Genomic DNA, 56,797 nt, shown 5'->3' with positions numbered 1-56,797 from the left:
TGGGCCCGTGCCAGACATGGTTCGCGCAATTCACCTTGTGGGGCCTGGCGGCAGCCAGCATTGGATCGAGCCCGCTAACAGGACCATCACCGATCGAACCGCCCTTCGCGCAGCGCTCGGCATGCGGGACGAAGACATCCACTATGATGACGACTGGTTCTATTCGGTCCTGGTATCTGTAGGCAGCCTCGGGATCATCTACTCCCTCGTCATCGAGCTCGACGACCAATACGATTGGGTGGAGACGCGCGAGCAGTTCGACTGGGCGGCCATGCGGCCACGACTGTTGGCGAACGATGCGACCAACCCACTGAGAACCAATCGCCAAGGGGTGCAGATTGTCATTACGCCCTACCCGTCTGCAGGTGGCGAGCGCGATTGTTTTCTGACGACCAGACGACGTGACATTGCAACCGTCCCTAAACCCGCCGGGGCGGACATGGCCTGGGTGGTGAGAGATCTGACTCCGGCGATATTCTCCACCTGGCGCGCTGACCGAAGGACGGTCGATGAGTTCATTATCGACATCACGGAGAAGCAGCAGGCCCCCGGCACCTGGCGCGGCCTCGCCTCTTCACATGCCGGTGGATCCGATCCTGGCGGTGTGAGAGGTATAGGTCTCGAAGTCATCTTTGACGCAAGCAGCACGGCCTACCTCGACTTTGTCGACGACGCGCTCGAGATCATTCGGGCTGCCTATTACGACAGCACGCCGCAGCCGTGGTCTTACCTTGGTTGGATATCGTTGCGGTTTCAGGGGCGCTCCCAAGCTTATCTGTCACCGCAGCACGAAGCCGATCTCAGTTGCTCGGTCGAGTTTGCTGCTGCTTACCGCAGACCCGAGCTCCCCGGTATCGGCTGGGCCGATACTCCCGCGCTGCTTTCCTTGATCGAGCAGGCGGGGAGACGGCGGGGTGGCGTGCAGCATTGGGGTATGAACTCCGAACTCAACGCCCAGGATGTCGCACTCAAATACCGCCGCCTGGACACATGGCGCAGGGTTCGCTGGGAGCTGACACGCGGCGGCCTGTTGAAGACCTTCGACAGCAACTTCACTCGCCGTTGCGGCCTGTCCGAACCACCAACGATGGTGCCCACAGCCGACTTTGACGGTGACGGCAGAACCAATCTTGCCATTTGGCGTCCAGGTACGGGCAATTGGGTAATCCTCAACGCCGCAGGGGATGGCGAGCGCTCGGAAGTCCTGGGAGAAGCGGGCGATATTCCCGTGCCAGGCGACTATGATGGCGACGGCAAGATCGATCTGGCGGTGTGGCGGCCACGCACCGGCATGTGGATCGTGGCGCCCAGCGCACCCACCGCTCCAACGAGGCCTACGTTCGGAGCCGGCCGCTTGCGACCGGGACGAGGCCGGTTCCCCGCAAGAAGCACGGGCACCATCGGCATCGCGACAATTGCCGCGCCTCCGGCTTTGCGAAATCAACAGTGGGGTGAGGCCACCGATGTACCCGTGCCGGGCGACTACGACGGCGATGGCAAAACGGACTTCGCGGTGTGGCGGCCGAGTACCGGCACCTGGTGGATCATCGATAGCCGGACCAGCACCACCCGCACCCAGCAGTGGGGCCAGGCCGGAGATATACCTGTGCCTCGTGACTACGACGGCGATGGCAAGACAGACCTTGCCGTGTGGCGGCCCAGCACCGGTACCTGGTGGATAATCGATAGCCAGACCGGCGCTACGCGCAGTCAACAGTGGGGCCAGGCTGACGATATCCCCGTACCAGGCGATTACATCGGCGACGGCAGGATCGATTTCGCGGTTTGGCGTCCGAGCACCGGAACTTGGTGGATCATGGATAGTCAGACTGGCGCCACCCGCAGTCAACAGTGGGGCCAGGCCGGCGACGTCCCGGTGCCCGGTGACTACGATGGCGATGGGAAGACTGACTTCGCGGTGTGGCGGCCGAGTACCGGCACCTGGTGGATTTTCGATGGCGCCAATCCGGCAGGGCGCGCGGTAAAATGGGGTCAGTTCGGTGACGTGCCGATCTGATAGCCACATTGCGATTGCTTTCGCCTTAGATAGTCTGCCAAACCTCAACTGCATCCGTTCATCGCCAACCTGAACCTGGGGGACATAACCGTTTCCGATGGTTGAGTTGAGCAACACCTTGCCTTCACAGGTCCACTCCCCGCCTCGGCCAGTCCGCTCGACTAGGCCGTAGGCCGCGAGGCTTCGGCCACATCTTCCCCAGCATTTATGAATTGGTGGTCAGGATAGTCGGCGTTGCCGGTTCCCAGATACTGCTCGCTCATCGAGGCGAGAGATTTGAGAAGTCGGAATTCTTGAAGGGCATAGGGCAATGACGCCCGGTCGTGACTTAGTCCACATTGGCCGTCAGCGGATCGTCTGCAAACGACCCATAGCGGACATTCCTGAGTATGGTATGATGTCAAGGTGGCGGGCGCTTCACTTCTTCGTGGTTCGACATGGTCAATGCCGGTGTTGTTGATCGCCCTGTTCGGGATTCTCGCCCTCTTAGTATTTTACGTCAGAAGCGGTCCAACAACGATTGAGACGGGGATCGTAACCCGCTTTGGCACTTACGCGACGGAGACTGGTGATCGTCCGCTGGTGTTTGTTCGTACCTCTAACGGGCGCGAGTATCGGATATTAGCTACGCCGCTTGCCGTGCGTGGGTGTGCAATTGGTAGGCCAATTAGATTGATGAGACAGGGGCGGGCTCTAATTCCAGCTCAGTTCGCCTGCCAATTATAGCTGCGGCTAATGTCCGCCAACCCCCGACATCGCCGTTCAGAGTGCTTGAGCGCTGAAAATCGGATCATCCGTTTGCGGACAGGCGGCTCGCGACCCATTGCGGACATTGGCGGTTCGAGACAAAATCAGATCGTGCGACGAACCGCGATCCTATTGGCTTTTGGCCTTTGCTCCGTCGGACAGCCAGCCTTGGCGGTGTGCTCTTCTGCAACCATGGAACAAGATTATTCCCAAGCTGACGTCGTTGTGCGCGCTCGCGTCGTCGCTGAAATGCGGGTCGCGGACGACGAACCCAGTCCAGCGTTTCGCGCACAGTGGGGGGACTATTCTCCAGTCACACTCCACCGCGTGAAGGTGGTTGAAATCTTCAAAGGGAAGCCTGGGCCGACTATCAACCTCTTTGAGGAGGTGAGCAGCGGTAGATACGGAGTGGATCTTGGTGAAGAATACCTTCTCTTCTTCACCTACTACCGACCGTCGGCGGCGAGGGGGACCGCCGCCCGTGGTGCGATGTACGTCCGACATACTTGCGGCCAAACGAGACCTTGGAGCGAAGTAACCTCGGGCTACCTTTCACGCCTTCGGTCGCTGGCACACAGCTAGAGATCGACGTCCGCTTTCCACCCGTCTTAGCCGTTCAGCGCGGCCAATGCCTGCAAATCGCTGATCCGTTTGCGGACAGTCGGCTAGCGACCCATTGCGGCCGCTTCCTTGGTGGCGCACATTGCTGAATGTGTTTGATATAATCGTCGGCAGCTTAGCCATCGCAATCTGGTGCCTCGTTCCCGCCGTCTGCGCGTGGTTCATCTTTGATGGGCTTCGGAATGGCGTCGTCCGGGTAAAGCTGGGTTCCTATTCTCGGGACGGTGATCCAGTTTGGTATTGGGCGTGCATCGCCACGTATGCAGGGTTGATCGCGTGGTTCTCTACCTGTCCGTGCGAATGGCTCTAGGTGTTTAAGCGTGGTCCAATGTACGCTTTCCACCCATGTAAGTCATCCCGACCGGCAAAAGTGCAATCCGGCACCCACTCCAAAGCGGACCGTCTCCAAACGACCCATTGCAGACATTCATCGGGCGCGTCAAAACGGGCAATGGCCATCCCGAAGGAACGTTACGTCGTCACGATTGACTCGTCTGTGAGGACAAGGGACGATCTTTTCAGCCGCATCACTGACACGGCATACTTGGGATATAGCTCGTTCAATGGCTGGGATGCATTCAACGATATGCTTCTGGGCAGGCTGGAGACCAGCGACATTCTCATCGAGATATTGAACGAGGACCTGTCCGGCCTCACCGCACGGGACCGAGAGATATATCGAGAAATTCTAGCGGACGCCGTGCGGGAGTTTCCAGAGAGGTTGCGGCTGCTTTAACGTCGGAAAGGGCCGGGGCGAAGGAGTGTCCGCTTTCCACCCTTCGCAGTCATTCCCGGCAAATCGCTCAACTCCCAAAAGCCGACATTCTAGGCGGCGCCCGCACCGAGCGTGGAAGGAACGCCCACTTACGCTGCATCAGCGTTACCCCGGCGTTACCCCAAGAATTTTCTTGAGTACAAGGCCGGTTTAAATGCTTGAAAAATGGTGCGCCCGACAGGATTCGAACCTGTGGCCCCCAGATTAGGAATCTGATGCTCTATCCTGCTGAGCTACGGGCGCACGCGGAGACCGTTTAGGTGGCCAGGCGTGGCATGGCAATGTCCAGAAATCAGTTCAGTTCTTCGGGCGGAGCAACCGGGAAGGGCAGCGGCGCTACCGGAATCCCTTCGTCGATCAGCGCCCTCGCCTCTTCCGCAGAGGCACGGCCGTGAATGGCCTCCGCATCGCGCTCACCATAATGCATGGCGCGTGAGTGTTCCGCAAAGCCATCGCCAACCCAGCGCGAACTGGCGAGCGCCTGGGCCTGGGCCTCGGCAAGCTTGCCCAGCGCTTCGGTGACTTCCGCAGGAAGCGGGCCGTGTGTCAGCACCTTCTTCGCTCCGTTCTGCTCAGCCGCCTGCTGGTTGCCTTTTTTCGGCACTGCGGGTGCCATTGGTGCCTTCTCGACAGCGGCGGATCCACATTGCGGGCACGTGACGAGGCCGCGGGCCGTCTGGCCGGAAAAATCTTCGGACGATCCAAACCAGCCTTCGAAACGATGGCCGCCGTCGCATGTGAGGTCGAACACGATCATATCGAAATCGATGTAGGCAACTGGCGACGGTTGGCAAGGCTCGGAAGCTGCTGCCGGACCTCTCTTATCCGCTTTGGATCTATCTCCGCAAAACCGACGCCTGGAGCGTCGCCTCCCAAGTCTAGCAAGATCTCTCCCCAAGGATCGACTACCAGCGAATGGCCATAAGTGCGCCGTCCATCGGCATGCTCACCGACCTGCGCGGCCGCAACGACATAGGCGCTGGCCTCTACGGCCCTCGCCCGTTGAAGGAGGTGCCAGTGCGCCTTGCCTGTCGGAACCGTGAAGGCGGCAGGGACCGCGATCACGTCGCAGCGAAGTTGCCCAAGCGCCTCGAACAAGGCGGGGAAGCGCACATCGTAACAGACCGCAAGGCCAAGCCTGCCTACAGGGGTCTCCGCGGTCACGACGGTTTCGCCCGGTGCATAGGCCGCCGATTCCCGCCACGTCTCGCCACTGGCCAGTTCGACGTCAAACATGTGAATCTTGTCATAGCGCGCCGCAACTTCGCCATCCGGTCCGAGCAGGAACGAGCGGTTTGCCCACCGCCCGTCCTCCCGCGCGACGGCAAGCGAACCGATGGCTACCCAGATCCCATGCGCTGCGGCTGCCGAACGGACCGCGGCAAGCACCGGACTTTCCTGCTCGCTGACGATGTGCTGGGCAGCCCGCGTGCGATCGCGATCCAGCAGTCCCGACATCTCCGGGGTGAACAGCATAGCCGCCCCGCCCCCGGCCGCCTCTGCCACGGCGCGAACGAGCGTTGCGGCATTCGCCTCCGGGTCGATACCCGAGGTCATTTGCAGGATCGCGATGCGGGTCATGGAAGGATCGCCTAGCTGTTCCTAGAGACCAAGCAAGGCGTCAAGCTTGCCTTCCCGGTCAAGCTGGGCGAGATCGTCCGATCCGCCGACTGCCTGGCCATCGATGAATATCTGCGGCACCGTCCTGGCGTCCGGCTTTCGCTCGATCATCTCGGTCTTCTTTTCGCCGCCGAAGGTGATGTCGTATTCGGTGAAATCGACACCTTTGCTTTCAAGCAAGCGCTTGGCACGGAAGCAGTATCCACAGAACGCCTTGGTGTAGATTTCGACTTTCGGTTGGCTCACACGTCACCTCTTGCAATGCTGCCTTGCACCCTCTTGAACGCAGGCAACGCAAACGTATCTAACATCTGCCGCATCGCGCCGCGAGGGCGATCGGCAGAGGGGCGCCGCGGAAGCGGGCCCCATCAGTCAAATTGCTCTTTGGAGGATTTGTTTCGATGAATCGTTTTGATCTTACCCCTTACCGCCGCTCCACGGTGGGCTTTGACCGCCTGTTTAACTTGCTTGAGAACCAGGCTCGCAGCACCGCCGGCGACAACTATCCCCCCTTCAATATCGAACGCCGTAGCGAAGACAGCTATCGTATCACTCTGGCGATAGCCGGCTTCCGCGCCGGAGACCTCGACATCACGGCTGAGCAGAATCTGCTGGTCGTCCACGGACGCAAGCGGGACGAGAGTGCCGATGCGGACATGCTCCATGTCGGTATTGCCAACCGCGGTTTCGAACGCCGATTCGAGCTGGCCGACTATGTTCGCGTCGAACGCGCCGACCTGGCCGACGGTCTTCTCGTAATCGATTTGGTGCGCGAAGTGCCCGAAGCCATGAAGCCCAAGAAGATCGCTATCGGCGGACTACCCAACCTGGAAGTGGTCAAGGACGGCAATCAGGCCGACGCTGCCTGATCCCTTAAATTGAAAAGAGTTGGGGGCGGAACCTAGTGGTTTCCGCCCCCTCGACGCTTAGGCGCCGACCTGCCTTTCGAAATGACCGTCCGGGTCGCAAAAGACGGCCAAACCTACGGGCAAGACTAAACCATGCAGAAACGGCCAAGCCCTGAAGGCCGTTCTGGTTCGCGGGCAGCCAATAAGTAATAGTGGCCACCAAAACCCCTTTTGGCAGCCTGCTTCCCCACTCAACAATCTACCCCTCATCGGGCAGGATGAGCAATCGGTTTTTTAACTATGTTACGTTGCGGGACAGTTAGACAAGACGGGACTGACGCACCGCGGCAGCAATGAAGCCGGCGAAAAGCGGGTGCGGGTCAAACGGCTTGCTCTTGAGTTCCGGATGGAATTGAACCCCGACGAACCAGGGGTGATCCGGTCTTTCCACGATCTCCGGCAAGAGACCGTCAGGCGACATGCCCGAAAAGACCAGCCCGCCCTTCTCGAGGGGCTCCTTGTAGGCAGAGTTCACCTCGTACCTATGCCGATGCCGCTCCGAAATATTGGTAGCACCACCGTAAATGGTTGAAACGTGGCTGTTTCCAGCAAGTACGGCTTCATAGGCCCCAAGCCGCATAGTGCCGCCCATGTCGCCTTCCGCAGACCTTGTCTGCAATCCTTCGGTACTCATCCATTCGGTAATGATGCCGACGACGGGTTCGGAAGTTTCGCCGAATTCTGTGGATGAGGCGTCGGGGATACCTGCGGTGTTCCGGGCGCCCTCTATGCACGCCATCTGCATCCCGAGGCAGATGCCGAAGAACGGCACGTTGCGCTCCCGCGCGAATCGCACGCTGGCGATCTTGCCCTCCGAGCCGCGTGTCCCGAACCCGCCGGGCACGAGAATGGCGTGCATCGGCTCCAGCTGGGCAGCGATGTCCGAATCGGCCTGCTCGAAGATTTCAGCGTCGATCCACTTGATCTTGACCCGCACCCGGTTGGCCATTCCACCGTGGACCAGCGCTTCGTTAAGCGACTTGTAGGCGTCAGGCAGGCCAACGTACTTTCCGACCACCGCGATGGTCACTTCGCCTTCCGGATTCTCAAACCGGTCGACGATGTCAGTCCAGCGCGACAAATCGGGAACTGAGCTTTCCAGATGGAAGTGGCTTAGCACCTGCGCATCGAGGCCTTCGGCGTGGTACTGCAGCGGTACCGCGTAGATGCTCGAGGCATCGAGCGCCTGGATCACCGCTTCAGGCCGGACGTTGCAGAACAAGGCGATCTTGGCCCGCTCGCCGGGCGGGAGCGGGTGTTCGCAGCGGCATAGCAGCAGGTCGGGCTGGACGCCCAGACTGGTAAGTTCGCGGACGGAGTGCTGCGTCGGTTTGGTTTTCAACTCGCCGGCAGCCGATATGTAAGGCACCAGCGTCACGTGCACCACGCAGGTGTTGTCACGCCCGAGCTCGTTGCGCAGTTGGCGGATCGCCTCGATGAAGGGCAGGCTCTCGATATCGCCGACGGTTCCGCCGATTTCGCATAGCACGAAATCGAGATCATCGGTTTCAGCCAGTGCGAATTCCTTGATCGCGTCGGTCACGTGCGGGATGACCTGGACGGTCGCGCCCAGATAATCCCCGCGGCGCTCGCGAGCGATGATCTGCTGGTAGATGCGTCCCGAGGTCACGTTGTCGCTCTGTCGAGCCGACACGCCGGTGAAGCGCTCGTAATGTCCGAGATCGAGGTCGGTTTCCGCCCCGTCGTCGGTCACATAGACTTCGCCATGCTGATACGGACTCATCGTGCCCGGATCGACATTGAGATAGGGGTCGAACTTACGAATGCGGACCTTGTAGCCGCGCGCTTGCAGGAGGGCGGCAAGGCTTGCCGCCATCAGTCCCTTACCAAGCGATGAGACCACGCCGCCGGTGATGAAAATATACCGCGCCATGGGAGACGAGCCTTAAGCGCCCCCATGCACTCGGCGCAAGGGCCGACTGGGGGAATTTAACAGGTTACGGGCCAAATGCCCGCAAGATGGCGTGAGAAGTGAAGTTACTCGGCCGTGCCGGCGAGCGGATCGTTCGATGCCGGCGCCGTCTGGGCCGGAGTCGCGGCGCCACCGACCGGCTGGTCGAGGCCCGGTCCGGTTTGAGTCACCGGCGCCAGCGGGTCCTGGACCGGCGTGACGCTGCGATCGAGCGAAGTATCGATATCGCGCCCGGTCGTCGTGTCGACGGCGAGCGCCGCAAGAACAATTGCCAGGGCCACGAACAGGACCGCAAGCCACTTGGTGGTGCGGGTGAGAAAGTCGGCTGCACCGCGCGCGTTCATCAGCCCGCCCGGGCTACCTCCCCCACCAATACCGAGGCCACCGCCTTCGGACCGCTGCATCAGCACGATGCCGACGAGCGCCGCGGCGATGATCGCCTGGATAACTGTGAGGAAGAGGAACAGCGACATGTAAACTTCTCAATCTTGCGTGCGCCGCCATTTAGGCGTGCACGTACAGGGGCGCAAGGGCAGCGCGGGACTTACTCGGCGCGTTCGGTCGCTGCGACGATAATGCCCACGAAGCTCTCGGCGGTTAGACTGGCGCCGCCGACAAGGGCGCCGCCGACTTCCTCGGTCGCCAGGATTTCGGAGGCATTTTCCGGCTTCACCGATCCGCCGTACAGAATCCGGACCTGGGCGCCCGTCTCACCGTAAGCCTCGCCGAGCCGAGCGCGAATCGAGCGGTGCATAGTGGCAATGTCTTCGATGGTCGGAGTACGCCCGGTGCCGATGGCCCAGACCGGCTCGTAAGCCACGGTGATCCGATCTGCCACGCCCTCGCCCCTTGGAAGCGATCCTTGGAGCTGAGAGGCCACGACGGATTCGGCCTCGCCGCTGTCTCGCTGCGCTTCGGTTTCGCCGACGCAGACAATCACGCTCAGGCCCGCGGCCAGCGCGGCCTCCGCCTTGGCCTTGACCGCTGCATCGGTTTCTCCGTGATCGGCCCGGCGCTCGCTGTGTCCGACGATCACGAATCCGGCACCCGAATCCTTGAGCATGGCCGCGGAGATATCCCCGGTGTGGGCTCCGCCTTCCGCCGCGTGACAGTCTTGCGCGCCGATACCAATAAGCGAAGCTTCCTTGCGCGAAGCATGGATCAGGGTGAACGGCGGGGCGATCGCCACTTCGACTTTCAAGAGCCGTTCCGCGGCACGATCGATCGCGCGCGCTTCAGACAGCATGGCTCGCGTTCCATGCATCTTCCAATTGCCGACGATATAAGGGCGCTGGGCCATCTAGGGTCCTGTTAGATATCAAGTGAGTTTTCCCGGTGCGAAAGGCGCCGGAATCGGCTGCGCGCTAGTCCGGCGAGCTTCAGTTGTCAAAACAGCTTTTGACACCTGCCGGAAACCCCCGTTCGACTGTTGCGGCAAAATCGCATGCGGGATAAAGCCGCCCTTCGAACGCGCTGGGCCTATCTCCTTGGTCCTGCGCCCGCATAGCAATCAGCCGAGAAACCCCTCTCTTCATGCTCCAGTTCTTCCGCAACTTCTTCAAATCGAAGATCGGCGTCGTCGTTACCTTGGGCTTTTTGGCTCTGATCGCCCTCGCCTTCGCCAGCTCCGATGTGGCGAACACCAGCGTATTTGGCGGCGTTTCCGGCGGCGACCGGGTCGCCGTCGTTGGGGGGCAACGTATCAATTCCGCCGATCTGAAGGAAAATCTCACGGCCGCACTTGAGCGGGAACGCCAGCAGCAGCCGACCCTCACGATGCAAACCTTTCTCTCCGCAGGCGGTCTTGAAGCGACGTTGAAGCAATTGCTGCAGCGCACCGCCCTCGCCGTGTTCGGTGAGAAGCACGGCATGCGGGCGGGAGACAGGCTCGTCGACAGCCAGATTGTGCAGATTCCGGCTTTCCAGGGCGCCGGCGGAACCTTTGATGAGAATGCTTTTCGCGCCGCCATCGCTCAGCAGGGCCTTAGCGAATCGATGGTTCGCCACGACCTGGGGATGGGCTTGCTCGCGCGGCAATTGATCACTCCGATCACCTTCAGCCCCGTCATGCCCCACAGCGCCGTGCAGCAGTATGCCTCGCTCCTGCGCGAGCGGCGCCATGGCACCGTGGCCTTGATCCCGAGCGCCGCCTTCGCGCCGCAAGGCGATCCGACGGACGCGCAATTGCAGACGTTTTACGGAGAGAATCGTAATAACTTCGTGCGTCCGGAACGCCGCGTGATCCGCTATGCCACTTTCGGCGAAGAAGCCTTGGGTGCCCGTCCGGCGCCGACCGAGGCGCAGATTGCCGCCCGCTTCAAGCGTGACCAGGCCAAGTTCGCGCCGACCGAGCGCCGGACTTTCACCCAGGTGATCGTTCCGACACAGGCGGCGGCTAACGCTCTCGTCGCCGAAGTACAGGGCGGAAAGCCTCTCGATGCCGCGGCCCGGGCGAAAGGCCTCGCCACGGCATCCATCGGCCCATCCACCCGTGCGGAGTTTGCCGCTTCGGCGTCGCCCGCCGTAGCCCAATCGGCCTTTGCCACCGAACGCGGCGCCCTTGCCGCACCTGCCCGTGGCGGTCTTGGCTGGTACGTGCTGCGTGTCGACCAGATCGACCACGTCGCTGGCCGGACTCTCGAACAGGCGCGGGCGGAAATCACCGCGGAGCTCGCAGAAGAGCAGCGCCGCGCAGCCTTCCTCGAAAAGACCGCCAGCATCGAGGAAGAGCTCGAAGGCGGCCGCAGCCTGGGTGAAGTGGCGCAGGAGTTGAACCTGACTCTCAGCACCACACCTCCGGCGACGGCCGATGGCCGGCTTTACGGCAAGCCAACCGAAACCCTGCCCCAGGCGCTCGCGCCGGTGCTCAAGGTGGCGTTTGATATGGAGGAAGGCCAGCCGCAGTTGGCTGAAATCGCTCCCGGACAAACCTTCCTCATCTACGAGGTCAGCGAGATCACGCCGTCGGCCACGGCTCCGCTGGCCGAGATCAAATCTGATGTAATCGCCCTGTGGCGTCGCGACGAGGGCTCGAAGGCCGCCAAGGCTGCGTCCGAGCGTGTCCTCCAGCGCCTCGCGCAGGGGACCGATCTCGCGGCCGCGGTGGCGGCGGAGAAGCGGGCTATCCCCGCGCCGCAGCCCCTGAATATCGATCGTCAGGAAATGGCCCGCATCGGCAATGTCCCCTCGTCGCTCGCGCTGTTCTTCAGCATGGCCGCCGGAACGGTGAAGAAGCTGGAAGCGCCCCAGAACGAGGGTTGGTTCATCGTCAAGCTCGACAAGATCGAGGCTGGCGCCGTCCCGGCCAACGATCCGATCCTGGTCCAGACGCTGAACCAATTGGGTCGCATTACGGCCGAGGAATACGTTGAACAGTTCGTCAATGCGGCGCAGGACGATGTGGGCGTGGAACGCAACCAGACGGCGATCGATGCCGTGGTGGCCTCGCTCACCGGCACCCAAGTCGACTGAGCCGCCGACTTGCCAGCCATGCTCCCCGAGAACGCCCAGGCGGCTCGTTCCCGACTTGCCGCCGGAGAGCCGGCGCTCGTCTGGCGCCAGTTGGTCGCCGACACCGAGACGCCCGTCGGCGCGGCGCTCAAACTGATCGAGCCCGGCCGCGGGGACTTCCTGCTGGAATCGGTCGAAGGCGGCGAAGTCCGTGGGCGGTACAGCCTGCTTGGCCTCGACCCGGACCTGATCTTCCGTGCTACCGGTCATTCGTGCGAAGTGAACCAAAGCTGGAAGTTCGACCGCGAAGCGTTCGAACCCTTGCCGGGCGATAGCCTGGTAGAACTGCGTCGGCTCGCCGACAGTTGCCGGATCGATGTGCCGAAGGGCCTTCCCCCAGCCCTCGCCTGCCTGGTGGGATACTTCGGCTACGAGACAATCGGCCTGGTCGAAAACCTGCCGAGGGCGCCACAAAGCGAACTCGCGGTGCCCGACATGTTGTTTGCGCGGCCGACACTGATCCTGGTGTTTGACGGGCTCAACGACGCCTTGTTCGCCATCGCCCCGCTCTGGGCCGACGGCACCGATCCGCAGCACGCTGTCGAGCTCGCCGGAGAGCGGATCGACGCCGCCCTCGCCCGGCTGAGCGCGGCCGCGCCCGCTGCCCATCGCGACATCGGCTTGCCCGAGATGGCGCTGGATCCTGTCATGTCGGCGGAAGACTATGAGGCAATGGTCCTCAAGGCGAAGGATTACATTACCGCGGGCGACATCTTCCAGGTCGTGCTGGCGCAGCGGTTCACCTGCCCGTTTCCGTTGCCGCCGCTCGCGCTCTATCGCGCGCTTCGGCGAGTAAACCCGTCACCCTTCCTCTACTTCCTCGATCTGCCCGGCTTTGCCGTGGTCGGCTCCAGCCCCGAGATTCTGGTCCGGGTCCGCAACGGCGAGGTGACCATCAGGCCCATCGCCGGCACACGTCCGCGCGGCAAGACCGAGGAGGACGATGCCGAGGCGGAACGCAGCCTCCTTGCCGATCCCAAGGAATGCGCCGAACACCTCATGCTGCTCGATCTCGGCCGCAACGACGTCGGTCGGGTCGCCGCTGCCGACAGTGTCAAGGTCACTGCCAGCTTCACGATCGAGCGGTACAGCCACGTGATGCATATCGTCAGCAACGTGGTCGGCCGCCTCGATCCCTCCAAGGACGCCCTGGACGCGCTGTTCGCGGGATTTCCTGCCGGTACGGTCTCGGGTGCGCCGAAGATCCGCGCCTGCCAGGTCATCGCGGAGCTCGAACCCGAGACGCGCGGCCCCTATGCAGGCGGTGTCGGCTATTTCGCGCCCGACGGCTCGGTCGACTCCTGCATCGTCCTGCGGACGGCGGTGGTGAAGGACGGCGTGATGCACGTCCAGGCAGGTGCCGGGATCGTTGCCGACAGCGATCCTGCCTATGAAGCCGCCGAGTGCCGCCACAAAGCCGGGGCGCTCATCGCCGCAGCGAAAGAAGCCGCGCGGGTTGCGGCCGAGGCAGGCTTCGGACAGTAAAGCGCGGCATGCCGTGTGAGGAGCACTCGCCCCTCACACGCAAACTTGCTCACTGGCAAACGGCAGTGATGATGATCTCGACTCTGTAGTCCGGCGTGGCAAGCTTTGCTTCGCCGGTAGCGCGGGCTGGCGGGCTGTCTTTGTCGACCCACACGTCCCAGACCGAGTTCATTTCCGCAAAGTCCGCCATGTCGGCGAGCCAGATGGTGGCGGTGAGGATGCGCGACTTGTCCGAGCCCGCCTCTGCCAGAAGCCTGTCGATCTGCGCGAGGACCGCGGTGGTCTGGGTGGCGACACTTTCACCCGGCGCACCGACTTGTCCGGCAAGGTAGGCGATGCCGTTGTGAACCACTGCCTGGCTCATTCGCGGGCCCGATTCGATGCGACGAATGCTCATGATTTCCTCTCGTTGTTGAAACTGATGGCCCTGTCCTAGGGGGCTGGGCAGTAGGCGCAAGCGTCGTTCGTCCATTAGGACCCTACCGACATACTCCGCCGAAGCCGCGGGCTTCCTGATCGAAATGCAGGTGGTCGGCATGGGCGGCGTTGTAGTCGGGCGAAAGGACAGTGCCGAACACCGAGCAAGCTCGATCGCGAATCTGGCGGAGGAAGACTGCCTTAGGTCCCGTGCCGCTCCAATCGCCGACAACGCTGACCCTGCGGCCGTCCTCGAGCGCGAATGCAGCAACGTCGATCGCATTGCCGGTCGCGTGTTCGCTCCACGGGCCGGTGTCACGTCCGTAGAGACGCCGACAATTGTAGGTGCCGAAGTGGTCGATCCGTGCCACGCGGGATTGAAAGTTCAGTTCGGCGGCGGCCTGGACGTCACGAAGCCATAGTTCAAGAGCTGCGCCGACCGCGCAGGTCGCGTCTGGTGGGGTCGGAGCGAACGGTGCGTCGACGAGGACGGTGCGATCCGTGCGGTGGCATTCCCCTTCCCCTGCCGCCGGCAGAGCTTTGAACGCCACGTTGCTTCGCTCCAGCACGGCGCGACATTCGACAGGGTCTGATCGCAAGGCGGCGAGCTTGCGTTGGGTCGCCCAGCCCGGAGGATCGTCAAGGTTCAGCGGCGCCCAGGGATCATGCTGCGGGTTCTCCGCCAGCCAGGCGCGTCCCGCGATAAGCAAACCGAGAAGGATCAGGGCCATCAACATCAAGCGGTCGAGGCGGAAGTGACCGAGGTGGCGTGAGACCTTCATCTTCAGTGGAAATCCCGCGACTTGGGAATGACCCTGACGTTGCGGGGGTGACGATGGCTTCCCCCGTGATCGCCATAGGCCAGGGCGGGCTTGAGCAAATCGTCAGACAGGCGGTGCAACTGTTCGGTCGAGTCGGTGAGATGCGCGGCGATCACGTGGATTACGTCTTCGTCGTATTCGACACGGCCGCGGACTTCGATCAGCCGCGCACCCATTACCACCTTGCGGTATCGCTCCATGGTGTCCGGCCACACCACCAGATTGGCGACCCCAGTCTCGTCCTCGAGAGTGATGAAGACCACCCCTTTGGCCGAACCCGGCCGCTGGCGGATCAGCACGACCCCGGCCACATTGACCATCGCGCGGTGCTTGCGGCTGCGCAAGTCGCTGGCCCGCAGGAAACCGCGCTCGGCCAGAGAAGCGCGCAGGAAGCTCATCGGATGGGCTTTCAGCGACAGGCGGTGGGTCTGGTAGTCGGCGATGACCTCCTCTGACAGGGGCATCGCGGGCAAGCTCGTGATCGCGCGTTCGGCCCCCTCTTCCCGTTCCTCGGCATACCTGAACAGCGGGAGCTCGGAACCCGCGGCCAGGCTGCGCGCATCCCACAAGGCCTGCCGCCGCGGTAGGGAGAGCGAGCCGAAGCAATCCGCCGAAGCGAGCCGCTCGATATGAGCGGGGGGAATCTTGGCCAGGTCACGCAGCTCCGTCACGTCGCGATAGGGTCCTGCCGCCTGCCGCCTTGCCACCAGTTTCGCCGCGACATGTTCGGGCAACCCATCGACCTGCCGCAGGCCGAGGCGGAGCGCGACGTCGTGCCCTCGTTCTTCCAAGGTGCAATCCCAGTCCGAATGATTGACGTCTATCGGCAGGATCGTAACCCCGTGTTCCGCCGCATCGCGGACGATCTGCGCAGGGGCATAGAAACCCATCGGCTGGGAATTGAGCAACGCGGCGGCGAAGGCGGCCGGGTAGTGGCATTTCAACCAGCTCGAGACATAGACCAGGTGCGCAAAGCTTGCGGCGTGGCTTTCGGGGAAACCATACTCGCCAAACCCCTTGATCTGGTTGAAGCAGCGCTGGGCGAACTCCGGATCGTAGCCGCGGTCCACCATGCGGCCGACCATCAGGTCCTCCAACTCGTGAACCATGCCGCGCGACCGGAACGTGGCCATTGCCTTGCGCAGCCGGTTCGCTTCGGCCGGAGTGAACTTCGCCGCATCGAGGGCGATCTTCATCGCCTGCTCCTGGAAGATCGGCACGCCGTAAGTGCGCCCAAGAATGGAGGACAGTTCATCGGACGGGCCATGTTCCGGTGCGGGGCCTGGAAGGTAGAAGCTGGTCTTCCCTTCGCGCTCGGCCTTGCGTTGCTTGAGATAGGGGTGGACCATGTCCCCCTGGATCGGCCCCGGGCGCACGATCGCGACTTCGACTACCAGGTCATAGAACCGTCGCGGCCGGAGGCGCGGGAGCATGTTCATCTGCGCTCGGCTCTCCACCTGGAAGACGCCGAGTGAATCCCCCTTGCAGAGCATGTCGTAAACTGCCGGATCTTCCCGAGGCAAAGTCGCCAGGGTGAGACTACGATCATGATGTTTTTCAAGGAGATCGAAGCCCTTCCTGATACAAGTCAGCATGCCAAGCGCGAGCACGTCGACCTTGAAAATACCGAGATCGTCGATGTCGTCCTTGTCCCATTCGATGAAGCTCCGCTCGGGCATCGCGCCATTGCCGATGGGCACGGTCTCGGTCAGTAAGCTGTCGGTGAGGATGAAGCCACCGACATGCTGGCTCAGATGCCGCGGCATGCCGATCATTTGCTGCGTTAACTTCAGAACTCGTCTCAAGTGGGGATCGGACAAGTCGAGCCCGGTTTCCCTCAGGACATGCTCCTCGTCGATTTCATGCCCGTGCCCGCCCCAGACCGTACGGGCGAGCGACGAGGTCACGTCCTCCGACAGCCCCATGACCTTGCCGACTTCACGGATCGCCATGCGGGGCCGGTAGTGAATCACAGTGGCGCAAAGCCCGGCGTGACTGCGGCCATACTCTTCGTAGATGTGCTGGATCACCTCCTCACGCCGCTCATGCTCGAAATCGACGTCGATGTCGGGCGGCTCGGTTCGCTCCGCGGAGATGAAGCGGTCGAACAACAGTTGGTGTTCGGCAGGATCGACCGAGGTGATCCCAAGGCAGAAGCAGACCGCCGAGTTCGCCGCCGAGCCACGGCCCTGGCAAAGGATCGGCGGTTCCTGACTACGGGCAAAGTCGACGATCTCCTTGATGGTCAGGAAATAGGGCGCAAGCTTGAGTGTGCCGATCAATTCCAGCTCATGCTCAAGTGTTTTCTTGATAGGCTCAGGTAAACCGTTGGGATAACGCCATTTAGCACCTTCCCACGTCTGCTGCCGGAGATACTCCTGTGACGTCATGCCATCAGGATAGACCTGCTTCGGGTACTCGTATTTCAGCTCGGCGAGACTGAACTGGCAGGCATCGGCGACTTCACGTGACGCCACGATGGCGTGCGGCCATCGCGCGAACAACAGCTGCATTTCGTCCGGGCTCTTCAGGTGCCGTTCCGCATTGGCGTGAAGCCGGTAGCCCGCCTTGGCGACAGTGGTCTTGTGCCTGATTGCCGTCATCACATCATGCAGGGGCCGGCGGTCGGGCGAATGGTAATGAACGTCATTGGTAGCGAGAAGCGCCAGGCCGTTTGCCTTGGCCAACGCGTCGAGCCGGTCGATCCGGGCCACGTCGTCACCGCGATAGAGATAGCTCGCACCCAGGTGACGCAGGGTGGGAAGTGGGCGGACGAGATGAGGAAGGATCTCGGGAAACCGAGCGGTCAGCCAGTTCCCCTTCCGTTTGGGAGAGGGGTGGGTTGTGGCGGTTTCAGCGGCCCCACCCCTAACCCCTCCCGCAAGCGGGAGAGGAATAACGTTGTTCTCAACTTCGATGGTGAGTTCGGCGTCGAGGTCCCGCGGCGGCAGCAGGATCAGCTGGACGTCTTCGGTATGCTCGGCCAACATTCGCAGTGAGATCTCGCAGACGCCCTTGTCCTGCCACTCACCCTCCAGCGTGCTCATCCGGCCAGCCGAGATCAGCCTACACAATCGGCCATAGCCCGCGCGGTTGAAGGGGTAAGCGAGAAAGGCGAGACCTTCGACCGTCTCGATCCGGCAGCCAATGAGAGGCTTGAGCTTCAAGGTCCGGGCTTCGGTATGGATGCGCACCACTCCCGCCATCGAATTGGCATCGGCAATGCCGACCGCATCGTAGCCCAGAGCCCGGGCGGTGTTCACCAGGTCGACCGCATCCGACGCGCCGCGCAGGAACGAAAAGCAGGAAACCAGGCCGAGTTCGACAAACGGCGCACGCGCAGGAGGGACGATCGTGTCGGGATCGACCTCGGTCCGCCGCTTGCCGGGAGTGAGGGAGGATTCTGGCATGCACCTTTCGCCGTTTGCATCGAATATTTATGTTCTCTTTTTGTTCCTTTCAAGGCTCTGGCCTGAACTCACGGCTGTTTTTCGATCGGCTGGCGCTTAACGCCAGCGCCGCGCGAGCAGGAACAGTACCGCGGGCCAGAACACCGTGTTGGCGAAATCGATGTAGTGCTCGAAGGGTGCCTGCGGAGCGCCCGAATACCAATCCACCATTTCATTCAGCGTGGCGAAGAACACGACCAGCGCAAGAGGGATCGGAGAGCGCATTTTCTTGCGCAAAATCAGGGCGGACAGGACGAAGATCAGCAGTCCGGCGTGAATGTGCAGCAGGTCCTCGGAGGCGCCGGTAATGACTGAGAGATATTGCTTCCCCGAGCGGTAGCCGGTGACGAGAGATTCAATCGCTGCTTGCATCGGTCGCCCCTAGGCTGATTTCAATTGCCGCGTCCAGCCATGGTTCAACTGCACAATCCCTGGAGAAACCAGTCGGGCGCACCGCCCCGCCCGTCTCCTGCGAGACCTGCGCGATAAATCCAGTAGCGGCGGCCTTCACTGTCCTCGATCCGGTAATAATCCCTCAACCGCGTGCCGCTCCTCTCGCGCCACCATTCGGGCGCGATCCGTTCGGGCCCTTCGACGCGCACGACCTCGTGCAGGCCACCCCGCCAGCGGAACTGACGGGGGTGGCCGTCGGGCGTGGCATAGAGCACGGCGATCTGCTCCGCCCGGTCGAGCAGTTTCAGCGGACGAGCGTGAAACGCCAGTTCCTCTTGAGAGACCGGTTCGGGTTCGAGCGGAGGCTGCCAGCGCTGCGCTCGCTCGGGGATGTGGCTCGCATAGGGTACGGGACGGCGCACGGCGGCCGTGCCGAGCCGCATGGTCAGCCGGTCCATGCAGGCCGCCAGCGAAGTGCCGGAATCTTCTGGTTGGGCTCCGAGGCCCTTTTGCACCACCGCGAGCGGCTCTGCCCAGAGCGCGCGCATCCGCACCAGCTCTATGCCAAAGCCCGCATCGATATCGTCGAGCCGCCCGGCAAACAGGCGGGCGATATGCGTTGCTTCGCGCGTGGCCGCGGCCAGTTCGAGCGGGCGCAGCACCACGTCACCATCCACGCGCCACAGCCCAAGCTCGAGGCGGCGCGCACCTTCACCCCGTGCTTCGAGTTCGCGCGCCATGTCGGCGGCAAGGTCGGCCACGACCCGGATGAGCAACTCGCTGTGACGGATCGGTTCGAGCAACCCGCGCTGGACCAGCGCTTCGCTGACGCGAACCACCGGTAGCAAGGGCTCCGGCGCCCGGCCCAGCAACTGGTCCATCCTCAGGAGGGGATTGGTCACCGGCGATCGATGGCGAAACCGGCGTTTGAGCGCGTCGCGCCCGACCCCGGCCAGATCGCCGATGCGCTTGAGTCCCAGCCGCCGCAGTACAAGCAGCACTTCACCGTCGAGCCGCAAAGCCCCTACCGGCAGCCCGGCGAGACAGGCTTCGATGCTGTCCTGCGGCGCGAGGATCAGTGACCCGCCACCGTGATGGGCAAGCGCCCACGCGGCCCCGGCCGTGGGCGCAATGGCCGCGCGTGCCGTCAGGCCTTGCGCGATAAAGCGGGTTTGCACCTCCGCCAGCAACCGCTCCTCTCCCCCAAACAGGTGAGCAACGGCGCTGATATCGACCAACAGGCCGTCAGGCGGATCGAGCGCCGTCCATGGCCCCCAACGCTGCGCCCAGACTGCCAGGCGTTCGAGAAACGCGAGGTCGCCCGCGCGGTCCGAAGGTGCGACCTTGAGCGCCGGGCACACGGCTCGCGCATCGGCTACCGCCATTCCGGGCCGTGCGCCGGCAGCGAGGCCCGCGTCGTTGACCGCTTCGATACGAAGCCCGTGGGCGGTTTCGGCGATCAGTGCATAAGGTTCGCCATCCGCACCCTGCCCCCGCTCGCAACCTTCAGCATGCCGCCAGCGATCGACCGCCAGCCGCGGCAGCCAGATCGCCATGATCCGGCGCGGTGGAAGGGCGTTCGGCGGCGAGACCTTTTCCGTCATCGCGCAAGATCCATTCTCCGGTGGCAAGGGTGCGGGCACGGAACAGCTCGGCATGCCAGGCGGGCGTACCGGGAGCGGCCGTATTCCATCCTGGCGGCAGCGAAGCAGCTGAGCGAACCTGCCAACGCATCCGCGCCGAAGACAGGTCCCGCTTCGCATCGTGGCGGACCAGGAACAACCGAACGCCGTATCGCTCCGCCGCCAGCGTCAGGCGCCGTGAAGCGGTGAAATCGAGCGTCTTGGGGTTGCCGGCTATCTCTCCGATCACGCAGGCCATGTCGCGGCAACGTATCCCTTCCTCCAGGGCGAACAGCGCATCTTCCGGCTTGGGAGCGAGGACATGGATAACCCGGTTGCGCAGCTCGGGCGGCAAACCCGCACGATAAGGCCTTCCATTGAGACGTAGGGAAGTGGCGTCCTGCACCCACAGCAGACTGCGATCCCCAAGCCGATCGCCGCCCTGCCCGCGCAATCCGTCGAGGGCCAAAGCAAGCGCCACAGCCACCCCGCTGCCTTCGTCCGCACTGGCAAAGACCTCGTTATGCGGAGCGCAGGGCAAACCGGGGCTCCACCGAGAAGCCTGTTTGCCCGGCAGCGATAACTGCGCGGCAGTGGGGAAGGCTGACAAGTTCACGGCGAATCGACTCCAATGTTCACTTTATGTTCCCATCCGGAGAGAATGGCAACGGAACTGCGTCCAGTCCTGCGGGGTTATCCGAAAAAAGCGGAGACCTCGCATGGACAAGGCCACGACCCTCAAACACAAATTCTGGACCACGCTGGCTGATAGTCCGTTCGTGTTCCTGCAGACCGATGGCGATCCCCAAACCGCGGTGCCGATGATGGCACAGCTCGACAGCGAGGCTCATAGCACGATCTGGTTCTTCACCAGCCGACGCGGCCCATTTGCCCATGGCGGCCAAGCCACGGCAACGTTCACCGGCAAAGGCCATGACCTGTTCGCCCGATTTTCCGGCACCCTCTTCGAGGAAACCGACGCCGCCCGCTTCGACCTTGAATGGAGCCCCGCCGTCCAGGCCTGGTTTCCCGGCGGCAAGGACGATCCCGACTTACTAATGCTTCGGATGGACCTCGACCAGGCCGAGATCTGGAACCTGGACTACGGACTCATCGACACGGCAAAAATGATGCTCGGCTACGACATCCGCGAGAAGGCCGCGCAGCAACACGTCCGCACCGCGCTCTAACAAGGGAAAAGGCCGCTCTCCTGGGTGGAGAGCGGCCCTTGGCATGTCAGGGACGTCCGCGATCGGGGATGCCCGGGATATCAGGTTCGATATCGGCAAGTTCGGCCTCGTGAACCTCCACGATGCCGCGACCCAGATGGCTGTGAGACCGGCCATAGGCGAAATAGATCACCAGCCCGATCGCGCCCCAGACGGGCAGGAACAGCATGGCCTGGATCGGCAGGTTGAAGAACAGGAACGCACAGCCCAACATCGTGAGCGGCGCAACGATCCAAACAGCCGGAACCGTGAAGTGCCGTTTACGACCGGCATCCTTCTTGCGCAGCACCAGGACTGCCACCGCGACCATGAGGAAGGCATAGAGCGTTCCGGCGTTCGAAATGTCGGCCAGCTGCCCCACCGGGAAGAACGCAGCAGCGATCGCCACGGCCCCACCGGTGAGCGCCGTCACCACGTAGGGCGTACGGAACTTCGGGTGCACCTTGCTAAGCTTCTCCGGCAGCAGTCCATCGCGGCTCATCACGAAGAAGATGCGCGTCTGGCCGAACAGCAACACGAGAATGACCGAAGGCAGCGCCAGGAACGCTGCAACGCCGAGCATGTTGCCGACGGCCGAGAAACCGATCGAGCGCAGCACGTGCGCCAGCGCCTCGTCGGAACAGACCAGTTCCTGCGCATACTGCGCCATCGCGCACTGCTTCGCGAGTTCCTCCGAACCTGCGGGAAAGGGAATACCGTTCGGACCCATGATCGGCTGTCCGCCCAGCGTGCCGATCGCGCCTGCCGCGACGAGAATATAGAAAACCGTGCAGAACAGCAGCGATCCGATCAGCCCGATAGGCACATTTCGCTGCGGGTTCTTGGTTTCCTCAGCCGCGGTGGACACCGAATCGAAGCCGACATAGGCGAAGAAGATCGTCGCTGCCGCACCCACCGCACCGACACCGGTACCGAAGCCCCCGAACACGCCCGCCGGCAGGAAGGGATTGAACCTGGCGACGTCGAATTCGGCACTGGTAAAGGTCAAGGCGACGAAGACGGTCAAGGCGACGACCTTGATCGCGACCAGCACGGCGTTGAACTTGGCGCTTTCGCTCGTGCCGACGATCAGCAGCGCCGTTACCAGCAAGGCGATGATCAAGGCCGGGAGATTGATCAACCCGCCCTCCGCGCCACCCAGCGCGAGCGGCCCCGCCGCCAACCATGGCGGCAAAGCTATGCCGAAAAATTCGTTGAGTATGGTGCCGGAAAAATACCCTGACCACCCGACCGAGACGGCCGCGGCGGCGATGGCGTATTCCATGATCAGCGCCCAACCGACCGTCCAGGCCAGGATCTCGCCAATCGTGGCATAACTGTAAGTATAGGCGCTTCCGGCGACGGGGATCATCGACGCAATCTCGGCATAACAGAGCGCCGCGACGATGCAGACCAGGCCGGCTATGGCGAAAGCCAGCATCAATCCGGGCCCCGCCTTTTGCGCGCCGGCTGCGGTGAGCACAAAGATCCCGGTGCCGATCACCGACCCGATGCCAAACAACGTTAGCTGGAACCAGCCAAGCGAACGATGCAGCGACTTCTTCTCTGCCGTAGCCAGAATGGCATCCAGCGATTTAACACGACCGAACATCCGGTTCTCCCGCTCCGGCATGACAGATCAACGCCGGCCCCTCAATTGGTTGCGAAGCTAACCGCATTCACGAGCAAGGCAAGCGCGTTGCTGGTCCTTTGCACAGCGACCGCAAGGGCTCTACAAGCCCGCCATGTCCACCTTTCAGCTCGACACATCGACCAGCCGCGCCCATCCCACGCCGCAGCCCATGCGGCGCCTGACGGTTCCGGCCATCCGCAAGCGCAAGCAGGACGGCGTCACCGCAGAACCCATCGTCATGCTGACCGCCTACACGGCCAGGCAGGCGCAGTTGCTCGATGCCCACTGCGACGTGCTGCTGGTGGGCGATTCCCTTGCCCAGGTTATCTACGGGCTGGATTCCACAGTACCCGTCACGCTGGAGATGATGGCCAATCATACCGCCGCTGTGGTGCGCGGAAGCTATCACTCGGTCGTGGTGGTCGACATGCCGTTCGGCTCCTACGAAGCTTCACCTGCCCAAGCCTTCGAAAGCGCTTCTTATCTACTCAAGGCGAGCGGGGCCGCAGCGGTGAAGCTCGAAGGCGGCGAAGCCATGGCCGAAACGGTCGAGTTCCTGATCAAGCGGGGCATCCCGGTGATGGGTCACGTCGGTCTTACCCCGCAGGCGGTCAATGTGCTGGGGGGCTACGGCGCGCGCGGCCGTGGCGATGCCGAGGCGGGAAAAATAGTCAGCGACGCCCGCAGCCTCGCCAATGCCGGCGCTTTTTCCATCGTGGTCGAAGGCGTGATCGAACCCCTGGCAGTCGAAGTCACCAAGGCCGTGCCTTGCCCGGTCATCGGCATCGGCGGCTCGGCCCAGTGTGACGGCCAGGTCCTGGTGACCGACGACATGCTGGGCATGTTCGAGCGGGTTCCCCGGTTCGTGAAGCGGTATGATGACCTTGCCAGCCGTATCTCGGCCGCGGCCCAGGCCTACGCGGCAGAAGTGAAAGCCCGCACCTTTCCCGGCGACGCACAGACTTATCAGCCCGGCTGACCGGGTCGGGCGGTGGAGATCGTCAACGAGGCTTGCTTGCGTTCAAGGCCGCGCCCGCTATGGCGCGCGACAGTTCGATAGGAAACCGACGTGCTGCGCTACTACAAGGGATCGATCGTCTTCACCCTGGTCTGCCTCGCCCTGGCGGTGTGGTACGGGTGGGAACTGACTGGCACTGCATCGGGCACGCTTTCCCTGCTGTGGATCGTGATCGTCCTCTCCGTGCTGGAAATCTCGCTTTCGTTCGACAACGCCGTGGTCAATGCCACGGTTCTCGACGAGATGGACAGGGTCTGGCAGCGGCGGTTCCTTACGTGGGGCATGGTGTTCGCAGTGTTCGGAATGCGGATCGTCTTTCCGCTCGCGATCGTCGCCATCGCTGCGGGACTCGGCCCGCTCGAGACCATCCACCTCTCCCTCAACGATCCGGTACGCTACGAGGAGATCGTCTCTAGCGCCCATGTCGGCATCGCCGGGTTTGGCGGCGCGTTCCTGGCCATGGTCGGGCTCAAGTTCTTCTTCGACGCCGACAAGGACGTGCACTGGATCTCGGTGGTCGAGGAAAAGCTGGCCCGGTTCTCCCGCATCGAGGCGGTAGAGATCGCTTTCCTGCTGGTCACTCTCTACGCCATCTCCTTGCTCTTGCCCGACGAGGAGGCGCTTACCTTCCTCACCGCCGGCCTACTCGGCCTTGTCACGTTCATAGCGGTCGAGGCAGTGGGCAAAATCCTCGAACTCAAGGAGGAAGCCCGCGCCGCGACGGGCGTGGTCGTTCGGTCGGGCCTGGGCGGGTTCATTTACCTCAACGTGCTCGACGCCTCATTCAGCTTTGACGGAGTGATCGGGGCCTTCGCGTTGTCCAACAACATGATCGTGATAGCGCTGGGTCTTTCGATCGGCGCGATGTTCGTCCGTTCGATGACGATCATGTTGGTGCAGAAGGGAACGCTCTCCGAGTACCGTTACCTCGAGCATGGCGCTTTCTGGGCGATCATTGCCCTCGGGGCGATCATGCTGCTGTCGGCCAACTTCCACATTCCGGAGACGGTCACGGGCCTGATCGGCGCCACGCTGATCGGTATTTCGCTGTGGTGGTCGGTGCGCCACAACCGGCGCAATCCCGATCCTATCGAGGAAGCTCTGCGCGGCGAGTGAGACGGTTGGCCAGCGGCGCCGATATCACCAGCTGAAGCAGGTGGTAGGTCAGCACCGGCAATAGCAGCAGTCCAGCCACGGCGGGTGGGAACAGCAGGCTCGCCAGCGGAGCGCCCAGGGCGATGCTCTTCTGTGCTCCAGCGAACAGGAAGGCGATGCGGTCATCGCGCCTTAGCCTTAGCGCGCCTCCCAGCAGCCAGGCTCCGGCGAAACCGATCACCAGAAACAGGCCAACCAGCGCGACGAGCGCGGCCCAGGAGGCCACGTCCACCTTTTGCCACAGCCCCTGCTCCACGGCCCCTGAAAACGCCACATAGACGGCAATCGCGATCGACGAGCGGTCCATCCAGGTGGCCAGCCGGCGATGCTCCTTTACCAGTTGCCCCACCTTGCCCTGCGCGATCTGGCCGATGACGAATGGAACCAGCAGGATCAGCGCCACTCGTTCAAGCGAGTCGATATCGAAACCGGCGGCCTTGCTACCCGCGACCAGGGAGAACAGCGGCGCGCTCAGGAAGACACCGAGAATGTTCAGGAATGCGGCGGCAACGACGGAGACCGCGACGTTGCCTCCGGCAAGCGACGAATAGGCTGTCGCCGATTGCACCGTCGATGGCAGAACTCCGAGGAACAGCAAGCCGAGCGCGACTTGTTGCGGCAAGGCCAGGGCAGAACCGGCCTTCGCCAAGCCCCAGCCCGCCAGGCCCATGGCGGCGAAGCACCAGACCGCCAGCGGCAACAGCAGCCGGAGATGCCTCATGCCCCGAATGACCTCGGCCCTGGGAAGGCGCAGTCCGTTGAGCAGGAAGAGGACGAAAATCGCCCCGTTTGAAACGCCTTGCGCCAGGGGCCGGTACTCGGCGGACACGGGCAGAAAGGTGGCAAGCAAAATCGCCAGCAACAGGAGGCGAACGAGCGGGTCGATGCCGCCTGCGATACGGGCTAGTGCCATGCCCGCGAACTGCCCGTGCCGGGCGCTGCTGTCCAGATGGCTAGCGCTGGGCCAACTGGGCCGCGCCCGCTGAACGCTGCACTTTCGCCAGGAGCGCATTCGCCTCGGCCTGACTGGCTCCATCGCCATCGAAGAGGTTCGCCAACACCGCCGTAATTCGGGGGTTGTTCCGCTGTAACGTGTAGGCGCGTTGAGCTGTCTCCAGCACCACGTCGCCCCTCCGGGCGCCCACTTCGGCCAGATCGGCCAACAGGAGCGGATCCTGGCGTCCCGAAAAGTTATTGGAAAAGCTCAACAACGCCACGGCTACCGGCAGGTTACCTTCCTGCGCTTCTATCCTTCCCAGCAAGGTCGCCGCTGGTACGGAGCGCGGGTTGTGGATCAGATATTCCCCCAACAGCCGCTTTGCGTCCTGCTCGCGCCCCAGCATTCGCTGCGCGGCCACCATGCGCTCGACCAGTGAGAAATCCCGTCGGACCTCGGCCGCCCGCGAATAGACTGCGAGTGCGGCACCGGGCGTTCCCGCTAACAAGGCCACGTCACCTCCAAGGACCTCCACGTCGGCAGAGCCCGCGTACTCCTGACGCACCCTGTTGGCGGTTGCAATTGCCTCCGCCCGGCGCCCTTGCGTCAGCATCTGACGCAGCAGTCGCACGGCCGATTGGGCTTCAGGCCCGGTCGGACTTCCCGTGGTCACAGGCAGGACGGCCATCAACGCCGGCCGTGGGCCCGCAGCACGGTCGAGATAGCGCGCCGCTCCCGATCTCAGGCCCATTTGCTCGTAGGCTCGCCCCACCAGCGCCAACAGGTACGGCGAGGCATCGGCCCTTTCGGCTGCCGGACCAAGACGCGCGACCACTCCCTCGGCGTCGCCACTGGCAAGCAGCGCCCTTCCAAGCAGCATGGCGGCATTACCATTGTCGGGCTGGGCTCGCGTCAGCGTCTCGAGTTGCTCTGCGGCGAGCTTCGCGCTGCCGTTACGCAACTCGATTATCGCAGACAGGAGCTGTGCGGCAGGCGTGTTGGCATAGGCGCCATTGGTTCGATCGATTAGTCTCCGCGCGAGACCCGCGTGCCCGGCTCTCGCGGCCAGGACGGCCTGAAGAAGGTAGGCCCGGGGATGTCGAGGATCGATATCGACCATCCGGCGCGCGACCCGCAGCATATCCGCATTGCGCCCGGCCTCCGCCAAGGTCGCAGCATATTCCCCAAGCAGTGAGAGGTCGTCCGGTGCCTGTTCCAAGCCTTTCTCGAACCACGGCAGCGCGGCGACTGGCCCCACCGAATCGCGCACGAGCTGTCCACGGAATTCAAGAGCGCGGGGATACTGCCCATCGGCCTCAAGCGCGGTTCTTGCCGCCTCAAGAGCCAGATGATGCTGGCCGGTCCGATAGCGGAACCGGCCTACGTCCACCCAAAGCGCGGCGCTCCCCTGACCATCCGCCAGGGCACGATCGTAAGCACGGCTAGCGGCATTGAAATCGCCCTCTTCGATCTCCAGCCGCGCGAGCGCTCGTAGCCCCCGCTCCTGAGTGGCGGGGGAGAAGTCCTCTGGCTCGAGCCACTTTCGGGCCGCGGACAGATTACCCTGCAGCAGTTCCGCTTCACCCGCGATCGCCGCGACGCGTGCGCTTGGGATCCCAGCTTCGAAAGCCCGGTTAGCCGCCAGCTCCGCCGCGGCACCGTCGCCGTGATCGAGCGCCGCTTCCGCTTCGGAAACGAGGTCGCGGCCCGGGGCGGCTAGGGCCGCCGGGCTGGCTGCGAGAACGGCCGCAGCGACCAGACAGACGCGCAGGTCAGGCCTGCAGGCCATATTGCTTGAGCAGGTCATACAGTGTTGGCCTGCTAATCCCGAGCAGCCGCGCCGTATTGGAGATGTTGCCCTCGCTGCGCGCCAGGGCGTGACGGATGACCTTGCGGTCGGCGCGTTCGCGAGCGCTCTTGAGGTTGAGCACATCGGGGTCGTCCTCGCCCCCTTGCTGCAGGTCGAGATCCCCGGCGGTGACGAGCTTGCCATCGGCCATGATCACCGCTCGTTTCACCCGGTTCTCGAGCTCGCGTACGTTGCCCGGCCAATTCCAGGCATCGATTGCCGCGAGGGCGTCTGGCGAGAAGCCACTGATCTGCGGGTTCATCTCGCGAGCGAACCGCTTCAGAAAGGCCTTGGCGAGCAGCGCGGCATCACCGGGTCGCTCGGCCAGCGGGGGAATCTTCACGACCACCTCAGCCAGGCGGTAGAACAAATCTTCACGGAAGCGGCCTTCCGCGATCATCGCCTCAAGGTCCTGGTGAGTGGCGCAGACGATGCGGGTGTCTACGTCGATGGCTTTGCGGCCGCCGACGCGTTCGATCTGGCGCTCTTGCAGAAACCGCAGCAGCTTGACCTGAAGCGGCAGCGGAATGTCGCCCACTTCGTCAAGAAAGAGAGTGCCACCGTTGGCTAGCTCGATCTTGCCCTCGGTCGTCTTGACCGCGCCGGTGAACGCCCCCTTCTCGTGTCCGAACAGCTCGCTTTCAAGCAGGTTCTCAGGGATCGCCGCGCAGTTGATGGCCACGAACGCGCCAGCCTTTCGACCGCCGGCTTGGTGTAATCCCTTCGCTAGCAATTCCTTGCCGGTTCCGCTGGCGCCAAGCAGCATGACCGAGACATTGGCGCTGGCGACGCGTTCGATCGTGCGGGCCACCCGCACCATCTCGGGCGCAGCGGTAATCAAGCCACCCAGAACGGTGTTCCCCTCACCCGCCCGATCGGCCAGGGCGCGGTTCTCCGCTTCGATCCGATGCAAATTGAGCGCGCGCCGGACGATCAGGCCGAGCTGCTCGATGTCCACGGGCTTCTGGTAGAAATCGTAGGCTCCGCACTCGATGGCGTTGAGCGCGCTTTCGCGCGCGCCGTGCCCCGTCGCCACAATCACCTTGGTATCGGGCTTGAGGGCCATGATCTCGTTGAGCACGGCGAACCCTTCAGTCGTTCCGTCGGGATCTGGCGGCAACCCCAGATCGAGAGTCACAACGGCCGGCTCTTCCGCCCGTAAGGCCGCGATGGCGCTGGCGCGGTCGCCAGCAATCACGACCTCGAAATCCTCGTAAGCCCATTTGAGCTGGGCCTGCAGGCCTTGATCGTCTTCGACGATCAGCAGCTTGGGTTTCGTGAAGGTCATTGTGCTACCTCAATCTGGGTTGTCTTGAGCGAACGGAGCTGCTCGGCCGTTCCGGCCAGCGGCAGAGCAATACGAAACCGGGTGCCCAGTCCTTCGCGGGACTCGACATCGACCTGCCCTCCCATGCCGCGAATGAGCTCGCGAGCCTCGAACGCGCCGATACCGAAGCCTCCCGGCTTGGAAGAGTGGAAGGGTTTGAACAGACGGGTACGGACGAACTCGGCACTCATGCCGATTCCGGAATCGATGATCTCGAGGACCGCACGGCCCTCGTGGCAACTTTGGCGCAGAATGACCGGGGACAGTTCGTCGCTGGCTTCGATGGCGTTCTGGACCAGGTGGACCAGCGCCTGCTCCAATCCTTCCCGATCGACCCGCACCATGCACGGCGTCAGGTCGACCACCGCCACCTCGTGTTGGCCCCGGTAGCGCTCCGCCAGTCGTAGGAGGACATCTTCGATGGCAACGCTCTGCAGCGCCTCGTTGCCTTGCGCACCATAGCGACCCAGGCGCGCCAGCAACGCCTGAAGCTTGTCGGCGCTGTTTCGAAGCGTGATCAACATGTCGGCCCGGAATTCCGGCTTGTCGGCATGCCTTTCGGCGTTGCGCGCGAGGAGCGAGAGCTGGCTCGCCAGGTTCTTGATGTCGTGCATAACGAATGCGATGCGCCGGTTGAACTCGTCGAACCGTAGCGCCTCGCCCAGCGCATCCTGGCTCGCTTGCTCGGCGAGATAGCTGGCCAACTGACGTCCAACCACGCCCAGCAAGTCGAAATCCTCCCAGTCGAGGCGTCGCGTGAGGGGGGGCTTAGCGAGAACGACGATACCGACCAGCCTGTCGTAGTGGACCAGCGGCACCATGGCCCACGCGGAAAGCTCGTCCATCAGCCATGACGGATGAGCGGCCGCCGGGACCGCCTCCACACGACCGGCGCGCAAATCGTCCAGGTCGACAATGAACCGGCTGGTTTCGAAGAAGCGCACGCCGGCGGTCGATAGCGCCTCGGCCGGAACCTCCACCTGGGGCCACTGCCACCGTGTGTCGAGCGCAAGTCCGCCGTCTTCACGTGGGACGAGAAGCAGGCCCGAAGGACTGTCGGTCACGTCCGCCACCGCCTGAACGATACGTTCGCGCAGTGGCGAGGCTCCGGAACCGGCGCGTCCCATCGTGTCCGTGAAGCGAAGCCACTCGGCCCGATAGTCATATCGGTGCTGGAACAGGTGCTTGGAAAGGATCACTCGCAGCCAACCGCGAAGCCGGCTCGATGGCATGACCAAGAGGGCCGCCGCAGCCGCCAGCGCGACAAAGCCCAATTGCATCAGGCGCGCGAATTCTCCGCCGGCATAGGCCAAGCCCTGGGCGACCAACACCATCGCCAGCAGATAGGCCCCGATGATGAGTAGCGAGAATGACCGGAAGGCGACGTAACGCGAAGGACCGAACCGCAGGTTCGCGCCGTCTCGCAGCGAACCGATAGCGAGGAGCGCCGTGGTCACGATCACGGGAACTACTCGCAGGGTCAGCAGAGTGTCGGGATGAGCCGCGCTTAAATAGGCGACGGTCGCGGTGTTGAGATCGTAGAGCCACAGAACCGTCAAACCGGCGGCGGGCCAACGAAGTGACTCTCGCGCGGCATTGGATGCGCCCACGTAGAGATTGTGCACCAGGACGAGGCCGCCGATACTCGCCAATGCCCGGAGCGCCATTTCGAATGACAGGAAAGACCGAGCGGGTGACCCGCCTTCCGAATAGATGAGTTGAAGCACCAGCAGGGCGATCAGCAGAAGCTCCAGGAAGCCCAGCACTATCAGCACGGACCGGATGGCGCCTATGCGATCGCGTCCGTCATGGGCAAAGAACCGATAGAGCGCCCAGAACCAGGCAATGTTAGCCACACTCAGCGCCATGGCCGTGCCGATGGCGGAGGAACCGAGCCCGATGAAGAACAAGGCCCAGCCAGCCGTGAGGATCAGAGCCCCAGCCACGGGCTTGGCCGCGAGCCCGCGATCGTTAGGCGAGGCCAGAAGCCAGCCCGCAAGGGCCAGCGCCGAGCCCGCGCACAGCAGGTAGAGTACAGGCGCGAGGAAGGGCCACAGCGCGTTCATTAGCGCGAGCCTTCCGGCCAGATGATCACCCGCAGGGTCTGCAGTAGAATCAGGAGATCGAGGAAGGGCGTGTAGTTCTTGGCGTAATAGAGATCGTATTCGAGCTTACGTCGCGAATCTTCAATCGAGGCGCCGTATGGATAATTGATCTGGGCCCATCCAGTGATGCCAGGCTTCACCATGTGCCGCTCGGCATAGAAGGGAATCCGATCATCCAGATCGTCAACAAACGCCGGCACCTCGGGCCGCGGTCCGACGAAACTCATCTTGCCGGTCAACACCGTCCAGACTTGCGGCAACTCGTCGACCCGTATCTTCCGGATCAAGCGTCCCACCCGGGTTACCCGAGGATCGTCCTTCTCCGCCCATTTCGCGCCGCCCGCCTCCGCGTCGATGCGCATCGAGCGCAGCTTTAGGAGGATGAATGGCTGACCGTACAATCCCACGCGAACTTGCCGGAAAAGCGCAGGGCCCTTGCTGTCGATCTTTACCAGCAACGCGAACAGCGCGATCACCGGGAAACTCAGGAGCAAGAGCAGGCCGCTGGCCAAAATATCGAACAGTCGCTTGGCCGCGCTCGAAAAGGCTCGCCCTGACGAGAAGCCGTCCGAAAAGATCAACCAGCTGGGATTGAGAGTATCAAGGTCCACGCGGCCCGTTTCGCGCTCCATGAAGCTCGAAAAGTCATTCACGTGTACGCCTGCCGTCTTGATCCGAAGCAAGTCCTTGAGCGGCAGGGCATTCCGTCGCTCCTCCAGTGCCAGGACCACTTCGCTCGCCTTCGTGTTCGCCACGAAACTTGAGAAATCCTCTATCGCGGAACGGACGTCAGCCTCGACGATCAAGGGATGGCCCTCGTTCATGTCGACATAACCCACGATGCAAAAGCCGCTACCCGGGTCTTCACTTAGTGTTTTGAGGCGCAGTGCCCGATGGCCTGCTCCCAACACTAGGACGCGCCGACGAAAGGCGCTTGCTCCGAGAATTCCGCCCACCGCGATCCGGTTGAGCATGAGGAACACGATCGCGAAGCCCATCGCGTAGAGCAGTGTGGATCGCCAAAACGTGTGCCCCGGCAAAACGAAATCGAGCAGCGCGAGGGCGATCAGTCCCAAGCTGACCGCAACCAGCAATCGAGCGGCGGCAAAGCGATGAGAACGCAACGCGTCGCTGCCGTAGACGCCAACTGAAATCATCGCGGCCATCACGACTACCGCGAAGCCGGCCAGCATGCCGAAGCGGTCGATGAGAGCGCCAGGATCCATCCCGATCTGCGCCGCTCGCAGCGACCAGGCCATATCTCCTGAAAGCACCAAGAGTCCGCCGTCGATCGCGCCGAGCAGCAGGACGGCATGCGGTACATAGTGCTTGAAGAGACGAACCATCATTCCAACCGGCCGCGCCCACCCTCTGAGGTGGACTACGACCGGTTAGAGACGAGAGATGAAATGTCGGTAAACTTTACACGTAGGTCGGCTACAAAGTGATCAGTTGCCGACCTTGTCCGCGGCCTTCTGCGCAGCATCGCCGACCTGGTTTGCGGCGTTACCCACATCACCGGCCGCTTCAGCCACCGCATTGTCTTTCGAGACTTCCGCGCCGCTCATCCCTGAAAAGAGCCAGAGCGCCGCGCCTGCCAAGAGAATCAACAGCAAGACGATGATCCACATCGTCCCGCCCCCACCCCTCGAGCCTTCGCTCACCACCGTCGTATGAGTGGAACCCGAAGGACTATCTACTTGGGTAATACGTTCTTCAGCCATGGCATTGCCTCCTTCACCATAGGCCAAGCAACGGCCGTGGAAATCGAGGGTTCCGCCAAGACGGTCGGCTCGCGCTGACGATCGAGCGGTCAAGCGCTGACCCTACGGTTGGCGCCCCCGGATAACTAAAAATTGGGCACGCGCTTCACTGGAAAATTTTCTCGCTGAAGGGCCGCTTGGCGCCCGATCTACCCATTCGGACCTCAAGAGATATGCTCCGGACGCGGCCGTTTTAGCCTTAACCCCATGAGAAGATTTCGGTCCTAGCGCGGCCCCATGTCCTGGGGTTCTTTCCGAAAATGTCTTCTGTCGGCTTGGGTATTTCTGGCCGCGCTGTCGTCTTTCAGCGCCGGGCCCGCTTCCGCGACGAGTACTTCCGCAGGCCGCTCTTGCTGGGCCCACGCTAGCCTGACGGAAGACCTTATGGCTGTAGTCGGGACGCCGGAAAGATGGGTCTGCGGCACCGGGAAGTTCTCGATCGATGCAGAGCGAGTCCTCCTACGCTTCGAGGTCGCTCAAGATGACCTTCCCAAGTATTTCCTTTCGCGGCGCAGCGCTTTGGAGGCAGTGCATCTCCTCGCCATCGATCATGACGGTGCGGTCCGGCAAGCGACAGTGGCTGCCGGCGACTTATCCAACTCCTTGATCGGAGGGTACTTCAAGGCACCGCTGCCCAAAGTGACCCGCGAAACCCGAGAAGTCATTACAGCGGTCGACCGGCCAAGCCATCGGATGACGCTAGAAAAGGCTCACCTCGCATCGCGCGATGCGGGCGCCGACAACATGCGGTTGCTCATCCTCCTCGCCGGGTTGTCCGGAACGCTCGTCATGCCGCTGATTTTCAACGTGGCGTTCTACCGGATTCTGCGCGAACCTTTCGTCATCTGGCATTCCGCGCTCGCGCTAACGCTGTTGCTGACCATCGTCGTGTCATCCGGGCTGGCGGTGATGCTGTTCGATCCGCCTCCGATGACGCTGAGCTGGCTGACGACGCTGCTCTTCGGCATGACGGTAGCTGCCGGAGCGATGTTCACCTATCGCTTCATCGAACCCGGTTTAATGCATTCACGGCTGAGGCGATTGCTCCCTTGCTGCGCGGCATGGGCCTTATTCCTGAGTGCGTTCCACGCCGCCTTGCCGTTCGTTGCACGGCCTGTGCAGTCGAGCGCCTACACGGCCGGGTTCGCGCCCATCCTGATCATCTTCCTGATCGCCTTGATAGACGCCTTACGACGGGGAAGCCGCGCCGCGAAGTTCCAGGCCGTCGGCTATGCCCCGATGGTCCTGGTGGGATTAATTCGTCTGGTCACGGGGGTGGCCCCCGGATTGCCCAGTACGGATGCCATGGTTCTGTTCTACGTTGGATGTATTTCCGAAATCCTCTCTACGACTCTCGGTATGGCAGACCGGTTTGTGACGATGAAGCGAGAGCGCGACCGGGCACGCACTGAGGCGGAATTCCTCGAACTGTTGTCCGAAACCGATCCCTTGACGGGACTTCCAAACCGCCGGGCGATCGAGCGGGAGTTCGAGGCGCTTCGATCGGAAGGGTTTGGCTCGCTGGCCGTCATCGATCTGGACCACTTCAAGTCGATCAACGATGCGCACGGACATTCTGTGGGCGACGCAGTGCTCAAGGCGGTTGGCGATGCGCTGCAGCCAAAGGGGCCCAACCTTCGCGCTTACCGGCTGGGGGGCGAGGAATTCGTGCTTCTTCTCCGTGGCGAGAATGCCGCTTCCCTTGCCGAAGTCCGACGCCGCGCCATTCCTGCAACCGTCGCCGAAAAAGTCGCCGGACTAGGTCGATCAGTCACTGCGAGCATGGGAGTGACAAATTTCGCCGAGCATGAAAGCTTCGCAAAATCCTACGAGCGGGCCGACAAGCTACTCTACGAAGCGAAGGACATGGGACGAGACTGCACTCGAACCCCGATGAGCGCGATGCTGTCCCTGGACCCATTTTCGAAGCGTGCAGAAGCCGCCTAGCAGTGGCCCTGAGCTCAAACGGACTGTGTTTAAGGCCGATAGGATGGCGCGATGAGTCGACCGCCGACTCTTGGATCGGGCGATGCATGGCTGCCCATCCGGCATTCTGAGAACGGCCCTTACCCGCCGCGGTGCCCACCTTTGACCCTCGCGGCAACAATGGAAATGGCGGAATTCCGCCGTTTTTTGGGAGTGGTGCCCCTGGCCCGACTCGAACGGGCACGTCTTTCGACAATCGATTTTGAGTCGATCGCGTCTACCATTCCGCCACAGGGGCTCCCATCAAGTGCGCGGGTTAGCCGGGCATCCCGGCGGGTTCAAGGAGGATAGTCCTGTCAGTCCTTAATCGCCGCCGCAATCAGCTTGTGCAGGCGCGAATGAACCGTGTCATTACCGGCAATGATCTGCGCGTCGCAGATCGGAAGCGAACGGCCCCGATAGTCAGTGACGAAGCCCCCGGCTTCCCGCACAAGAAGGCATCCGGCCGCGGTGTCCCAGGGGCTGAGGTCGCTTTCCCAGAACGCGTCATAGCGTCCCGCGGCAACCCAGGCGAGATCAAGAGCTGCCGAACCAAACCGGCGAATGCCGGCGACTTGCGGTCCCACGGCCTTGAGGATGCTAATCCATTCGCCAAAATTACCATGCCCCTGATAGGGAATGCCCGTCGCGACCAGTGCATCCGACAAGCTCCGGCGGGAGGAGACCCGCAGTCGAGCATCGTGGAGCCAGGCCCCGCGCGTTTTCTCGGCCCAGTAGGTTTCGTCGGTGACGGGCTGGTAAACCACACCCGCGACTACATCGCCCCAACCGCTGCCATCGAGCTTGGGCTCCTGCACCGCAATGGATATGGCGAAGTGAGGAATGCCGTGGAGAAAGTTGCTGGTGCCATCGAGGGGATCAACAATCCAGCGCGGCTTGTCAGGCGCACCTTCGATGATTCCGCCCTCCTCGAGAACGAAACCCCAGTCCGGCCGCGCCTGGCGCAGTTCGTCCCACAGCGTACGTTCAGCGGCCTGATCGGCCTTTGAAACGAAGTCCGAAGGTCCCTTGCGGCTAACCTGAAGATGCTCGATCTCGCCGAAGTCGCGCCGCAAGCGGCTGCCCGCCTTGCGAGCGGCGCGCTCCATCACGCGGATTAATCCGGAAACTGCGGCCAATTTTAAGTTCCTTCGTCGTCAGTCGAGCGCAAGACGGACGGAGCCTGCGGTCACCTTGACCTGGCCCCACCCGCTGGAAAATTCGAAGCGCCGTCCGTCCCCAGCGACGGAATAGACGATAGAGTAATCGTCTGCCTGTTCGGGCGCCTTCTCGATCTGCAAATCTTCGATATCCGAAAACCGGATGTAACCGCCGCGGTAGCAGCTTTCGTCCCCGTCTTGGGGCACCGCGTATTGCGGATGCCTCTCCGACAGATTGAAGTCCATCTCCAGAGTCAGCGACTCGTCGTCATAAATGACGCCCGTGAGATAGCTGTTCTCGAAATCGATTCCGTCGAAACGGGGATCGCTGATGCTGCTCATATCATCCGGCTTTGCCAACATAAGTCCGTTCGTAAACATCCACGACGATGCGCGTACCACTTTCGATGTGCGGAGGCACCATCACGCGCACGCCGTTCTCAAGAACGGCGGGCTTGTAACTGGATGAAGCCGTCTGGCCCTTCACAACCGCATCAGCTTCGACGATCGTCGCTTCGACCTGGTCCGGAAGCTGGACACTGATGGGACGTTCTTCCCACAGTTCGAGCATGACTTCCATGCCGTCTTCCAGGAACGCGGCCGCATCGCCGATGAGATCGATCGGGAGCTGGATCTGGTCGTAAGTGTCCTTATCCATGAAGACGAGCATATCGCCCTCAGCATACAGGTACTGGAAATCCTTGGTGTCGAGACGAACGCGCTCGACGGTATCCGCACTGCGGAAGCGAACGTTGGTCTTGCGGCCATCTTGCAGATTCTTCATTTCGACCTGCATGTAGGCGCCGCCCTTGCCGGGCTGCGTGTGTTGAATCTTGGCGACTTTCCAGATACCGCCCTCGTATTCGAGAATGTTGCCGGGACGGATGTCCACGCCGCTGATCTTCATCGCAGGTAGCTTTCAAATTGGAATGGGAAAATGTGGGCGGCCCCTAGCGATTTACCGCGTTCATGGCAATGCAAGCCGTTTCACGGTAGGCACTCAAGCATGAAATCCATTTCAGCACTGGTGGCGCTGGCCGCGATTATCAGCGTGCCGGTTCACGCACAGGGTGCGATAGGAACCGTTCAGCGGGGCAAATATGTCTGCGAGCTACCAGGCGACGCGTCCGGGAGCGCAGGGATCGCGCAGCCCAATCTCAACTTCACGATCAAGAGCGCTTCTCGCTATTCCACCGCGAAGGGCCGTGGCGCTTATCTTCGCCGGGGCGACATCCTGACTTTCACCAGCGGCCCTCGCCAAGGCGAAAGCTTCGTCATCATCAGTCCGAATTTCGTAAGGCTGCTTGAAGATGGAAAGGCTGGCAAGCTGCGTTGCGTGCGGTCAAGTCACTGACAGCCAGTCACCCGCATCGTCAAAATCAGTGCGGATAGGTCCGTCCAAATAACAAACGAGAACGACCGTGCGCGCGAAGCACACGGCCGTTATTCCCAAAGGACGACGCCGCAAGCAGTCGGATACCGCCCCGCAGCGTCAAGTCCAATTAGGGGCTGGTCGGACGATCGTTGCTGCCGCCGGTCGCGGCAACGATGCCGAGAATTACCGCAACAGCCGCGAGCAGCGGGATGATAAATCCGCCGCCGCCAAGCGCTTCACCTTCGACCTCTGAGCCAGCGCGGGCCGAAGCGACCGGCGCGGTTGCAGCCTGGGCGGCAATTGGCGCAGTGATGAGCGACGTCGCCACTGCAGCGACCAGAGCTTTACTCAACTTCATAACCTGAACCCCTTCACTGATTCGAACTCTTTTTGTCACAGCTTCAGCACGAGGACAATGTGGTTTTACACTTATTGACAATGTCTTATGGGGAAAAACCCTGAGTAAAATTGCCTCGTAGCAGGATAATACGAATAACTGTGTTCAAGGTTCCCGAACGATCTGAATATGTTGGCAATCTGTCCCAATTACCGTTTCATGAGGTTCGTGAACTCCTCGATCACCTGAGCTTCGTCCCCATTCCAGACCGAACCACTGACCGCGAGAAAATCCGCGCCCGCTTCGACCAAGGGAGAGCAGTTCTCTGGCGTGATCCCGCCGATCGCGACACAGGGAATTTCGAAGAGGTTCTGCCACCAGGAGAGAATTTCTGGCTCCGGGCGAACTTCCGTAGCTTTGGTCGTGCTGGGGAAAAACGCCCCGAAAGCCACGTAGTCTGCACCGGCCTCTCCGGCTTCCATCGCCAAGTGTCTGCTTGCGTGGCAGGTGACGCCTATCTGGGCTTCGCGGCCCAATGCCTCCCTCGCTTCGCGAATGTCGCCGTCTCCTTGGCCCAGGTGCACCCCGTCCGCCCCCAGGCGCTTGGCCAGCGAAATGCTATCGTTGACGATAAACGCGACATCGCGGGCCCGGCAGATCGACATCAGCGGATCGGCCAGGCGCGCCGCTTCGTGCTGGTCGACATCCTTCACCCGAAACTGAAACGCCGCGATTGGCCCCGCATCAAGCGCCCGTTCGAGCCGCTGAGGAAAGCGTCCCGAAACGTCGAGCGGAGAGATCAGATAGAGCTGGCAATCGGACATTCGTAGCGCCCTACCCGCACCGTCGCCGTCAGCCAAGAGTCTGGACGATCCGGAATCATCCCGGCAGGATAAGGACATGCGTTTCCTCATCAAACCGACAGCCGCCATCGGCCTGCCCCTTTTGCTCGGCGCCTGCGTCAGCTCGATGGCACCCAACTCGAATGTCGCGCGAGTTGGCATCGGCCAGACGGCGGCTCTCGGCACCATTCGCCTGGTTCCATTGCAATTGGTCGAAGATAGCCGCTGCCCCGCGGGAACGCAGTGCGCCTCGCCCGGACAACTACGCCTCCGGGTGACAGTTCAGCCTCCCCAGGGCCCACATCAGCGAACACTCGTTCTCGGCCGGCCAGAGCTGGTGAGCGGAGGAACCCTATTGTTGGAAGAAGCGCGCCCTTTGCCCGCCGAAGGAGTCCGCCCTGTCGGCTCGGACTATCGGTTCACTTTCCGCTTCACGGTTCCGAGAACTCACTAGGGCAGCGATTTGAGCGTGCTGGCCCGATCGATCGCATCAATCGCCTCCCCAAGCGTCGCATCAAACCGGGTATCGGACATCGATGCCTCCAATCCGTCGAGCAGAGCGCGACTGAAGCTGGCGATCACGCCATCGTTCCGCTGCAGTTCAGCGCAGGCTTCATCGCGCGAATAGCCTCCGGACAACGCGACGACCTTGAGCACTTTGGGATGCTCGACGAGCGCACGGTAGAAATTGGCCGTCACCGGAAGCGACAGCTTGAGCATGACCTGCTCGCCGGTCGGAACCCCCTCGAGGCGGCGCAGAATTTCCTCGCGCAGGATCGCCTCTCCCCCTCCGCGATCGCTCGCCTTGATTGAATATTCGGGTTCCAGGATCGGCATCATCCCGTGGCTTAGAACCTGCTCCGCGACCTCAAATTGCTGTTGTACGATCGCTGCAATACCGGAAGGGTTGGCGGCGTGGATTACCGACCGCTCCTTCGTCCCGAACACGCCCAGGGCCTTGGCCCGTTCGAGCAGCTCGTCCAGCCCCGGGATGGCTTTCATCAGTTGAACCCCGTCGACCTCGTCTTCCAGTCCTCGGTCGATCTTGAGGAATGGCACGACGCCCTTGGCAATGAGGGCTTGCGGAACCGGCGTGCCGTCGACGGAGCCGTTCATGGTCTTTTCGAACAGTATCGCACCGACAATTTTCGCTCCCGTGAACTCCGGCGAGCGGATTATGCGACTGCGCATTTCGTGAATCAGGGCGAACATCTCTTCGTCGCCGTTCCACGCGTCATCGGCGATTCCGTAGGCCCGAAGCGCCTTGGGCGTCGAGCCGCCAGACTGATCGAGCGCGGCGATGAAGCCGTGCCCTGCGGCGATCCTGGCGGACATTTCCTCTTGGTTCATTGCGGGCCCCCGGAGCTAGTTTACGAACTCAGGTGTTCAGCATCCGGAAGCTGGCACAGTTGCTGCGCGGGAGGAAGGGCCGCCCCACAATCGGTTCTGGAACCGTTCAGCCGCTTCCGAGGAGAATGAGTGGATGAGGTTCGCATTAGCCCTGGTGGCGCCGGTCGTACTGACGGCTTGCGCGACGACCCCCGCGCCTAGCGAGCCGCAAGACGGCATCTCCCGGGCCGGCCTCAACGAACGGGTCTATGTCGACGGACCCTACGTCACACCCATCGCAGTGCTCGAAGACAGCCGATGCCCAATGAATGCGCGATGCATCTGGGCCGGAAGGACGCGGCTATCGATCAAGGTCGACCTCGGCTCGCGCAGCGAAACCCACGAGATTTCGACGGACAAGCCGGTGCAGGTGGCCGACGGCCAGCTCTCACTGGTCGAGGTCCAGCCGGACCTTATGGCAGGCGAACAAGCCGGAACCCAAAAGCCCTATCGCTTTGGCTTCAGGTTCGCCGGGGGGCTTTAGGCCCTTTCTAGCGCCGCTACGCCCGGCAACTCGCGCCCCTCCATCCATTCGAGGAAAGCGCCACCTGCGGTTGAAACATAGGTGAACTGGTCCGCCACGCCGGCGTGATTGAGTGCCGCCACGGTGTCTCCCCCGCCTGCGACGGAGATCAGCGACCCTTCCCGGGTAAGCGCCGCCGCGGTCTTTGCGAGCGACACTGTAGCAGCGTCGAATGGCGGCGTTTCGAATGCGCCGAGCGGACCGTTCCACACCAGCGTCCGGCACGTCTTCAGCGCATCGCCTAGCGCCTCAACGGCCTGTGGCCCCACATCGAGGATCATCTCGTCTGCGGCGACCTCGTGCACGTTGCAGATCCGCAAGCTCGGAGGATTGGCGGCAAATTCCTTCGCCACCACGACGTCATACGGCAAATGCACCGTGCAGCCGGCAGCGTCGGCAGCGTCGAGAATCGACTCGGCCTTGGCGGCAAGGTCGTGTTCGCACAGGCTCTTGCCCACATCGATTCCGCGCGCCGCCAGGAAAGTGTTGGCCATTCCGCCGCCGATGATCAGGTGGTCGACGCGGCTGACGAGGTGTTCGAGCACGGCGAGCTTGGTTGATACCTTGGCGCCGCCCACAACCGCCGCCACGGGCTTCTCAGGACTACCGAGCGCCTTCCCTAGCGCTTCGAGTTCGGCCTGCATCGCACGGCCGGCGTAGGCAGGCAGCAGATGCGCCAGACCTTCGGTCGAAGCATGCGCGCGATGCGATGCGGAGAACGCGTCGTTGACGTAGAAATCGCCGTTGTCGGCGATCGCCTGCGCGAAAGCCGGGTCATTCTCTTCTTCGCCGGGCCAGAAGCGCGTGTTTTCGAGCAGCCCAATGTCGCCGGCCCGCAGGATGCCGACGGACTGAGCCACCACCGGACCCGCCACCTCGGGAATGAACATCACCTCACGCCCGAGCACTCCTTCGACCGCGCCCTGGATCAGGCTGGTCGACAAGGTCGAATGCCGCTCTCCCTTCGGGCGTCCGAAATGGGCGAGGAGGAGAACCTTAGCCCCAGCATCTGCCAGCTCGAGTATTGTTGGGGCCACCGCACGAGCCCGCGTGAGATCGGTGGCGCGGCCATCGCTCATCGGCAGGTTGAGATCGACACGGACGAGAGCGACCTTGCCCTTGATGTCGCCGAGATCGTCGAGCGTGCGGAATGTAGCCATCAGAGAATCCTTACCTCGTCGCCGATCGCGACCTCACCGTCTTCAATAACGCGCGCCGCGAAACCGCCGCGCCAGTCGGGCGTCATGGCCAGGCGCAAACCGTCGTGTAGCGCGTCCATGCGTTCGCAAGGATCGCATTCGCTAGTCACTTCGAGCACCAGGGACGAGCCGATCTGCACCAGCGTACCGGGCTCTCGCGGAATGCGCAGGCCCGCGACCAGCAAGTTGCGCCGCGATTGCCACCAATCGATCGAAGCCCCGGCCTCAACGAGCGCTGATTGCCAGCCATCGACCTCGATCAAGGTAACCTGCCGCTTGCGGCCTGGCCTCATCGCCGCGCGCGCCCCGCGGAAGTCGCCTCGCACTCCCTCGGCGACAGTCACCGAAGCCACGCCAAGAGTTTCCATGGGCCCTTTGGGTTGAGCGTGGCGGGCGATTCCTGCGAGTTTTCCCGTCGTCATCGCGCGCCACCTCAGCCCTGTCACCCCAGCGCTTGCTGAGACGACCAGTATGGGATCACAGGAACTTGACCATCACCCCGGCGGTGTCGATCATCCGGTTGGAGAAGCCCCACTCGTTGTCGTACCAGGACACAACGCGGGCGAGCTTGCCCTCGAGAACCGCTGTTTCCAGGCTGTCGACAGTCGAACTCGCCGGCTGGTGATTGAAGTCGCTGCTGACGAGCGGCTGGTCGGTAAAGTCCAGCACGCCCTTCATCGGACCCTCGGCCGCAGCCTTCAGCGCGGCGTTCAGCTCTTCGGCCGTCGTGTCGCGACCAGGAGTGAAAACGAGGTCGATCAAGCTGACGTTGGGCGTCGGCACACGCACGGAAGAGCCGTCGAGCTTGCCCTTGAGCTCCGGCAGCACCAGGCCGACCGCACGAGCGGCGCCGGTGGTCGTCGGAATCATGTTCACCGCCCCGGCCCGCGCCCGGCGCAGGTCCGAATGGATCTGATCGAGCATACGCTGGTCGTTGGTGTAGCTGTGGACCGTTGTCATGAAGCCGCGCTCGATACCCACGGTGTCGTTGAGTACCTTGGCGACTGGCGCCAGGCAGTTGGTGGTGCAGCTGGCATTCGAGACGATCACGTCCTCGGCAGTCAGGGTGTCCTGATTGACGCCGAACACGATCGTCTTGGAGACACCCGTCGCCGGCGCCGAGATCAGGACGCGCTTTGCGCCTGCAGCCAGATGCGGTCGGCTCGCTTCGTCGGACTGGAAGAAACCCGTGCATTCGAGCACGAGTTCCACGCCCATTTCCTTGTGCGGCAACTTGCCCGGGTCGCGTTCCTTGGTAACCGCGATCCGCTTGCCGTTCACGGTGATGCTGTCACCGTCAGAAGTTACCGTGCCGGGGAAGCGGCCATGGGTGGAATCGTATGCGAACAGGAGGGCATTGGCCTTGGGATCCGCCAGGTCGTTGATCGCGACCAGGTCGAGATCGTGGTCGGTGCGCTCCAGAATGGCGCGGGCTACCAGCCGTCCAATGCGCCCGAAACCGTTGATCGCAACCTTAGTCGCCATGCCAAGTACTCCTGTTAAACTGCTAGCTTGTCTTTGATTTTCGGAACGATGGCTTCCGCCGAAAAGCCGAAATGACGGAAGAGCACTTCGGCCGGGGCCGAAGCGCCGAAGCGGTCAAGACCAATGGCGAGGCCATCGTTACCAATGAACCGCTCCCAGCCCAGAGTGACCCCGGCCTCTACCGAGACCTTGAGCACGTCGGCAGGCAGCAAATCCTTGCGGTAAGCTTCGTCCTGAACCTGGAACAGTTCCATGCAGGGCATCGAAACCACGTCAGCACCGATCCCTTCGCTCTCGAGCTGCTCGGCACAGGCGACGGCAACGTGAACTTCCGAACCCGTGGCCACCAGGACGACCTTACGCTCGGCCGTGGCAGCCCGGAGGCGGTAAGCGCCGCGCGCGGAGCGGTTCTCGGCGCTAGCATCGTCGCGCACAGGCGGCAGGTTCTGACGGGTCAGCGAAAGCACCGACGGCGTCTTGGGCGTGCCGAGCGCCAGAGCCCAGCATTCGGCCGTCTCGATCGCGTCGGCCGGACGGAACACGTTGAGGTTCGGGATCAGCCGCAAGCTCATCACATGTTCGACCGGCTGGTGCGTTGGGCCGTCTTCACCCAAGCCAATCGAATCGTGCGTCAGGACGTAAACCACGCGCACTTGCTGCAACGCCGAAAGCCGGATCGCGTTGCGGCAGTAATCGGAGAAGACCAGGAAGGTGCCACCGTAAGGCACGACACCGCCATGCAGCGCCATGCCGTTCATCGCCGCGGACATCCCGAACTCACGGATGCCGTAATAAAGATAACGGCCGGAGTAGTCGTTCTTCGAGAACGGCTTGGTCACCGAAGTCTTGGTGTTGTTCGACCCCGTGAGGTCGGCAGAGCCTCCGATCAGTTGGGGCAGTTGCTGAGTGAGCGGCTCCAGAGCCATCTCCGAGGCCTTGCGCGAGGCCACCTTGGGCGGATCCTTGGCAAGCGTGGCGATGTGCGGCTCGAGGATCGGCCAGGCATGCGAGGCGACCTCACCAAGCTGCCCTTCGAAATCGCCCTTCAGCGCACTGCCACCGAGACGGCCCTGCCAATCGCGGTTGGCCTGGGCGCCCTTTGCGCCGAGCGAGCGCCAATCGGACATGATGTCCGCCGGAATTTCGAATGCCGGAGCGTCCCAGCCGAGATAGACGCGCGCGGCCGCGATTTCGTCCGCGCCCAGAGGGTTGCCGTGCACGGCCGAAGTGCCCTGCTTGTTGGGGGCACCCTTGCCGATCACCGTCTTGCAGGCGACCAGGGACGGCCGCGGATCGGCCTTGGCTTCGGCCAGTGCCCGGCGGATGTCTGCCGGGTCGTGCCCGTCACAGGCCACGGTGTGCCAGCCGGTGGCGCGATAGCGAGCGGGGATGTCTTCGCTGGTCGAAAGATCTGTGTGGCCGTCGATGGTGACGTCGTTATCGTCCCAAAGCACAATGAGACGGCCAAGGCCAAGGTGCCCCGCAAGACCGATCGCCTCGTGGTTGATTCCTTCCATCAGGCAACCGTCACCCGCGATCACCCAGGTGTGGTGATCGACCAGCTCGTCGCCAAACTTCGCGTTGAGGTGACGCTCGGCAATCGCCATGCCGACCGCCATAGCCAGACCCTGACCGAGCGGACCGGTAGTCGCTTCCACGCCGTCGAGGAGGAAATTCTCAGGGTGACCCGCGCAAGGGCTGCCGAGTTGCCGAAAGTTGCGGATGTCATCCATCGTCGGCCGCTCGTACCCGGTCAGGTGAAGCAGCGCGTAAATCAGCATTGAACCGTGACCAGCCGAAAGCACGAAGCGGTCACGATCCGGCCAATGCGGATCTGCCGGATCAAACTTCAGGAATTCCGACCACAGCACCGTGGCGACATCGGCCATGCCCATGGGCATGCCCGGGTGACCGATGTTGGCCGCCTGGACCGCGTCCATCGAGAGAGCACGGATGGCATTGGCCATCGGCGCGAGACGGGCGGAATCAAGGCTCATTCAGGTGCTCCGGACAAACGTGGGAACCAAGGGCCGATTCGACCCCGACTCGATTGCCGCGCTCATTGGGATACGCCCCGCCCCCGGTCAAGCGCGGCACCGTCCGCCCAACCGTTCAGACGGAGCGCAGGTTTATTCACAGGTCATCCGGGCAACGCTTTGCCTCTAAAGGGACTTTCCAGTAAATCGTCCAGCATGGCGGGAGATCGCATCGCGCAAGCGCTGGCCAGAATCGACGCCGCGGCAAATCGGATAGAGGCCGCGGCGCGGAGCTCGGCGGGCTCAGGAGGCGGCGATCCCGAACTTCAGCAGAAATATGAAGTGCTGCGGGACGAAGCGGGGGCTGTTCTGGGAGAGCTCGACCGGTTGATCGGAAAGCTCGAAAGTTGAGCAACGTGACTGTCTCGATAGCCGGCCGCAGCTACACCGTCGCGTGCGATGCGGGCCAGGAATCCCACATCGGCAGGCTGGCGCGTTCGATCGACCACAAGCTGCAGGGTATCCCGAACCTGGCGGGACAGGCGGAATCCCGGACCCTCCTTTTTGCCGCACTCTTGCTCGCTGACGAACTGGACGAGATCGAATCCGCAAAGCAATCTGCAGCGCAGATCGCTCAGTCAGACGAGGGGTCAAGCGAAGCGGGAGCCGCCGAGGCGCTGGAAAGCCTGGCTGAAAGACTCGAAGATCTGGCCAAGCGCCTTGAGGATGCCGGAGCGAACGCCTAGATAGGGTTTGGCGGGACTGCCCGGCACGAGCCGTTAGTGAATATCCCTGAGGCTATAAGCAATCCATGGGAGCTGTCCCTGCCCGGATCACGGGTTCGTCCTGAGGTTCGGTGCATACGGCGCCCACCTGACGTTGAGGCGTCAGAGGATTTCCCGGCAACGACCCATGGTGGTTCCGCCACTTCTCCACCCGGGTCTCTTCCCCCTCCTTCTCAGGGCCAAACTGTTCGTTTCTCGACTCTGCCTTGAACCGACGGCAAAGTCGGGCCCATGTCCGACGTCATCGACCTGAAGAAACAGCTGCGGACCGAACTCCGCCGCAAGCGCCGCGCACACGCTGAAGCCCTTCCCCCGGAAGTGAGTGCGCTGGTTTTCAACCGCCCGCCGGCACAGGTGCTTGAGTTCGTGCCCGAAGGAGCGACAATCGGGCTCTATCGCTCCGACATCGGTGAAGCACCCTCGCGCGGTTACATTCGGTTCTTCTTCGAGCGCGGCAACCGGATCGCATTGCCGCGAGTGACCACTCTCGACAAGCCGATGGAATTCCGCCTTCACACCGATCCCTACGAGGAGAGCGATCTGGAAAGCGGCGTCTGGGGCCTGCGCCAGCCGGGCCTGGATGCGCCGGTCGTCGTGCCTGAGGTGTTGTTCATGCCGCTGGTCGGCTTCACCCCCCAGGGCGACCGCCTGGGCCAAGGCGGCGGATACTACGACCGCTTCCTGGCCGCCCATCCTCAGACCGTCGCCATCGGCATGGCCTGGGACGTCCAGGAAGTGCCCGAGTTGCCGATCGAGCTGCATGACATGCGGCTAAGCGCGATCATCACTCCAACGCGCGTTCTGGGGCCGTTCTGATGCGCGACAAGCCGACCCTGCGAATTCCCCTCGGCGTGCTGGCACTGACGTTCTGCCTCGCTCTCTACGCCGCGGCGGTGGTGTGGGCCTCGCAGTGGATCGAGCAGTTGCATACGCTGCTGCAGGCTGCTGTCTATTTGACCCTGGGCGTCGTGTGGCTGCTGCCGCTGAGGCGCTTCCTGATCTGGATGGAAACCGGCCGCTGGGGCTGAAAAGCCCCATTCCATAACCGTGCTGAAAAGGTCCCAAGTGGCGCGAGTGACGGGACTTGAACCCGCGACCTCCGGCGTGACAGGCCGGCGCTCTAACCAACTGAGCTACACCCGCGTATTTAGGCGTGCACCGCTTGGGAGCCGCGCCACTAGAGAAGCGTTTGGGGGCTGTCAACAGCCCGACGCAAACATATCGCGAGCCTGGCGCGGACCGCACAAATTGCGTCCTTGTTAACCATATTTTTGCGACTTGGACCCCACCCAGCCCCCGGTTGCGGCGACTGCCGCGTGGGAGAGTGGGGACCATGCGTTGGGCGATTGCGATGGCGGCTCTGGTCGCCGCAACTCCAGCTAGCGCGCAACGAATCGCGATCGACCGCTCTGTCTATCTCGAACGCTGGGTCGGCGGGGCGATGCAGGTCGAACCTGCCACCCAATTGCTGCGCGGAGACCGCGTGGTGACGATTCTCAGCTGGGACGCGCCAGAGGACGGATCGTACACGGTGGTCAGTCCGGTACCCGCCGGTCTCGCGGTCCAAAGTGCCAGCCACGCAAACGTCGAGATATCGCTCGATGGCGGACGCTCGTGGCAGCGACTCGCCGATCCGGAACATATCCCTCAAGCCACGACACACTTGCGCTGGCGCCTCGAAGGCAGCGCTGGCCGATTGAGCTATCGGGCGATCGTTCGCTGAGGCCCTAGTTGGCCAGGAGCAGCACGGGCGTCTCGATGAGGCGCTTGACCTCCTGCACGAAAGCCGCCGCGTCATAGCCATCGACCACGCGATGGTCGCAGCTGATGGAAAGGTTCATCAGCTTGCGCTTCTCGACCCGTTCACCCCCCATGCCATCGGGCACGAACATCGGACGTTCGACAATGCGGTTCGGCGCGAGGATCGCGACTTCGGGCCGGTTGATCACCGGGGTCGACGCAATACCCCCGAGAGGACCGAGCGAGGTTAGCGTGAACGTCGAACCCGAAAGCTCCTCCGACTTGGCCTTCCCGTCCCTTGCCGCTTCGGCCAAGCGAACGATCTCGGCGGCCAGTTGCCATAGGTTCAGCGTTTGAGCATCGCGAAGGACCGGCACCATCAAACCGGCCTCGGTCATCGCCGCCATGCCCATGTGCACCGTGCCGTACCGGGTTACCACGCCCGCCTCGTCATCATAGCGCGCGTTGAGCATCGGGAACTTCGGCAGCGCGCGGCAGACCGCGACGATCAACAAGGGCAACAGCGTCAGCTTCGGCCTCGCGCCACGATTGGCGTTGAGATCGGCGCGCAGCTTCTCGAGTTCGGTGACGTCGCATTCCTCGACGTAAGTGAAATGGGGAATGTTCCGCTTCGAGGCCGCCATGTTTTCGGCGATGCGGCGACGCAGGCCGACAACCTTGATCACCTGGTCCTGCCCTGTGACCCCGGCCGGTGCATATCCGCTCGCTCCGCCATACGAAATGAACGCGTCCAGATCGGCATGACGAATCCGCTCGCCCTCCGCGGGACGGACATCGGAAAGCTCGATCCCAAGCTCCTTTGCTCTAGCGCGAACGGCTGGGCTCGCGAGAACCTTGGCGGCTGCCTTGGGTGCCCTCGCTACTGGCGGCGGGCTTGGCCTGGGCGCAACGGCAGGTTCAGGACGAACGGGCTCCGGCGGAGCAGCCGGTGGTTGGGGGGGCGTCTGAGGAGCTGCTTGTGGCGCCGGCCGAACGTCGGTGACCTTTTCCCCGACTTCCGCTTGTCCCGAGCTTGTGGAAGGACGCTCCTCAATCTCGCCATCGACCTCAAGCACCACCAGCGGAGAACCAATGGCGATCACGTCACCCACTTCGCCCGCCACTTCGAGCACGACACCCGCGCGCGGGCTCTCCATCTCGACCGTGGCCTTGTCGGTCATGAGATCGGCCAGGCGGCCGTCCTCTTCAACCCGGTCCCCGACCTTGACGTACCAGGCGACAATCTCAGCCTCAGCGATGCCCTCGCCGATATCCGGCAATTTGAAAGTGAAGCGCCCCATCCTTACGCCTCCAACAGCTTGTCGATCGCTTCCCCCACACGGATCGGACCCGGGAAGTAGGCCCATTCGAGGCTATGAGGGTACGGCGTGTCGAAACCGGTAACCCGCTCGACCGGAGCCTCGAGGTGGTAGAAGCAGCGTTCCTGTACCAGCGCAGCCAGCTCGGCGCCGAAGCCCGAGGTCCGTGTGGCTTCGTGTAGCACGAGGCATTTGCCCGTCTTTTCCACGGAGTTTTCCACAGCCTCTATGTCCAAGGGAACCAGCGTCCGCAGGTCGATGATCTCGGCATCGACGCCTTTCTCGCGACACACACCCTCGGCCACGTGGACCATCGTGCCATAGGCGAGCACCGTAAGCGCCGAGCCTTCGCGGACGATCCGGGCCTTGCCGAGCGGGATCGAGTAATAGCCTTCGGGGACCCGGGCATCAGGATGATCCTTCCACGGCCGCGTCGGGCGGTCGTAGTATCCGTCGAAAGGACCGTTGTAGATCCGCTTGGGCTCGAAGAACACGACCGGATCGTTGTCCTCTATCGCCGCGATCAGCAGCCCCTTGGCGTCGTGCGGAGTGCTCGGCACCACGGTCTTGAGTCCCGCCACATGAGTAAAGAGCGCTTCGGGACTCTGGCTATGCGTCTGCCCGCCGAATATTCCGCCTCCAAACGGACTGCGTACGGTCAGCGGAGCAATGAATTCTCCGGCCGAACGATAGCGCAGCCGCGCGGCTTCGCTGATCAACTGGTCGAGGCCCGGATAGATGTAGTCCGCGAACTGGATCTCGGGCACCGGCCGCAATCCATAGGCCCCCATCCCCACCGCAACGCCGATAATGCCGCATTCGCTGATCGGCGTATCGAACACGCGCGTGTGTCCATATTTTTCCTGGAGACCCGCCGTGCAACGGAAGACACCGCCGAAGTAACCAATGTCCTCGCCCATCAGGATCACGTCGGGATCGCGCTCGAGCATGGTGTCGAGCGCATCGTTGATAGCCTCTATCATGGTCAGGCTGCGCGCAGGCGCCTCGGACAAGGTGACGGGTTCGTCGTCAGCGGTCAGTCGGGCCACTTGATCTGCCTTTCCTTGATCGCCTGTTCAGCCTGCTCTTCCAGATGCCAGGGCAATTCCTCGAACACGTCTTCGAACATGGTGTGAAACGGATGGTGGAGTCCGTGGCCCAGAATGCCGTTCTTTTCCGCTTCGCGCTGTGCTGCCTTGACCTGCTCGTCGAGCTCATGCTCGAGCGCGTCATTCTGCTCGTCAGACCATTCACCAACGGCAATGAGGTGAGCCTTCAACCGCGCGATCGGATCGCCCAGCGGCCATTCCTCGCGCTCGTGCGCGCTGCGGTAGACATTGGGGTCGTCGGAGGTCGAATGGCCCTCACCGCGATAAGTGAAGAACTCGATCAGCGTCGGTCCGGCGTTCGATCGGGCTCGGTCGGCCGCCCAGCGCTCCGCGGCGTAGACCGCCAGCGCGTCGTTGCCATCCACGCGAAGGCCCGCGATGCCATAACCGATCGCCCGCGCTGCAAACGTTGCGCGCTCAGCCCCGGCGATGCCCGAGAAGCTCGAGATCGCCCACTGGTTGTTGATCACATTGAAGACCACCGGGGCGTTATACACCGCGGCGAAAGTCAGGGCGGAATGGAAATCCCCCTCGGCCGTAGAGCCCTCCCCAACCCAGCCGGCGGCGATCTTGCTATCGCCCTTGATCGCGCTGGCCATCGCAAAGCCCGTCGCCTGCGGGAGTTGCGTGGCAAGATTGCCCGAGATGGTGAAGAAGTTCGCCGAGCGGGCCGAATAGAGGATCGGCAATTGCCGTCCTTTCAATCGGTCGGCGCGGTTGGAATAGATCTGGTTGACCATCTCCAGGATCGGATAGTCGCGGGCTATCAAGCATCCCTGCTGACGATATGACGGGAAGATCATGTCCTCGAAATCGAGCGCACGGGTCGCCGCGACCGAGGTGGCCTCCTCTCCTGTGCACTTGAGGTAGAAGCTGGTCTTGCCCTGACGTTGGGCACGGTACATTCGGTTATCGAAGGTCCGCACCAAGGTCATGTCACTCAAGATCTGGCGCAAGGCATCGGGGGAGAGTCTTGGGTCCCATGGGCCGTGAGCCCGATGGTTGCTCCCCAACACGCGGATCATATCATTGCAAAGAGGGTAAGTGTCCGACGCCTGACAGGTTTCGTCGGGTCGAGGCTGCGCGCCGGCTTCGGGAATCACGAGGTCGGAATAGTCGACCGCATCGCCGGGACGGAATTTCGGCTCGGGGACGTGCAGCGACAAACGGGGGCGGTTGGCTCCGGCATCTGCCTTCTTCCTGACCATCCTCACCTCCGGTGACGTCGCGTAACTTTATTGCAATACAGGGACACTTTATTATCGCGCCCTCGATTGGTCAACGGTGCATCAGACCGCGACCGGGGCGCTCAGCCGACCTTGCGGCGCGTAGTCCACGACCTCGAAATCCTCGAACCGGTAATCGAAGATCGAGTCCGGTTGCCGAGTGAGGAGCAGCCGTGGCTCGCCCTCTGGAATCCGTACCAATTGTTCCGTCACCAGTTCCGCGTGATTTAGGTAAAGGTGAGTGTCGCCACCGGTCCAGATCAGCTCGCCAGGACTGTAGCCAGCCTGAGCGGCGACCATGCGGGTCAGAAGTGCCGCGCCGAATAAGTTGAACGGCAGGCCCAGCGCCACATCGCAGCTGCGTTGATAGAGCAGGCAGTTCAGGCGTTCGCCCGAGACATGGAACTGGTAGGTCTTGTGGCACGGCGGCAGCGCCATGCGATCAAGCTCGGCGACGTTCCAGCCCTCTACAATGTGGCGGCGCCCACCGGGATTGCTTTTCAAACCCTCGATCAAGAGAGCGACCTGATTGATTCCCGGTCCCTGGCGAAAGAGCCCCTCACCCGCCGGTTCATAAGTCGGCCAGTCAACCCATTGCTTACCGTAGACCGGTCCGAGGTCGCCCCAGATAGCCGCAAAGCCCTCGTCTTCGACGATTCGCGCCTCGAACTCCTGTTGCGAGACCTCGGTGCCTGTCGCCTGGCGATATTTGGCGAGCGGCCAGTCGCTCCAGATGGTGACGCCTTGCTCGAGCAGAGGGCGAATGTTGGTCTCCCCGGTGAGGAACCAAAGCATCTCGCGCGCGGCCGCTTTCCAGAAGACTCGCTTGGTCGTCAGCAAAGGGACGCGATCTCCACCGAGATCGAAGCGCAGCTGAGGACCAAAAATCGAGCGCGTGCCGATTCCCGTCCGGTCGATCCGCTCGTCTCCCCGCTCCCAAATACGCCTCATGAGGTCGAGATATTGCCATTCCCAATGTTGGGTCTCGGGGCGGTTTTCGGGAGGAGCCATGGTGTTCATCACTTCATTCGCTACCACCCCAAATGCCTGCTTGCCAGCCCGGGACCTCGTGCCTATAGGGCCGCCTCTGCCTCGCCCCGGGTTTCGACCCGGAGCGCCGGTCGGGGAGTAGCTCAGCCTGGTAGAGCACTGTCTTCGGGAGGCAGGGGCCGGAGGTTCGAATCCTCTCTCCCCGACCATTTACATCAAGCATTTAGTCCTCTTTGGGCGATGGGATGGCCGGTACATTTCCCGTGAAAGCACCTGGACGCCAGGCTTCGCTTTCCTCGGCGATTACCTAACGTAGCGGCGGACGACCTAAATTCGCTGGATACGGAAGGGCATAGAGGCCGCTGGTGCCGAGCTTGACATGGCCCCGAGCATCATGCCGTCCTGCACCCAATGCCCTTCACCAAGGCGTCTAAGCCTGATCGTCGCTCTCGATCGGCGAATCATCTCCAGGCCCGCCTCGCGCTCGCGTTGCAACTTCAGCTCGTTGAGGATCGCCGCGAAGGCCTCGCGAATGGAAGCGACCGTGATGAGGCGGCCATGAAACTCATCGAACAATTTGCCGAACTTGGCCGGCACCACAGCCTACGGACGAAACGACCTGGCCTGCCGCCTGCATCAGTCGAAGTCTCCGCTCTCAGGTGACCGTGCGGATCACCGTGCGCTTGACGCCTTAATCTGGCAGCGACACCAAATCCAAAGCCCCCTGTTTCCCACTAGGTAGGGCCTCATTTTTGACTTTATCATCACTTGCGAGGTGGAGGAGCTGATGCCTGACTTCCTCACCCCACGGTCGGCGTGCGGCTCAGAATAGCACTGCCGTCACTGCACTGAGTCGACCGGACGGGGCTGGAACCACCGTTCGTAGACGCTATGCTCGCTGTTTTAGGCCAGGAGAATCATTATGGACGCTCGTCACTCTGGCGGAGCAGCCGTTGGGAGCGCAAAGCACTACCCCTTCCCTGTCCACCTCGCCCCGGATCAACTTGACCAGAGTGACGAGTATGCGGCGGGAGATCCCTATTCCGTGGAAGAGGCGATCACCGGACCATTCCACCAGCGTCGGATCGATTTAACGCTCGACCTTATCAGGTGTGCAACCCAACAACTCGGAACGGAGAGCCCTCGCATCTTGGATGTCGGGTGCGGCGAAGGTCACATCACGGCCGAGATCCAGAAGTCCTTCCCCAAGGCTGAGATCCATGCGCTCGACTATTCACTTTCGGCCATATCTAAGGCGTATAAGCAGTTCCCAGACATCTCCTTCTCGGTGGCCGACGCGCTTCGCTCACCCTATCCAGAAGGGCCCTTTGACATCGTGGTTTGCAACAATCTTTGGGAGCATGTCACGGACCCGATCGGCCTGCTTGAGCGAATGAAGTCAGTTCTGCGTCCTCAAGGCTTTGTCATCATCTCGACGCCAAGCCGGTTTCGCACTCAGAATCTTGCTCGTGCAATAATAGGTCGCCCCGTGACGATGATGTCGCGTCATCACGTAACCGAGTACACTGTAGGTCAGGTGCACGAGCAGCTTGCTTTTGGAGGATTCGAGGTCGCCAAAGCCATAAGTCGCCGCAATCCTGCGGGCGGTTTTAAGGACAATGCCGCGCGAGCGGTGTTTAATGCTTGGCGTCTCTTAAGCGGGTCTCATCACGAACTGGAATCTACAATTTTCTATCTCGCGCGAGCGCTACGCTGAGCAGACTTTACTTGACCCCGCGCCCCTGCAATGTACCAACCTTATAACCGAACGATCAATGGCCAAGAGGCGCATTCTTCCTCTGCGATGATCTGACCGAGGCGGGAGACACCCTCACGTGACCGCTGCAAGACAGTCCGTCTGTGATGCAGCTTCAAATTGAGGCAAAGTGGCCAAACGACTTGTAATCCGATCGCGACGTCGCCATTGGGAAGCCCGCGGTTGACGACCCTTTGTGGGATACATGAACCTTACCCATCCATACCTTGACGAGCACGGCGACAAGCTGCGCGAAGAATGCGGCATTTTTGGCGTGATCGGTGCTACCGACGCGGCGGCCGTTTGCGCACTTGGGCTGCACGCTCTGCAACATCGTGGCCAAGAGGCCGTTGGCATCACCAGCTTTGACGGGGCCGAGTTCTTCACTCGGCGCGGTCTCGGCCATGTGGCGGACAACTTTTCAAGCGGCGAATCGATAGCGGAGCTTCCCGGCATGATGGCCGGCGGGCACGTGCGTTATTCGACGACTGGGGGCGCAGGCCTGCGCAACGTCCAGCCGCTCTATGCCGATCTGGCGAGTGGCGGCTTTGCCGTGGCCCACAATGGCAACATCTCGAACGCGGGGCACTTGAAGCGCGACCTCGTACAACGGGGTGCGATCTTCCAGTCTACCTCCGATACGGAGGTGATCATCCACCTCGTCGCGACGAGCCGGTTCAAGTCGATGCTCGACAAGCTGGTCGATGCGCTGCGGCTGGTGGAAGGTGCCTACTCGCTGATCGTGATGACACCACGCGGCATGGCGGCTTGCCGCGATCCGCTTGGCATTCGGCCACTGGTCATGGGCAAGCTTGGCGACGCAGTGGTCTTCGCCAGCGAGACGGTGGCCCTCGATGTCGTCGGCGCAGAATTCGTCCGCCAGGTCGAGCCGGGCGAGTTCATCGAGGTCGACCTCGACGGCACGGTGCATAGCCACAAGCCTTTCGGCGACGTGCAGGCCCGGCCCTGCATTTTCGAGCACGTCTATTTCAGCCGGCCGGATTCGGTCTTCAACGACCGCTCGGTCTACGAATCGCGCAAGCAGATCGGTGTGGAACTGGCCAAGGAAGCGCCGGTGGAGGCCGATCTCGTGGTTCCGGTGCCGGACAGCGGCGTCCCGGCGGCGATCGGTTACTCGCAGCAATCGGGCATACCCTTCGAGCTTGGTATCATTCGTTCGCACTATGTCGGACGGACCTTCATCCAACCCTCGGACGGAGCGCGTCATGCGAGCGTCAAGCGCAAGCACAACGCCAACCGTAAGTTGGTCGAAGGCAAGCGCATTGTCCTGATCGACGACTCGATCGTGCGTGGTACGACGTCGCTCAAGATCGTGCAGATCATGCGCGATGCCGGCGCCAAGGAAGTGCATTTTCGTGTCGCCAGCCCGCCGACCGGGCACGGCTGCTATTATGGGGTGGACACTCCGGAGCGTTCGAAACTGCTCGCGGGCCGGATGGACGTGGCGGCGATGCGCGACTTCATCCAAGCCGACAGCCTGGCATTCGTGTCGATCAACGGTCTCTATCGCGCGGTGGGGCACGAGGGGCGGAATGCCAGCTGCCCGCAGTATTGCGATGCCTGCTTCACCGGGGACTACCCAACACGGCTAACCGACCTCGCCGAACGTCATCACGACGACACCCAGCTCCCACTGCAAGTCGACAAGGTAGCCTGATGTCCGCAGACAAGCCGCTCGCCGGGCGCGTCGCGCTCGTCACTGGCGCGAGCCGCGGTATCGGCGCCGCCACCGCCAAGGCCTTAGCAGCGGCGGGCGCTCATGTTGTCATAACAGCTCGCAAAGCACGCGATCTGGAAGAAGTTGAAGAAGCTATCCACGAGGCCGGTGGCTCAGCCACCATCGCCCCGATGGACCTTACCGAAAGCGACTCCATCGCGCGCCTCGCCACGGCGGTAACAGAGCGATGGGACAAGCTGGATATCCTGGTGATCAACGCCGCGATCCTGCCGCAGCTTGCTCCGGTAACTCAGATTGAACTGAAGACGCTCAACCAGGCGCTGACCTTGAATGTTCTCGCCACCCAAGTCTTGTTGGCATCATTCGATCCTCTTCTGAAACGCAGCGGCAACGGCCGCATTATCGGCCTTACGAGCAGCGTCGGCGCCGAACCTCGTGCGTACTGGGGAGCGTATGGCGCAACCAAGGCCGCCTTCGACAACCTGCTTTCTTGCTACGCCCAGGAAATTGAGCGTATTTCGGAAACACGGGTGGCCATTCTGGACCCAGGCGCCACTCGCACTCAGATGCGCGCACGTGCCTATCCTGGTGAGGATCCACAGGCAGTGA

The 56,797-nt window shown here is 62.4% G+C and carries 53 protein-coding genes and 4 tRNA genes (2 of these 57 running past the window's edge); 20 read left to right on the top strand and 37 right to left on the bottom strand.

Annotated elements, in window-relative coordinates; translation table 11 throughout:
• Positions 1-2,017, top strand: partial view of an FG-GAP-like repeat-containing protein gene (locus KK137_RS04695; protein ID WP_214534916.1) — the 3' portion only. Its footprint begins 1,412 nt before the window's first position; only the last 2,017 of its 3,429 coding nucleotides appear in the window; its start codon lies off the left edge, out of view; its stop codon occupies positions 2,015-2,017.
• Positions 2,018-3,836: 1,819 nt separating this feature from the next.
• Positions 3,837-4,121 (top strand): barstar family protein, encoded by a 285-nt coding sequence (locus KK137_RS04690; protein WP_214534915.1) that lies wholly within the window; start codon positions 3,837-3,839, stop codon positions 4,119-4,121.
• A 205-nt stretch (positions 4,122-4,326) separates the two neighbouring features.
• On the opposite strand, the gene KK137_RS04685 is transcribed toward KK137_RS04690, so the two are convergent.
• The 4 genes from KK137_RS04685 to grxC form a co-directional block, all read right to left on the bottom strand.
• A tRNA-Arg gene (locus KK137_RS04685) sits at positions 4,327-4,403 on the bottom strand.
• Positions 4,404-4,452: 49 nt separating this feature from the next.
• Positions 4,453-4,917 (bottom strand): DUF1178 family protein, encoded by a 465-nt coding sequence (locus KK137_RS04680; RefSeq protein ID WP_214534914.1) that lies wholly within the window; start codon positions 4,915-4,917, stop codon positions 4,453-4,455.
• Positions 4,914-5,741, bottom strand: a complete 828-nt coding sequence (locus KK137_RS04675; RefSeq protein WP_214534913.1) for a carbon-nitrogen hydrolase family protein — start codon at positions 5,739-5,741, stop codon at positions 4,914-4,916. Before KK137_RS04675 ends, KK137_RS04680 begins: the two co-directional genes overlap by 4 nt.
• A 21-nt stretch (positions 5,742-5,762) precedes the next feature.
• A complete protein-coding gene (grxC, locus tag KK137_RS04670; protein WP_214534912.1) occupies positions 5,763-6,026 on the bottom strand; it encodes a glutaredoxin 3 in 264 nt (87 codons plus the stop codon).
• Positions 6,027-6,181: 155 nt separating this feature from the next.
• Between grxC and KK137_RS04665 the strand changes: the two genes are divergently transcribed.
• Positions 6,182-6,649: an Hsp20 family protein gene (locus tag KK137_RS04665; RefSeq protein WP_214534910.1), complete on the top strand. Its 468-nt coding sequence runs from the start codon at positions 6,182-6,184 to the stop codon at positions 6,647-6,649.
• A gap of 298 nt (positions 6,650-6,947) precedes the next feature.
• On the opposite strand, the gene KK137_RS04660 is transcribed toward KK137_RS04665, so the two are convergent.
• From KK137_RS04660 to tpiA, 3 genes are all read right to left on the bottom strand, one after another.
• Entirely contained in the window at positions 6,948-8,582 is a 1,635-nt protein-coding gene (locus KK137_RS04660) for a CTP synthase (RefSeq protein WP_214534908.1), read from the bottom strand.
• Between the two features lie 104 nt (positions 8,583-8,686).
• The gene (secG, locus tag KK137_RS04655; RefSeq protein ID WP_214535981.1) at positions 8,687-9,088 is read right to left on the bottom strand and encodes a preprotein translocase subunit SecG; all 402 of its coding nucleotides are present in this window, start codon (positions 9,086-9,088) and stop codon (positions 8,687-8,689) included.
• 77 nt (positions 9,089-9,165) lie between these two features.
• On the bottom strand, positions 9,166-9,921 hold the full coding sequence (gene tpiA / locus KK137_RS04650) for a triose-phosphate isomerase (RefSeq protein WP_214534906.1): 756 nt from the start codon (positions 9,919-9,921) through the stop codon (positions 9,166-9,168).
• A gap of 233 nt (positions 9,922-10,154) precedes the next feature.
• Between tpiA and KK137_RS04645 the strand changes: the two genes are divergently transcribed.
• Positions 10,155-12,092 (top strand): peptidyl-prolyl cis-trans isomerase, encoded by a 1,938-nt coding sequence (locus tag KK137_RS04645; protein ID WP_214534905.1) that lies wholly within the window; start codon positions 10,155-10,157, stop codon positions 12,090-12,092.
• An 18-nt stretch (positions 12,093-12,110) separates the two neighbouring features.
• A complete protein-coding gene (locus KK137_RS04640; RefSeq protein WP_214535979.1) occupies positions 12,111-13,616 on the top strand; it encodes an anthranilate synthase component I family protein in 1,506 nt (501 codons plus the stop codon).
• A 49-nt stretch (positions 13,617-13,665) separates the two neighbouring features.
• Here the strand turns inward: KK137_RS04640 and KK137_RS04635 are convergent, their stop codons facing one another.
• The 6 genes from KK137_RS04635 to KK137_RS04610 all read right to left on the bottom strand — a co-directional run bounded on the left by KK137_RS04635 (position 13,666) and on the right by KK137_RS04610 (position 20,934).
• Complete coding sequence (locus KK137_RS04635) at positions 13,666-14,013, bottom strand: RidA family protein (protein WP_214534904.1); 348 nt, start codon at positions 14,011-14,013, stop codon at positions 13,666-13,668.
• Positions 14,014-14,095: 82 nt separating this feature from the next.
• Positions 14,096-14,815, bottom strand: a complete 720-nt coding sequence (locus KK137_RS04630; RefSeq protein ID WP_214534903.1) for an extensin-like domain-containing protein — start codon at positions 14,813-14,815, stop codon at positions 14,096-14,098.
• A gap of 2 nt (positions 14,816-14,817) precedes the next feature.
• Positions 14,818-18,264: an error-prone DNA polymerase gene (locus tag KK137_RS04625; RefSeq protein ID WP_214534901.1), complete on the bottom strand. Its 3,447-nt coding sequence runs from the start codon at positions 18,262-18,264 to the stop codon at positions 14,818-14,820.
• A 96-nt stretch (positions 18,265-18,360) separates the two neighbouring features.
• A complete protein-coding gene (locus KK137_RS04620; protein WP_214534899.1) occupies positions 18,361-18,675 on the bottom strand; it encodes a hypothetical protein in 315 nt (104 codons plus the stop codon).
• A gap of 44 nt (positions 18,676-18,719) precedes the next feature.
• Positions 18,720-20,300: a Y-family DNA polymerase gene (locus KK137_RS04615; protein ID WP_250893581.1), complete on the bottom strand. Its 1,581-nt coding sequence runs from the start codon at positions 20,298-20,300 to the stop codon at positions 18,720-18,722.
• Positions 20,203-20,934 (bottom strand): hypothetical protein, encoded by a 732-nt coding sequence (locus KK137_RS04610; protein ID WP_338027971.1) that lies wholly within the window; start codon positions 20,932-20,934, stop codon positions 20,203-20,205. The genes KK137_RS04615 and KK137_RS04610 overlap by 98 nt, the downstream gene beginning before the upstream one ends.
• Before the next feature lie 103 nt (positions 20,935-21,037).
• Between KK137_RS04610 and KK137_RS04605 the strand changes: the two genes are divergently transcribed.
• Entirely contained in the window at positions 21,038-21,508 is a 471-nt protein-coding gene (locus KK137_RS04605) for a pyridoxamine 5'-phosphate oxidase family protein (RefSeq protein WP_214534897.1), read from the top strand.
• Between the two features lie 46 nt (positions 21,509-21,554).
• On the opposite strand, the gene KK137_RS04600 is transcribed toward KK137_RS04605, so the two are convergent.
• Complete coding sequence (locus KK137_RS04600) at positions 21,555-23,138, bottom strand: amino acid permease (RefSeq protein WP_214534896.1); 1,584 nt, start codon at positions 23,136-23,138, stop codon at positions 21,555-21,557.
• A gap of 133 nt (positions 23,139-23,271) precedes the next feature.
• On the opposite strand from KK137_RS04600, the gene panB reads away from it, so the two are divergent.
• Both panB and KK137_RS04590 read left to right on the top strand, forming a co-directional pair.
• Positions 23,272-24,138: a 3-methyl-2-oxobutanoate hydroxymethyltransferase gene (panB, locus tag KK137_RS04595; RefSeq protein ID WP_214534895.1), complete on the top strand. Its 867-nt coding sequence runs from the start codon at positions 23,272-23,274 to the stop codon at positions 24,136-24,138.
• 90 nt (positions 24,139-24,228) lie between these two features.
• Complete coding sequence (locus tag KK137_RS04590; RefSeq protein ID WP_214534894.1) at positions 24,229-25,293, top strand: DUF475 domain-containing protein; 1,065 nt, start codon at positions 24,229-24,231, stop codon at positions 25,291-25,293.
• Here KK137_RS04590 and KK137_RS04585 read toward each other — a convergent pair.
• The 6 genes from KK137_RS04585 to KK137_RS04560 all read right to left on the bottom strand — a co-directional run bounded on the left by KK137_RS04585 (position 25,265) and on the right by KK137_RS04560 (position 33,274).
• Positions 25,265-26,245, bottom strand: coding sequence for a bile acid:sodium symporter family protein (locus tag KK137_RS04585; protein WP_214534893.1), 981 nt, complete (start codon positions 26,243-26,245; stop codon positions 25,265-25,267). The genes KK137_RS04590 and KK137_RS04585 overlap by 29 nt on opposite strands.
• Positions 26,246-26,285: 40 nt before the next feature.
• Entirely contained in the window at positions 26,286-28,058 is a 1,773-nt protein-coding gene (locus tag KK137_RS04580) for a tetratricopeptide repeat protein (RefSeq protein WP_214534889.1), read from the bottom strand.
• Positions 28,042-29,406, bottom strand: coding sequence for a PEP-CTERM-box response regulator transcription factor (prsR, locus tag KK137_RS04575; protein ID WP_214534888.1), 1,365 nt, complete (start codon positions 29,404-29,406; stop codon positions 28,042-28,044). The genes KK137_RS04580 and prsR overlap by 17 nt, the downstream gene beginning before the upstream one ends.
• Positions 29,403-31,511: an XrtA/PEP-CTERM system histidine kinase PrsK gene (prsK, locus tag KK137_RS04570; protein ID WP_214534887.1), complete on the bottom strand. Its 2,109-nt coding sequence runs from the start codon at positions 31,509-31,511 to the stop codon at positions 29,403-29,405. The genes prsR and prsK overlap by 4 nt, the downstream gene beginning before the upstream one ends.
• Positions 31,511-32,896, bottom strand: a complete 1,386-nt coding sequence (locus KK137_RS04565) for a TIGR03013 family XrtA/PEP-CTERM system glycosyltransferase (RefSeq protein ID WP_214535974.1) — start codon at positions 32,894-32,896, stop codon at positions 31,511-31,513. The genes prsK and KK137_RS04565 overlap by 1 nt, the downstream gene beginning before the upstream one ends.
• A 102-nt stretch (positions 32,897-32,998) precedes the next feature.
• Entirely contained in the window at positions 32,999-33,274 is a 276-nt protein-coding gene (locus KK137_RS04560; protein WP_214534885.1) for a hypothetical protein, read from the bottom strand.
• Between the two features lie 423 nt (positions 33,275-33,697).
• Between KK137_RS04560 and KK137_RS04555 the strand changes: the two genes are divergently transcribed.
• A complete protein-coding gene (locus KK137_RS04555) occupies positions 33,698-35,260 on the top strand; it encodes a sensor domain-containing diguanylate cyclase (protein ID WP_214534883.1) in 1,563 nt (520 codons plus the stop codon).
• Between the two features lie 193 nt (positions 35,261-35,453).
• Here the strand turns inward: KK137_RS04555 and KK137_RS04550 are convergent.
• From KK137_RS04550 to efp, 4 genes are all read right to left on the bottom strand, one after another.
• Positions 35,454-35,537: transfer RNA gene (locus KK137_RS04550), tRNA-Leu, on the bottom strand.
• A gap of 58 nt (positions 35,538-35,595) precedes the next feature.
• Positions 35,596-36,417: an inositol monophosphatase family protein gene (locus tag KK137_RS04545; protein ID WP_214534871.1), complete on the bottom strand. Its 822-nt coding sequence runs from the start codon at positions 36,415-36,417 to the stop codon at positions 35,596-35,598.
• Between the two features lie 18 nt (positions 36,418-36,435).
• Positions 36,436-36,780: a hypothetical protein gene (locus tag KK137_RS04540; RefSeq protein ID WP_214534869.1), complete on the bottom strand. Its 345-nt coding sequence runs from the start codon at positions 36,778-36,780 to the stop codon at positions 36,436-36,438.
• A gap of 1 nt (position 36,781) precedes the next feature.
• A complete protein-coding gene (gene efp, locus KK137_RS04535; protein WP_214534867.1) occupies positions 36,782-37,345 on the bottom strand; it encodes an elongation factor P in 564 nt (187 codons plus the stop codon).
• 99 nt (positions 37,346-37,444) lie between these two features.
• On the opposite strand from efp, the gene KK137_RS04530 reads away from it, so the two are divergent.
• Positions 37,445-37,792: an elongation factor P gene (locus KK137_RS04530; protein ID WP_214534865.1), complete on the top strand. Its 348-nt coding sequence runs from the start codon at positions 37,445-37,447 to the stop codon at positions 37,790-37,792.
• 148 nt (positions 37,793-37,940) lie between these two features.
• Here the strand turns inward: KK137_RS04530 and KK137_RS04525 are convergent, their stop codons facing one another.
• The 3 genes from KK137_RS04525 to KK137_RS04515 form a co-directional block, all read right to left on the bottom strand.
• On the bottom strand, positions 37,941-38,171 hold the full coding sequence (locus KK137_RS04525; protein WP_214534858.1) for a hypothetical protein: 231 nt from the start codon (positions 38,169-38,171) through the stop codon (positions 37,941-37,943).
• 188 nt (positions 38,172-38,359) lie between these two features.
• Positions 38,360-38,974 (bottom strand): thiamine phosphate synthase, encoded by a 615-nt coding sequence (gene thiE / locus KK137_RS04520; protein ID WP_250893580.1) that lies wholly within the window; start codon positions 38,972-38,974, stop codon positions 38,360-38,362.
• A 468-nt stretch (positions 38,975-39,442) separates the two neighbouring features.
• Entirely contained in the window at positions 39,443-40,342 is a 900-nt protein-coding gene (locus KK137_RS04515; RefSeq protein WP_214534856.1) for a fructose bisphosphate aldolase, read from the bottom strand.
• A 133-nt stretch (positions 40,343-40,475) separates the two neighbouring features.
• Between KK137_RS04515 and KK137_RS04510 the strand changes: the two genes are divergently transcribed.
• Positions 40,476-40,865, top strand: coding sequence for an MlaA family lipoprotein (locus tag KK137_RS04510; protein WP_214534855.1), 390 nt, complete (start codon positions 40,476-40,478; stop codon positions 40,863-40,865).
• On the opposite strand, the gene KK137_RS04505 is transcribed toward KK137_RS04510, so the two are convergent.
• Genes KK137_RS04505 through tkt form a run of 4 tightly spaced genes read right to left on the bottom strand, consistent with a single transcriptional unit; the run spans position 40,862 to position 45,585 of the window.
• The gene (locus KK137_RS04505) at positions 40,862-42,064 is read right to left on the bottom strand and encodes a phosphoglycerate kinase (RefSeq protein WP_214534854.1); all 1,203 of its coding nucleotides are present in this window, start codon (positions 42,062-42,064) and stop codon (positions 40,862-40,864) included. The two genes, KK137_RS04510 and KK137_RS04505, sit on opposite strands and share 4 nt — an antisense overlap.
• The gene (locus KK137_RS04500; RefSeq protein WP_214534851.1) at positions 42,064-42,525 is read right to left on the bottom strand and encodes an MOSC domain-containing protein; all 462 of its coding nucleotides are present in this window, start codon (positions 42,523-42,525) and stop codon (positions 42,064-42,066) included. The genes KK137_RS04505 and KK137_RS04500 overlap by 1 nt, the downstream gene beginning before the upstream one ends.
• 55 nt (positions 42,526-42,580) lie before the next feature.
• Positions 42,581-43,588: a type I glyceraldehyde-3-phosphate dehydrogenase gene (gene gap / locus KK137_RS04495; RefSeq protein WP_214534849.1), complete on the bottom strand. Its 1,008-nt coding sequence runs from the start codon at positions 43,586-43,588 to the stop codon at positions 42,581-42,583.
• Between the two features lie 14 nt (positions 43,589-43,602).
• On the bottom strand, positions 43,603-45,585 hold the full coding sequence (gene tkt, locus KK137_RS04490) for a transketolase (RefSeq protein ID WP_214534846.1): 1,983 nt from the start codon (positions 45,583-45,585) through the stop codon (positions 43,603-43,605).
• Positions 45,586-45,780: 195 nt separating this feature from the next.
• Between tkt and KK137_RS04485 the strand changes: the two genes are divergently transcribed.
• The 4 genes from KK137_RS04485 (at position 45,781) to KK137_RS04470 (ending at position 47,377) form a co-directional block, all read left to right on the top strand.
• Positions 45,781-45,975, top strand: a complete 195-nt coding sequence (locus KK137_RS04485; protein ID WP_214534844.1) for a hypothetical protein — start codon at positions 45,781-45,783, stop codon at positions 45,973-45,975.
• Positions 45,976-45,980: 5 nt separating this feature from the next.
• Positions 45,981-46,310 (top strand): cell division protein ZapA, encoded by a 330-nt coding sequence (locus KK137_RS04480; RefSeq protein WP_338028022.1) that lies wholly within the window; start codon positions 45,981-45,983, stop codon positions 46,308-46,310.
• A gap of 270 nt (positions 46,311-46,580) precedes the next feature.
• Positions 46,581-47,165 carry a 5-formyltetrahydrofolate cyclo-ligase gene (locus KK137_RS04475; RefSeq protein ID WP_214534839.1) on the top strand — a complete coding sequence of 195 codons (585 nt, stop codon included), beginning with the start codon at positions 46,581-46,583 and terminating at the stop codon, positions 47,163-47,165.
• On the top strand, positions 47,165-47,377 hold the full coding sequence (locus KK137_RS04470; RefSeq protein WP_214534837.1) for a DUF2842 domain-containing protein: 213 nt from the start codon (positions 47,165-47,167) through the stop codon (positions 47,375-47,377). Before KK137_RS04475 ends, KK137_RS04470 begins: the two co-directional genes overlap by 1 nt.
• A 38-nt stretch (positions 47,378-47,415) precedes the next feature.
• Here the strand turns inward: KK137_RS04470 and KK137_RS04465 are convergent.
• Positions 47,416-47,492, bottom strand: a tRNA-Asp gene (locus KK137_RS04465).
• 190 nt (positions 47,493-47,682) lie between these two features.
• Between KK137_RS04465 and KK137_RS04460 the strand changes: the two genes are divergently transcribed.
• Positions 47,683-48,072: a molybdopterin-binding protein gene (locus tag KK137_RS04460; RefSeq protein WP_214534835.1), complete on the top strand. Its 390-nt coding sequence runs from the start codon at positions 47,683-47,685 to the stop codon at positions 48,070-48,072.
• Between the two features lie 4 nt (positions 48,073-48,076).
• Here the strand turns inward: KK137_RS04460 and KK137_RS04455 are convergent, their stop codons facing one another.
• From KK137_RS04455 to thyA, 4 genes are all read right to left on the bottom strand, one after another.
• Positions 48,077-49,390: a dihydrolipoamide acetyltransferase family protein gene (locus tag KK137_RS04455; protein ID WP_214534833.1), complete on the bottom strand. Its 1,314-nt coding sequence runs from the start codon at positions 49,388-49,390 to the stop codon at positions 48,077-48,079.
• A gap of 2 nt (positions 49,391-49,392) precedes the next feature.
• Entirely contained in the window at positions 49,393-50,391 is a 999-nt protein-coding gene (locus KK137_RS04450) for an alpha-ketoacid dehydrogenase subunit beta (protein ID WP_214535970.1), read from the bottom strand.
• Positions 50,392-50,444: 53 nt separating this feature from the next.
• Positions 50,445-51,725 carry a 3-methyl-2-oxobutanoate dehydrogenase (2-methylpropanoyl-transferring) subunit alpha gene (locus KK137_RS04445; protein WP_214534828.1) on the bottom strand — a complete coding sequence of 427 codons (1,281 nt, stop codon included), beginning with the start codon at positions 51,723-51,725 and terminating at the stop codon, positions 50,445-50,447.
• Between the two features lie 81 nt (positions 51,726-51,806).
• Positions 51,807-52,763, bottom strand: coding sequence for a thymidylate synthase (gene thyA / locus KK137_RS04440; protein ID WP_214534827.1), 957 nt, complete (start codon positions 52,761-52,763; stop codon positions 51,807-51,809).
• Between the two features lie 102 nt (positions 52,764-52,865).
• On the opposite strand from thyA, the gene KK137_RS04435 reads away from it, so the two are divergent.
• A tRNA-Pro gene (locus KK137_RS04435) sits at positions 52,866-52,942 on the top strand.
• 118 nt (positions 52,943-53,060) lie between these two features.
• Here KK137_RS04435 and KK137_RS04430 read toward each other — a convergent pair.
• Entirely contained in the window at positions 53,061-53,330 is a 270-nt protein-coding gene (locus KK137_RS04430) for a hypothetical protein (protein WP_214534826.1), read from the bottom strand.
• Positions 53,331-53,778: 448 nt separating this feature from the next.
• On the opposite strand from KK137_RS04430, the gene KK137_RS04425 reads away from it, so the two are divergent.
• From KK137_RS04425 to KK137_RS04415, 3 genes are all read left to right on the top strand, one after another.
• On the top strand, positions 53,779-54,450 hold the full coding sequence (locus KK137_RS04425; RefSeq protein WP_214534825.1) for a class I SAM-dependent methyltransferase: 672 nt from the start codon (positions 53,779-53,781) through the stop codon (positions 54,448-54,450).
• 244 nt (positions 54,451-54,694) lie between these two features.
• On the top strand, positions 54,695-56,167 hold the full coding sequence (gene purF, locus KK137_RS04420) for an amidophosphoribosyltransferase (RefSeq protein ID WP_214534824.1): 1,473 nt from the start codon (positions 54,695-54,697) through the stop codon (positions 56,165-56,167).
• Positions 56,167-56,797, top strand: partial view of an SDR family NAD(P)-dependent oxidoreductase gene (locus tag KK137_RS04415; RefSeq protein ID WP_214534823.1) — the 5' portion only. It continues 80 nt past the right edge of the window; 631 of the gene's 711 nt are visible here — the first part of the coding sequence; its start codon is at positions 56,167-56,169; its stop codon lies off the right edge, out of view. The genes purF and KK137_RS04415 overlap by 1 nt, the downstream gene beginning before the upstream one ends.

It is taken from the genome of Croceibacterium selenioxidans (genome assembly GCF_018599195.1).
GTDB lineage: Bacteria > Pseudomonadota > Alphaproteobacteria > Sphingomonadales > Sphingomonadaceae > Croceibacterium_A > Croceibacterium_A selenioxidans.
The sequence above is the reverse complement of the archived record's forward strand: the minus strand, read 5'-3'. Positions and strand labels throughout refer to the sequence as shown.

Coding starts and splice junctions, on each gene's coding strand:
- KK137_RS04690 (WP_214534915.1), top strand. CDS start 3,837: ATGGCCATCCCGAAGGAACGTTACGTCGTCACGATTGACTCGTCTGTG.
- KK137_RS04680 (WP_214534914.1), bottom strand. CDS start 4,917: ATGATCGTGTTCGACCTCACATGCGACGGCGGCCATCGTTTCGAAGGC.
- KK137_RS04675 (WP_214534913.1), bottom strand. CDS start 5,741: ATGACCCGCATCGCGATCCTGCAAATGACCTCGGGTATCGACCCGGAG.
- KK137_RS04665 (WP_214534910.1), top strand. CDS start 6,182: ATGAATCGTTTTGATCTTACCCCTTACCGCCGCTCCACGGTGGGCTTT.
- KK137_RS04660 (WP_214534908.1), bottom strand. CDS start 8,582: ATGGCGCGGTATATTTTCATCACCGGCGGCGTGGTCTCATCGCTTGGT.
- tpiA (WP_214534906.1), bottom strand. CDS start 9,921: ATGGCCCAGCGCCCTTATATCGTCGGCAATTGGAAGATGCATGGAACG.
- KK137_RS04645 (WP_214534905.1), top strand. CDS start 10,155: ATGCTCCAGTTCTTCCGCAACTTCTTCAAATCGAAGATCGGCGTCGTC.
- KK137_RS04640 (WP_214535979.1), top strand. CDS start 12,111: ATGCTCCCCGAGAACGCCCAGGCGGCTCGTTCCCGACTTGCCGCCGGA.
- KK137_RS04635 (WP_214534904.1), bottom strand. CDS start 14,013: ATGAGCATTCGTCGCATCGAATCGGGCCCGCGAATGAGCCAGGCAGTG.
- KK137_RS04630 (WP_214534903.1), bottom strand. CDS start 14,815: ATGAAGGTCTCACGCCACCTCGGTCACTTCCGCCTCGACCGCTTGATG.
- KK137_RS04625 (WP_214534901.1), bottom strand. CDS start 18,264: ATGCCAGAATCCTCCCTCACTCCCGGCAAGCGGCGGACCGAGGTCGAT.
- KK137_RS04620 (WP_214534899.1), bottom strand. CDS start 18,675: ATGCAAGCAGCGATTGAATCTCTCGTCACCGGCTACCGCTCGGGGAAG.
- KK137_RS04615 (WP_250893581.1), bottom strand. CDS start 20,300: ATGACGGAAAAGGTCTCGCCGCCGAACGCCCTTCCACCGCGCCGGATC.
- KK137_RS04605 (WP_214534897.1), top strand. CDS start 21,038: ATGGACAAGGCCACGACCCTCAAACACAAATTCTGGACCACGCTGGCT.
- KK137_RS04600 (WP_214534896.1), bottom strand. CDS start 23,138: ATGTTCGGTCGTGTTAAATCGCTGGATGCCATTCTGGCTACGGCAGAG.
- panB (WP_214534895.1), top strand. CDS start 23,272: ATGTCCACCTTTCAGCTCGACACATCGACCAGCCGCGCCCATCCCACG.
- KK137_RS04585 (WP_214534893.1), bottom strand. CDS start 26,245: ATGGCACTAGCCCGTATCGCAGGCGGCATCGACCCGCTCGTTCGCCTC.
- KK137_RS04580 (WP_214534889.1), bottom strand. CDS start 28,058: ATGGCCTGCAGGCCTGACCTGCGCGTCTGTCTGGTCGCTGCGGCCGTT.
- prsR (WP_214534888.1), bottom strand. CDS start 29,406: ATGACCTTCACGAAACCCAAGCTGCTGATCGTCGAAGACGATCAAGGC.
- prsK (WP_214534887.1), bottom strand. CDS start 31,511: ATGAACGCGCTGTGGCCCTTCCTCGCGCCTGTACTCTACCTGCTGTGC.
- KK137_RS04565 (WP_214535974.1), bottom strand. CDS start 32,896: ATGGTTCGTCTCTTCAAGCACTATGTACCGCATGCCGTCCTGCTGCTC.
- KK137_RS04560 (WP_214534885.1), bottom strand. CDS start 33,274: ATGGCTGAAGAACGTATTACCCAAGTAGATAGTCCTTCGGGTTCCACT.
- KK137_RS04555 (WP_214534883.1), top strand. CDS start 33,698: ATGGCTGTAGTCGGGACGCCGGAAAGATGGGTCTGCGGCACCGGGAAG.
- KK137_RS04540 (WP_214534869.1), bottom strand. CDS start 36,780: ATGAGCAGCATCAGCGATCCCCGTTTCGACGGAATCGATTTCGAGAAC.
- efp (WP_214534867.1), bottom strand. CDS start 37,345: ATGAAGATCAGCGGCGTGGACATCCGTCCCGGCAACATTCTCGAATAC.
- KK137_RS04530 (WP_214534865.1), top strand. CDS start 37,445: ATGAAATCCATTTCAGCACTGGTGGCGCTGGCCGCGATTATCAGCGTG.
- KK137_RS04525 (WP_214534858.1), bottom strand. CDS start 38,171: ATGAAGTTGAGTAAAGCTCTGGTCGCTGCAGTGGCGACGTCGCTCATC.
- thiE (WP_250893580.1), bottom strand. CDS start 38,974: ATGTCCGATTGCCAGCTCTATCTGATCTCTCCGCTCGACGTTTCGGGA.
- KK137_RS04515 (WP_214534856.1), bottom strand. CDS start 40,342: ATGAACCAAGAGGAAATGTCCGCCAGGATCGCCGCAGGGCACGGCTTC.
- KK137_RS04510 (WP_214534855.1), top strand. CDS start 40,476: ATGAGGTTCGCATTAGCCCTGGTGGCGCCGGTCGTACTGACGGCTTGC.
- KK137_RS04505 (WP_214534854.1), bottom strand. CDS start 42,064: ATGGCTACATTCCGCACGCTCGACGATCTCGGCGACATCAAGGGCAAG.
- KK137_RS04500 (WP_214534851.1), bottom strand. CDS start 42,525: ATGACGACGGGAAAACTCGCAGGAATCGCCCGCCACGCTCAACCCAAA.
- gap (WP_214534849.1), bottom strand. CDS start 43,588: ATGGCGACTAAGGTTGCGATCAACGGTTTCGGGCGCATTGGACGGCTG.
- tkt (WP_214534846.1), bottom strand. CDS start 45,585: ATGAGCCTTGATTCCGCCCGTCTCGCGCCGATGGCCAATGCCATCCGT.
- KK137_RS04485 (WP_214534844.1), top strand. CDS start 45,781: ATGGCGGGAGATCGCATCGCGCAAGCGCTGGCCAGAATCGACGCCGCG.
- KK137_RS04475 (WP_214534839.1), top strand. CDS start 46,581: ATGTCCGACGTCATCGACCTGAAGAAACAGCTGCGGACCGAACTCCGC.
- KK137_RS04470 (WP_214534837.1), top strand. CDS start 47,165: ATGCGCGACAAGCCGACCCTGCGAATTCCCCTCGGCGTGCTGGCACTG.
- KK137_RS04460 (WP_214534835.1), top strand. CDS start 47,683: ATGCGTTGGGCGATTGCGATGGCGGCTCTGGTCGCCGCAACTCCAGCT.
- KK137_RS04455 (WP_214534833.1), bottom strand. CDS start 49,390: ATGGGGCGCTTCACTTTCAAATTGCCGGATATCGGCGAGGGCATCGCT.
- KK137_RS04450 (WP_214535970.1), bottom strand. CDS start 50,391: ATGATAGAGGCTATCAACGATGCGCTCGACACCATGCTCGAGCGCGAT.
- KK137_RS04445 (WP_214534828.1), bottom strand. CDS start 51,725: ATGGTCAGGAAGAAGGCAGATGCCGGAGCCAACCGCCCCCGTTTGTCG.
- thyA (WP_214534827.1), bottom strand. CDS start 52,763: ATGAACACCATGGCTCCTCCCGAAAACCGCCCCGAGACCCAACATTGG.
- purF (WP_214534824.1), top strand. CDS start 54,695: ATGAACCTTACCCATCCATACCTTGACGAGCACGGCGACAAGCTGCGC.